The organism is Streptomyces sp. NPDC101227 (assembly GCF_044767545.1).
Taxonomy (GTDB): domain Bacteria; phylum Actinomycetota; class Actinomycetes; order Streptomycetales; family Streptomycetaceae; genus Streptomyces.
The window spans coordinates 799245-842088 of record NZ_JBIWOD010000001.1; the positions used below are offsets into that span (position 1 = coordinate 799245).

Here is a 42844-nt window from a genome sequence, read left to right on the forward strand (position 1 = left end):
ACAACCCCGTCTTGGCGCTGATCTCCTGCCAGATCTCGCGGCTGCGCAGCGCCCGCCGATACGCCGCGCCGCGACGGGGCGAGGTAGTCCACTTTGGTCAGGAAATTTCAACTGCCAGTCCTCCCAGGTAGGTTCGGATGTATGACGACGCAAGCGCAGGCGGCGGAGGGGGCCGGGCACGCCCGGTACACCTATCGCCTTCGCTTGTCGTCGTCGGCCAGGGACGCGCTCGAAGCCGAGTGGGACCGCTGCCGCTGGGTCTGGAACGAATCGGTCGCGAAGTCGAAGGCTGTCCACCAGCACAGTCGGGCGATCGGCGAGAAGGTGACGTGTGGTCCGGCGCAGCTCGACAAGATGCTGACCGAGGCCCGCGCCCGGACGTTGTGGCTGCGCGAAGGGGCGTCTGTTCCTCAGCAGCAGCTGATACGCGACTTCGCGAAGTCCCGCGCCAAGGCGCTGAAGGACATCAAGGCCCGGTTGCCGATGCGGCAGCGGGCCGGGATGCCCCGGTACAAGAAGAAGCGCGAGGCCGCGCCGAGTCTGAACTACACCCAGCGCGGTTTCCGCCTCAAGGACGGCCACCTGCATCTTGCCGGCGGGATCGTCGTGCGGCCGGTGTGGTCGCGCGAGTTGCCCAAGGCGCCGTCGTCGGTTCGCGTGTATCGGGATGCGGTCGGGTACTGGTGGGCGTCGTTCGTCGTCCAGACCCAGGCCGAGCACCTGCCCGCGACCGGCCGTGTGATCGGGATCGACTGGGGCGTCAAGGAGACCGCCACCACCACATCCGATGACCACGACCTTCCCCACCCGCAACACGGCCGCACGGCCGCGCAGAGACTCGCCCGCTATCAGCGCGTGATGGCCCGTCGCCGACCGGCCAAGGGACAGGCCGGATCGAAGGGCTACCGCGAAGCGAAGCGGCAGACCGCGAAGCTGCACGCCAAGGTGGCCCGGCAGCGGCAGGACACCGGCCGCAAGTGGGCCAAGAAGGTCGTGCGCGACCACGAGGCTTTGGCGGTGGAGGACTTTCGCCCAAGGTTCCTGACGAAGTCCACGATGGCTCGCAAGGCGGCAGATGCCGCGATCGGTGCGACCAAGCGAGCGCTGGTGGAGATGGCCCGAAAGCACGGTCGCATCGTGCACCTTGTCCACCCCGCGCACACCACCATGGACTGCGCGCAGTGCGGAGCGAGAACCAAGCACGCACTACCTCTTTCCGAAAGGACGTATGCCTGCACCGCGTGCGGAGCCGTCTGGCCCAGGGACAAGAACTCCGCCCGCGTGATGCTGGTCCGGGCCGGTCTTCAACCCGGCTGGTGCTGATCGTGTAAGACCTGCGCGCCCGCCGGGCCGCAGGCGACGTGAGCCAGGAATCCCCCTCGTTTACGAGGGGGAGGAGTCAAACAGGACGCCACGATCGCGCCCGCCATGCCGCCGGCCACGACCACCCGCGGACCGAAGCGGTCGGCCCACATGCCCCACAGGAACTGGCCCACGGCGTACGCCGCGAGATACACCGCGTCGATCACCCCCAGTACCCGCTCGGTGAGCACGGTGTGGACGGTGGGATCGTCCAGGATCCCCAGCTTGGCGACGGAGAACGCCTGCCGCACGAAGTAGAACCCGGCGTAGGCGATCCAGGTGATCACGAAGATCTGACGGCGCCAGCGGGCCGCGCTCGTACGGGCGCCGCGGGCGCCGACCGGCGGCGAGGGCGGGTCGGGCGGGACGTGCTGTGGTGCGAGGCCGGCCATGGCGGTGTCCTCTCCTCGGCGTCACATGACGGGGGAATCGGGGGAGTTGAGGGGGGTGGCGGCATGGCGGGGCCCCGGCGCGCACCTCGGCGCACGCCGGGGCCGGGGAGGGGCGGGTGTGGAGCGGTGCGCCGGGTCAGCCGGTCAGCGGCCGGTCCGCGGCCAGCGCCGTCCCCACCCAGTAACTGTCGAAGTTCCGCAGCCGGTGCCCCTCGGGCAGCGGCCCGGTCGGCGCGTTGACCAGGAACGGCACCCGCTGCTCGGTCAGCCCGCCGTGCGAGCGCAGCGGCTCGGTGAAGCCGGAGATGTCGTGCCGGGCGGGCGTGGTGCCCAGCACGGTGTTCCGCTCGGCGATGACGACCAGCTCGCCGATCCGGTCCCCGGGCAGCTCGAAGCGCGCACAGGCCTCGGCGCGGGTCAGCACCGCCGCCATGCCCGCCACCGCACCGAGACCGGCGACCAGCGCCTCGATGCCCGCCGCATCGACCGCGGCCGGCAGATGCACCGTCGCATACGAGCCGAGCGCCCCGTGATGGACCGTGTACGGGTCGGTGATCGGCAGCACCACCCGCGCCCTCCCCTCGCCCAGTTCGCGGTCCAACAGGTCCTGGAGATACACCACTTGGGCCTCGCCCGCTCCGTCGCTCTTGGCGTTCATGCCGTGGTCGGCGGTGACCACCAGAACGGCGCCCAGCGCATCGATCCGCGCGAAGTAGCGGTCCAGCATGGCGTAGAAGTCATTGGCGACCGGCGAGCCCGGGGCGTGCTTGTGCTGGATGTAGTCCGTCAGCGACAGATACATCAGCTCCGGACGGTCCCGCTCCAGCACGTCCACGCCCGCGGCCAGGACGAGTTCGCTCAGCTCGGCGCTGTAGACGGACGGCAGGTCCATCCCGACCCGCTCCAGGACCTTGCCGATGCCGTGCTCGGCCTCCGTCACCCGGTCCGCCTTCTCCGCCGAGAAGCAGATCCCGTTCCGCAGACCGTGCCCCAGCAGCCGCCGCAGCTTGTCCTTGGCGGTGATCACCGCGACCCGGGCGCCGCGCTGCGAAAACGCGGCGAACAGCGTCGGGGCGCGCAGCAGCGCCGGGTCGTTCATCATCACCTCGCTGTCCGTGTCCGGGTCGTAGAAGTAATTGCCGCAGATCCCGTGCACGGACGGCGGCGCACCCGTCGCGATCGAGAGGTTGTTGGGATTGGTGAAGGACGGCATCGTGCAGTCCGCGCGCAGATCGCTGCCACGCCGCAGCATTCCTTCCAGGAACGGCATCCGCCCGTCCGCGACGGCCCGTTCGTGATACGCGTCCTCACTGCCGTCGATGCACACCACGACGACCGGCCGGGCCGGCCAGGCGTAGTCACGTCCGTTCACCCGCAGCTGCTCGGCACCGGCATGCTTCATGTACGGATCCACCCCTGAGATCGAAGTCGGCCGGGCGGTCGGATCCGCCCCGCCCCTCATGGGTAGCACCGGCCGCGAGCGCGGCAGAACCACCGAAATCGCTATACCGGCCATAGCCCTTCGCCCTCCGGGGCGCATCCCGGCGTTCGGGTCCGACCCCTGTCCAGGAACGGCGTACCGGGCTAGGCTCGCCGCGCTGTCGATCATGGACCGCCCGGATGCCGGGCGCCGGCACCGAGGGAGGGCCATGGAACTCAACCTCCACCGACTGTGGATCTTCATGCAGGTCGTTGAGCACCAGGGCTTCTCCGCCGCGGCCCACAAGCTCTATATGAGCCAGCCCTCCGTCTCCAACCAGGTCCGCAGGCTGGAGCAGTCGCTCCGGGTCACGCTGATCGACCGCTCCGGCACCCGCGCCCGGCCCACCGCCGAGGGCGAGGTCCTGGCCGCGTACGGCAAGCGGGTCTTTCTGCTCGCGGAGGAGGCGGTCGCCGCCGTCCAGCAGGTCGGCGGGCTGGTGACCGGACGGCTCCTCATCGGCGGCTCGACCACCGTCGGGACGTATCTGCTGCCTGCCCTCCTCGCCCGCTACCAGCGCCGGCACCCCGGCATCGACTGCGATGTCTTCGTCGGCAACTACGAGGCGGTCCAGGAGCGGCTGCTGGGCGGCGGCATCGGCGTGGCCGTCGTGGCCGGGACCCCGCACGGCGACCGCTTCGTCGTCGAGTCCGTACTGGAGGAGCGCCTCGTCCTGATCGCGGCCCCCGGCCACCCCCTCGCCCGCCACCCCGGCATCGGCCCCGACGACCTCACCGGCGCCCGCTTCCTGCTGCGCGAACCCGGCTCCCAGACGCGCGAACTGCAGGAACAGGTACTGGCCGACTGGGGCCTGGCCGACGCGCCGCGCGCCGACATCTGGGGCCCGGAGGCGGTGAAGCAGTGCGTGGCGGCAGGCATGGGTCTGGCCCTGATCTCCGAGCACGCCGTCGTCGACGAGATACGCGCCCAAACCCTCACCGTCCTGCCCGCCGCCCCGGCCCCACAGCCACGCCCCATCAGCCTCATACGCCGCAGGGACCGGCTGCTGTCACCGGCGGAGCGGGCGTTCCTGGACGTACTGCGCGGGCTGCGCGGCTGGCCGGGGACGGCCGACGACCGGCCGGCAGGGGACGCCGACGACCCGGATGCCGGCGGTCCGGAGGCGGATGCTTGCCGGTGCTAGCGTCTGCGCGCTAGCTTGAAACCGTGGCGAAGACACAGTTGAACGTCCGAGTGGACGAGGCCACCGCCGACGCGGCGCGGGAGCGCGCCCTGCAGCGGGGAGTGAGTGTGAACCGCTATATCGAGGAACTCGTCCTCCGGGACGCCGGAGAGGTCGGCCAGACCTTCGTCGAGGCCGCCGCCGACTTCATGAAGCAGTACGAACGGGTCTTCACCGAGGAATTCGCCCCCGAGCCCGGCACGGCCGCCGGCCACACGGCGCCACCGGACAGGGAAGGGCAGCCGGACGCCTAGGGCGTGTCCGGCAGGCACCCGCCACGGCGCGGCGCGGACCGCTACGAGTCCCACGAGACACCACCAGGAGCCGACATCACCCTGCGCATCGACCTCGCCTGGCTGCTCCTGATCGCCGAACGGCACACCCCCGGAGACCCCGAAGTCACCGACTGGGGCGCCCTGGTAGCCGCCGTCAGCCGTCACGAGGCGGAGATATTCGGTGTCCCCGTCTACACAGATCCCCAGGACCGCGCCGCGGCCCTGCTCCAACTCCTCCTCCAGGTACCGGCGTTGGAACGCTCGAACGCGATGTTCGCGACCGCCGTCGCCTACGGCTATCTCGTCGCCAGCGGCCTGAAGATCGCCACCTCACCCGAGCAGGTCCGCGAACTCGCCCGCCTCGTCAAGCAAGGCACCGCGGACGTCCGCGCCATCGCCGACGTACTGCGCACCTGGGCGGCGTGAACGCCCGGCCTCGGCCGACGCACCGCCGCTCAGTCGATGGGCCGCCGCGCCGTCCCCAGCACCATGGGGGACGACGGCAGCGTCGGCCCCCGCTCCGGCACCTTCAACCGCCGTACGCGCACCACCTCGAACCCGGCCGCCCGGATCTCCCCGAGCGGATCCCGCCAGGTGTGACAGCCGCCCATCAGCAAGGGCCAGACCGTACGGTCCAACGCCCACTGCACCGCCGCCGGCCCCCGCTCCGGCGCCCGGCCGTGCTCGAGGAACCGCAGCTCGGCGCCGGGCCGCAGTACGCGCCGCAGCTCGGCCAGCGCCCGCCGCACATCCCGTACGGAACACAGCACCAGCGACGCCACCGCGACATCGAACGCCTCGCTCTTGACCGGCAGCGCCTCCGCGACCCCCGGCACCAGATCCACCGGCACCTCCGCCTGCGCCGCGGCCGTCCGGGCCGCCGCCCGCAACGTGGCCTCCGGCTCGATCGCCACCACCTCCGAGACCCTCCCCGGATAGTGCGCGAAGTTCAGCCCGCTGCCCGCACCGACCTCGATCACCCGCCCGGTGGCCCCGACCAGCAACTCGTCCCGCAGCGCTGCCAACCCCAGCCGCTGGTCGGCGGCCGGCCCGCAGCAGCGTGCATACAGCCGGGCGAAGACCGGGTGGTGCACGGTGGCCCGAGGGATGCCTCTGCGCTGGAACATCATGGGCCCCTTTCGCCGCTGAACCGGCCGAGGCCGGCACACCGCCAGCCGCCGTCCCGTCTCCGCCTCCTCCCATGATCCGACCTCAGTCCGGCTCTGGGAACTGTGGCGACCGGATCAGCCGATACGGGGGATGCGGGACGCCAGGACGCGGGGGCGTCAGGACGTGGGGACGCGGGCGTCGTCCCCTCCCTCTGATCCCTCCGGTCTCTCCGGTCTCTCCGGCCCCTCCGACGTCATGCGTCCCGGTCGGCTTCCCGAGCCGCACGCTCCAGGCGGCCTCGATGGTTCTCCCACCACGCCGAGTCGCCCGGCGCCATGCTGTCCTTGCCCTTGTTCATCCCGACGGCACCGTCCAAGAGTTCCCGGAGGATGTCGGCGTGCCCCGCGTGCCGCTGGGTATCGGCGATCACGCGCAGCACGGCGTGATGCAACGTCATCTCGTCCCTGCCGCTCGGCCACCACGGCACTCTGCCGAGCGTGTCCAGCGGCAGCGCGTCGATCGTCGCGTCCGCGTGTGCCCAGGCCCGGCGGTAGAGCTCCACGATGTGCCGGCGTGACTCGGCGGCGGTGGCCCACATGTCCGCGTTGGACTCGGCACCGTCCTCGAGCCAGGGCAACGGCTCGCCGGACGGCCGTCCGAAGGTGTCGCCGAGGTAACCCAGCTCCACGCCGGCCACGTGTTTCACCAGGCCCAGGAGGTTGGTGCCGGTCGGCGTCAGCGGGCGGCGGACGTCGTACTCGGAGAGCCCTTCGAGCTTCCACAGCAGGGCATCACGGGCGGACTGAAGGTACGAGCGAAGGTCGGCCTTGGGGCCCGATGAGGTCATGCGGCCAGTCTGCCGCGGGCGGGATCTTTGTTGAGCACCTTTGTCCAGCGCCGTTGTTTCCATGCCTCTGTTCAGTGCCTTGGTTCAGCACCCTTGCCCGGCGCCGTTGTTCACGTCGCCGGCGACGCTACGACGGAAGGCGCAGCGGCCCCGCACCCCAGAGTTCGGGCGCCAGCCACTGCCGCGCCGCGGTGCGGAAGGCGCTGGGAGGCAGGGCGCCGGAGCCCTCCGGGATCAGGCCCAGCAGCGGCGCTTCCGCCGCCGCGGGGAGGTCGGCGAGGTTGCAGCGGGAGGCGAGGTCGGGCTCGGCGGGCCAGTTGCCGATGACGACGCCGGGGCAGTGGAGGCCGTACGCGCGCAGGGCCAGGGCGGTCAGGGCGGTGGTGTTGAGGGTGCCGAGGCCCGCCTGGGCGACCACCAGGACGGGGGCCTTTGCCAGGCGGGCAGCGTCGGCGAGGGTGTTGCCGTCGGCGTCGAAGCGGACGAGGAGACCGCCGGCGCCCTCGACCAGCACCAGGTCGTGCGAGGCGGCCAGTTTGGCGGTGGCGTCGGCGATCTCGTGGGGGAGGACCGGCGGCCGGCCGGCCCGCTGCGCGGCCGTGGCGGGCGCCAACGGGTCCGGGTAGCGGGCGAGTTCGGCCGTGGTGACCGCGCCCGCCAGCCGCGCGACCTCCGCCGCATCGCCCATCTCGTCCGCGGTGACCCCCGTCTGGGCGGGCTTGAGCACCGCCACCGAACGGCCCTCGGCGAGCGCCGCCGCGGCGATCGCGGCCGTGGTCACGGTCTTGCCGATCTCCGTGCCTGTGCCCGTTACGAACAGCACCGACATTTCTTTGCCTCTCTCCTTCGGCCTCGCGGCCGCTCGCCCCTGCGGCTCGTCGCCGTCAGCCCTCGCGCGCCGCGGCGCACACCGCGGCGCAGATGCGCGCCACATCGTCGTCACCCGTGATGTACGGCGGCATGGTGTAGATCAGGTCCCGGAACGGCCGCAGCCAGACGCCCTCGCGGACCGCCGCCCGGGTCGCGGCCGCCATGTCCACCGCATGGTCGAGCTGGACGACGCCGATCGCGCCCAGGACGCGTACCTCCCGCACCCCGGCGACGTCCTCGGCCGCCGCCAGGCCGTTCCGCAGCCCCGCCTCGATCCGTTTGACCTCCCGCGCCCAGTCCTGGGACAGGAGAAGGTCGATGGAGGCATCGGCGACGGCGGCGGCGAGCGGATTGCCCATGAAGGTGGGGCCATGGGCCAGGACGGGAAGTTCGCCCTGGGAGATGCCGTCGGCGACCTCCGAAGTGCACAGCGTCGCCGCGAGCGTCAGATAGCCGCCGGTCAGGGCCTTGCCGAGGCACATGACGTCCGGCGAGATGCCGGCGTGTTCGGCGGCGAAGAGGGCACCCGTACGGCCGAAGCCGGTGGCGATCTCGTCGAGGACGAGGAGGACGCCGTGGGCGTCGCAGGCCTCGCGCAATACCCGGAGCCACTCGGGGGAGTGGAAGGACATGCCGCCCGCGCCCTGCACCACCGGCTCCACGATCACCGCCGCGAGTTCCTCGGCGTGGCGGGCGATCAGCTCGCGCAGATGCGCCGCGTACGCCGGGTCGGGCGCGGCGTCGAAGCCGGCCGGCGGTGCGTCCGCGAAGATCTGCCGCGGCAGCACCCCCTGCCACAGCTCGTGCATCCCGCCCTCGGGGTCGCAGACGGACATCGGTTGCCAGGTGTCGCCGTGATAGCCGCCCCGCCAGGTCAGCAGCCGCTGTTTGCGCGGCTTTCCGACCGAGCGCCAGTACTGGAGGCACATCTTGACGGCGACCTCGACCGACACCGAGCCGGAGTCGGCGAGGAAGACGTGCTGGAGCGGCTCGGGGGTGATGTCGACCAGACGTTTCGCCAGGCGTACGGCGGGCTCGTGGGTGAGCCCGCCGAACATCACATGACTCATCCGCTCCAGCTGGCCGCGCGCGGCGTCGTTGAGCACGGGGTGGTTGTAGCCGTGGACCGCCGACCACCAGGACGACATGCCGTCCACCAGCTCGTCCCGCCCCTCGACGGGCCGGGCGAGCCGCAGCCGTACGCCCGACGCCGACTCGACCAGCAGCGGCTCGGCGCGGCCGGGCATCGGCCCGTACGGATGCCAGACGTGCTGCCGGTCGAGTGAGAGGAGTTCCCCAGGGGTGAGGGCCGGCTCAGGCATTGGGCGGAAGGTCGGTACCGGCGCCGCGGCGGCGCACCGAGACCAGGTCCCGGCGGGTCTCGTCGGAGGGGGGCGCGGCGACCGTGGCGGCGGCGACCTCGGCGGCCGGCTCGGGTACGGCGTCCGTGCCCTGCTCCGCGTCCGTACGGTGCTCCGGCAGCGTCGTGGTGTCCGTGCCCTCGACCTCGAACCCGGCGTCCGCGATCATCGCCAGGTCGTCCTTGCCGGCCTGGCCCTCGCTGGTCAGGTAGTCGCCGAGGAAGATGGAGTTGACCAGGTGCAGGGCGAGCGGCTGCATGCTGCGCAGATGCACCTCGCGGCCACCGGCGAGCCGTACCTCCACGTCCGGGCAGACGAACCGGACCATTGCCAGGATGCGCAGCGCGCGCTGCGGCGTGAGGTTCCATTCCTTGGCGAGGGGGGTGCCCTCGAAGGGGATCAGGAAGTTCACCGGGACGGAGTCCGGGTCCAGCTCGCGCAGCGCGAAGACCACATCGACCAGGTCTGCGTCGCTTTCGCCCATTCCGGCGATCAGTCCCGAGCAGGCGGACATGCCCGCCGCCTGGGCCTGCTGGACCGTGGAGACCCGGTCGGAGAAGTCGTGTGTGGTGCAGATGTCGCCGTAAGTGGCTTCTGAGGTATTGAGGTTGTGGTTGTACGCATCGGCGCCCGCCGTGCGCAGACGTTCGGCCTGGCCGTCGGAGAGCAGGCCGAGACAGGCGCACACCTCGACGCCCTCGTTCTGCTCCTTGATGGCGGAGATGGTGTCCGAGACGCGGTCCACGTCCTTGTCGGTGGGCCCGCGGCCACTGGCCACCAGGCAGACCCGCTTGGCGCCGCCGGCCACCCCGGCGGCGGCCGCCTTGGAGGCGTCATCGGGCTTGAGCCAGGTGTACTTGAGGATCTCGGCCTTCGACCCCAGCCGCTGGGAGCAGTATGAGCAGTCCTCAGGGCACAGACCGGACTTGAGGTTGACGAGATAGTTGAGCTTGACCCGCCGCCCGAACCACTGGCGGCGTACCTTTCCGGCCGCGGCCACGACATCGAGCAGTTCGTCATCGGACGTCGCCAGCACGGCGAGCGCCTCTTCGCGGGTCGGCAACTCGCGCCGCAGTCCCTTGTCCACCAGCGTGTTCAACAGGTCCATGGCGTTGATCCTGACGTACGCCACCGCCCCCGGCCAAGGAGGATTCCCACAACACGGCGTGTTCGGGGTGTGTGTATCGCCACACCGTGGCCGTGCGGAACGACCGCTAACGTCTATCGACAGCCCACAATCGAGGCCGATGGACGAGGCCGCCAGACGAAGGACGCCGATGCTTCAGGACTCCGCCCCGTCGCCGCTCCGCGACGCCTCGCCCGCGACGCCCGCCGAGCCCTCCCGGCGGACGCGGGGCGCGGCCTTCGACTGGATCGACGAGGCGCGCGCCGAACGCCGGCGGGCCGGGCTGGTCCGTACGCTGCGCCCGCGGCCCGCCGACTCCCCGCTGCTGGACCTCGCCGGCAACGACTACCTGGGACTCGCCCGGCACCCCGAGGTCACCGATGGCGCGGCCCGGGCCGCCCGCCAGTGGGGCGCCGGCGCCACCGGATCCCGGCTGGTCACCGGCAGCACCGAACTGCACGCCCGGCTGGAGGCCGAACTCGCCGCGTTCTGCGGCTTCGAGGCGGCCCTCGTCCTGTCCTCCGGCTACGCCGCCAACCTCGCGGCCATCACCGCACTCACCGCCCAGGGCACCCTCGTCGTCTCGGACGCGGGCAACCACGCCTCCCTGATCGACGGCTGCCGCCTCTCGCGGGCCCGTACGGCGGTCGTCCCGCACGCCGACCCGGAGGCCGTACGCGAAGCGCTCGGCGGCCACGACGGCCGGGCGCTCGCCGTCACCGACTCGGTGTTCTCGGTCGACGGTGACGCCGCGCCGCTGACCGCCCTCACCGCCGCCTGCCGGGCACACGGCGCGGCCCTCGTCGTCGATGACGCGCACGGCCTGGGCATCCTGGGCGAGGGGGGCCGCGGCGCGATGGCGGCCGCCGGACTGGCCGGGGACGCCGATGTGGTGACCACCGTGACGCTCTCCAAATCGCTCGGCTCCCAGGGTGGCGCCGTGCTCGGCCCGGCGCGGGTCATCGAGCATCTGGTCAACACCGCCCGCTCGTTCATCTTCGACACCGGGCTGGCCCCGGCGGCGGCCGGTGGCGCGCTCGCGGCGCTGCGGCTGCTGCACCGCGAACCGGAGCGCGCCACCCGGGTCCGCGGGGTGGCCCGGGAGCTGCACGCCCGGCTCACCGCGGCCGGTCTGGTGGCCGTACGGCCGGATGCCGCCGTGGTTTCCGTACGGGCCCCCTCTCCGGAAAAGGCGGTCCGCTGGGCGGCCGATTGCCGGGAGGCGGGACTCGCGGTCGGCTGTTTCCGGCCACCGTCCGTTCCGGACGGGATCTCCCGGCTGCGGCTCACCGCCCGGGCGGACCTGACGAGCGAGCAGGTCGACACGGCGGTGGCCGTGATCACCGCGACCGCACCGCCGACCTGAGCCTCTCTGGCAGCCCAAATGCCGTCTTGTGTCGCAGAGTTCACCGCATTGGGCGACATATATCCGCACATCTCGGTGGATCGGCCGCAACACCGTCGGCAAGGGTGACACTCTGGCGCGCACAGCACCGGCCCGGGGCCCCGGCGGACATCCGCCACGGCCCCGGCGGGAAAGGGACGGCGTCACGATGGCAGACCACCAGGAATCCTCACTCACCCTGCCGAGCGCCCCGGCCTCGGTATCCCTCGCCCGCAGGCATGTGCTCGAGGTGCTCGCCGCATGGGGCCTGCCCGCCGACACGGAGTACGCCGACGCCGTCCGCCTGATCGTCTCCGAGCTCGCCACCAACGCCGTCCAGCACACCTTCGGCCAGTCCCCGACCTTCACCGTCGCCCTCCGCCTCGACCGCGCGCAGCTGCTGCGGATCGGCGTCACCGACAGCCACCCGCGCCGGCCGCGGCGGCTGCCCGCCGCCGTCCAGCAGGACAACGGACGCGGCATGGTCATCATCCGCTCGCTCGCGGCGGAATCCGGCGGCCGGCTGAGCGTCGTGCCCACCGCGTGCGGCGGGAAGACCGTCAGCATCGCGATGCCGTGGACGGTCGGCGTCCGCTGACGCGCCGCAGGGGCGCGTCACCCGTCATGGCGCCCCGGACTTGCGGGTGAACGCGCCGTGCAGCAGGGCCCGCAGGGTGTCCGCGGCCGGGGTGCCGCCGCCCGCGCGGTAGGCAACGGAGATCGTGCGGTGCAGCTCGGGCGGATCCAGCGGGCGGATGCCCAGCGGGGTCACCGAACCGGTCGCCATCATCTGCGGCACCACCGCCACCCCGAGGCCGGCGCTCACCAGGGCACACACCACCCCGTAGCCCGGTGACTCGCAGCGCACGGCCACGCTCGCCCCCGCGGCCGCCAGCGCCGCCTCCACCGCGCGCCGGTTGGGATTGGCCGGCGCCATGCTGACCAGCGGCTGCCCGGCCAGCTCCGACAGCGCCAGCCGCCCGCTGCCCGCCGACAGCGCATGCCCGGGGGCCGTGACCAGCACCAGCTCCTCGGTCAGCAGCGGCGCCAGCCGCACCCCGTCCGGCACCGGCACCGCCTCGCCCGGCACATACTCATGCGTCAGCGCCAGATCCACCTCGCCGAGCGCCACCGCCGTCATCTCCTGAGGTGGTACGAACTCCGTCACGCTCAGCTCCACATCCGGGTGGGCCCGCCGGAACGCGCTCAGCGCGGGCGGCAGCAGATGCGTACCGGCCGTCTCGAACGTGCCCACCCGCAGCCGGCCGCCCGACAGCCCCGCCAGCCGGGACAGCTCGTGCCGCGCCAGGTCCAGCTCGTCCAGCACCCGCCGGGCCCGTACGAGCAGCAGCTCACCGGCCGCCGTCAGCCGGGCGCCGCGGTGGTGGCGCACCAGCAGCGCCGTCCCCGTCTCCCGCTCCAGCTTGGTGAGCTGCTGGGAGAGCGCGGGCGCGGTGTAGCCGAGCCGCTCGGCGGCCCGGGTGATCGAGCCGGCCTCCGCCACGGCCACCAGGGCGGCCAGCCGCGTGGGGTCGTACACAGAGACCCGCCTCCCTTAAGAACCTCTTCAGGCTGACCCAGGAGATTGCCAATACCTATTAAAGGCTCCGACGGGCGATGCTGCTGTCATGGACGGACATCTGATGGCTTTCACCGGCATCGCCGCGGGCATGGTCGCCATGCCGGGCGCGGACTTCGCGGTCGTGGTGCGCAACGCACTCGCCTCGCGCCGGGCGGGGGTGGCGACCGCCTTCGGGGTCGCGGGCGGACTGCTCGTGCACACCGCGCTGGCGGTGGCCGGGCTGGCGGCGGTGCTGGTGGCCGTGCCCGCGCTGTTCGAGACCGTCCAACTCCTGGGCGGTGCCTATCTGTTGTATCTCGGCGCCCGTGCACTGATCGCGGTCGCCCGCCGCCCTGCGGCCGACCGGCAGGCGGCCGGCGCGCAGGGCGGGGCCCCCGGTCCGCACCCGACGGCCGGCCCCGGCACCGCGCCATATCTGCGCCAGGGCTTCTTCACCAATGCGCTCAACCCCAAGGCCCCCGTTCTCTTCCTCAGCCTGCTGCCGCAGTTCGTCCCGGCGGGGCAGCCCGCGCTGCCCCGGACCCTGCTGCTGGCGGCCATCGTCGTCGGCATGGCGGCGGTGTGGTTTCCCGCCGTGGCGCTGCTCGTCGACCGGCTCGGCGCCTGGCTGCGCCGTCCGCGGGTGTCCCGCGCCCTGGAGGCCACCACGGGAGCGCTGCTGACCGCCCTGGGCGGCATTCTGCTCGCCGAGCTGGTCCTCACCTGAGCCGCCGGGGCCGGCGTGAGCCCCCGGCGCGGGCGGCGCGGTTACCGGACCGGCGGCGGGCGGGAAGCTCCCGCACGCCGCCGCCATCAATGGCTCGCTCAGTTCGCCGGTCACTTCGCCAACGTACCCAAGGCCACTGACAATTGACCGTGACCTGCCGATCGCCGCAGGTCAGCCCACCCGCCCGTACCAGACGGCGGAGCTCCAGATCCTCTCCAGCCGGACCACCGCTCCCTCCTTCGGCGCATGCCAGATCCGGCCGCTGCCCGCGTAGATGCCGACGTGGTACACGCCGCGGCCGCCATGGAAGAAGACCAGATCGCCGCTTCTGCGCGCCGCTCGGGTGACATGGCTGGTGTCGTTGTACTGCGCGGCCGCGGTCCGTGGCAGCGCCTTGCCCGCGTGCTTGAACGAGTACCTAGTCAGCCCCGAACAGTCGAAGCGGTGTGGGCCTTGGGCGCCCCACTGGTAGGGGGAGCCCCGCTTCGAGGCGGCGATCCGCAGGGCCTTCGAGGAGACGGCGGCCGCCTCGGCGTCGGCGGTCGCTCCTGGCGCCACAGTGGTGCCCGTGATCGTGACCATCGTGAGGGCGGAAACGGTGCCGGCGCGTGCCAGCAGATGCGGCAGATGTCCACGCATGCTCATGCGCAACCCTTCGTCAGCCGCCTGCGAAGGGGGACCTGTCGGGTTCGGGCAGGCGAAGAGTGCCCGGCCGTGCGTACGGCTTCACCCCAAGGAGCCCTCGGCCACGAGTGCCGGGGCCCCGTCGTGCTCGGGTCCTCCGCTCCTGCCGATCCAACCGCGTCGACCTGACATCCGGACGGCGGCAGGATTAGGCGTCCGCCCGGACCGCCCCGTCGCGGTGGCGGGGCCTTGTCGTGGAGGGATCTTCACGCCGCCACCGCCCGAAATCCGGTAAGAAATGCGCTGCGTGACATTGGTCACATTTACACCGAATGGTGACTTATGTCGGTTTTCACGAGGTGGAGTCGGCGGAGGGTGAGCCCGGGACCAGGGGTGACGCGTCAACTGCCGCGTGACAACCGGGTGCGCTCTGCAAATCGTCGACTCCCTGTAACGAGCGCGTCTGTTACGCCGTACGGGCTCCTCGGCCGGGCGCGTGTCGGATCACGGCTCGGGCTGCGGCGGTACCGCGACCAGCCGGGCCCGGCGTTCGCCGTCCAGGACCCGCAGCGCCCGCGTCAGCGTCCCGGAATGCAGCTCGCTCTCGCCGCGCTGATGCATCAGCGCCAGCGCGTCGCGCAGTCCGGCCGCCTTGCCGACCAGTGCCTGAGCCGCGCGCAGGCCGCTGTAAGTGCCGTTTCCGCGCGCCGGATTGATCCGGCCCAACAGGTCCAGTACCTCCAAGTACCGGTCGATCACTTCACCCTCGGCCCGGGTCAGCGCGGGCAGCGGCGGCAGCTCCGGTGGCAGCACCTGAGTTCACCGCGCGCCGAGCTGGGCGGCCGGCTGCTTGCGGCCGCGGGTGAGGCCGTCGATCAGGCCGTACTCCTGGGCGCCGTGGGCGTCGAAGATCTTGTCGCGCTCGATGTCCCTGGCGATCAGTTCGCGCGGCTGTCCGGTGTGCAGGGCCAGCAGCTCCTCCAGTTTGTCGCGGGTGCGCAGCAGTTCCGTCGCCTGGATCTGCAGATCGGAGGCCTGGCCCTCGATCGGCTCGGGCAGTGACGGCTGGTGGATGAGGATGCGGGCGCTCGGCAGGGCCATCCGCTTGCCCGGCGTGCCGGCGGCCAGCAGCACCGCGGCCGCGGAGGCGGCCTGCCCCAGGCACACCGTCGCGATGTCGCAGGAGACGAACCGCATCGTGTCGTAGATCGCGGTCATCGCGGTGAAGGAGCCGCCGGGGGAGTTGATGTAGAGCGAGATGTCCTGGTCCGGAGCGGCGTGTTCCAGGTGGATGAGCTGCGCCATCACGTCGTTGGCGGAGGTGTCGTCGACCGTGGTGCCCAGGAAGATGATGCGCTCGCTCAGCAGCTTGGAGTACGGGTCCAGGGTGCGCACGCCGTCGGTGGTGCGCTCGGTGAACTCCGGCAGGACATAGCGGGCCGTCGGTCGCAGCATGACTGCTCCTTCTGCTTCTCTGTAAAAAATGTACAGGATGTACATCCCGTTAGAATGGCAGCATGGCCTACGAAATTCCGGTGACGCAAGCCCGGGCCGAGCTCGCGGATCTGATCAACCGCGTCGTCTACGGCAGTGAGCGCGTGGTCGTCACCCGCCACGGAAAGCCCCTGGTGGCGCTGGTGTCCGCCGCTGACCTGCAGCTACTCGAAGAGCTGGGGCGGCGTGAGGAGGGCGCCGAGGAGGAGCAGGTGATCAGCACGGTCTCCTCCGTGCGGCACCTGCCGTCCGCTCCGGGCGAACGACGGCGCTTCGGTATCGCGGCAGAACACCGCGACCCGGCCGCCGGGGATCGGCGACCGGGTCGGGAGAAGTGACGGTTCAGCCGACGCTGACCGTACGGGGGAACGGGTGGCTCAGGAGCTGAGCTCCCAGATGGCGTGGGCGATGGCGTCGCTGTTGTTGTCCAGCGCCTTCTCGTCGAGGTTCTTCGACGTGTCGCAGGACTGGTGGTAGCAGGCGTCGAACGCCTTGCCCGCCTCGCCGCCCCAGTTCTTCGCCTGCTCCTCGGTCTTGATGTAGTCGGCGCCCGAGAAGAGACCGCCGACCGGGATGCCCGCGTCCTTGAAGGAGGCGTGGTCGGAGCGGCCGTCGCCCTCGGTCTCCTTCTCGGTGGCGATCTTCTTGGTCGCGAAGAAGTCCTTGAAGACCTTCTCCAGGCGGGTGTCGTCGTCGTAGACGAAGTAGCCCGGGTTCGGCGAACCGATCATGTCGAAGTTCAGATACGAGTCGATCTTCGACTTGTCGGCGCCGAGCTTGTCGACGTAGGCCTGCGAGCCGACCATGCCGTCCTCTTCGTCGCCGAACCAGGCGAACCGCAGGTGCTTGGTGGGCTTGAGGTCCGACTTGGCGACGGCGAGGGCGACCTCGAGGATGCCGGCCGAACCGGAGCCGTTGTCGTTGATGCCGGGGCCCGCGTCGACCGAGTCCAGGTGGGCGCCGGCCATCACGGTCTTGCCCTCGTCGCCGCCCTTCCAGTCGGCGATGAGGTTGTAGCCCTTGGCGCCGTTGTTGTCGAACTCCTGGACCTGGGTGGTGAATCCGGCCTGGTCCAGCTTGCCCTTGACGAAGTCGATGGACGCCTTGTAGCCGGGCTGGCCGTGGGCGCGGTTGCCGCCGTTGGCGTCGGCGATCGACTGGAGCTGGTCCAGATCGGCCTTGACGGCCTTGACGTCGATGTCCGGGGCGGCGGTCGGCGCGGGGTCGGCGTAGGCACCGGCCGCGGTGAAGAGCGTGGCGGCGAGAGCGGTGGCGGCGCCCGTGGCCAGCGCGGCCCGGCGTATTCGTGAACGGGTCACAGTATGGCTCCTGGTGTGGGGGGATGATGCGGAGCGTTTTGACGCGCACATGAGGATCGCGATCACCCGCCGAACCGTCAAGAGCGGATACCGGACAGTCGTGTTCGGGGAGCGGAATGCGTCCGCTTTAGGGGAGTTGATGGCCATTAGGGGCGGCGTGCCCCACCGGCCCAGTGGCGTCGGGTGACGCTTTCGGGGTACGGAATTCGCCACCCCTGACCGCCCCTCGGCGCCCCTCGGTCGGGGGGTGCGGGGTGCGCGGGCGGTGCCGGGAATCCGGTTGGGGCGCCGTGACGGGCGGCATTTCCGGTGTGTTACCTCGCGCCAGGAGAATCGGCGCGAACGTGACGCCGCGTGTAACGCCGCCGAAATCCCGCCGAACTAGCCTCCCGGTCTGAGGCCCTTGATGGTCAAGTGCTGGAAGTCGGTTTGCTCCGCCTTTAATTACTGCGTGGTACATCTAAGGTCACAGGTGTGTCCACGCCTGTGACCTGGGCAAATGCGTCCAGGCGGGAAGACTGTGAGGTGGAAGGTATGCAACTGACCCCGCATGAACAAGAACGCTTGATGATTCATGTGGCGGCAGACGTGGCCGAAAAGCGACGGTCGAGGGGGTTGAAGCTCAACCACCCGGAATCCATCGCGCTGCTCACCGTGCACATCCTCGAGGGCGCCCGTGACGGCCGTACGGTCGCCGAGCTGATGTCCTCCGGGCGCAAGGTGCTCACCCGCGACGAGGTCATGGAGGGCGTGCCCGAAATGATCCACGACGTCCAGGTCGAGGCCACCTTCCCCGACGGCACCAAACTCGTCACCGTTCACGAACCCATCAACTGACCACGGGAGAGCAGACGATGATCCCGGGACAGATCCTCTACGCCGACGAGCCGGTGCGCCTCAACGAAGGCCTCCCCCTCACGCGCATGACCGTCCTCAACGCCGCCGACCGCCCCGTCCAGGTCGGTTCCCACTACCACTTCGCCGAGGCCAATCCCGGCCTCGACTTCGACCGCGCGGCCGCGCACGGCATGCGGCTGAACGTCGCGGCCGGCTCCGCCGTCCGCTTTGAACCGGGCATCCCCACCGAGATCGAACTCGTCCCCATCGGGGGCAAGCGGATCGTCGCCGGGCTGCGCGGCGAGACCGGAGGCACCCTCGATGGCTGAGCTGACCCGCCAGGCGTACGCCGATCTCTTCGGCCCCACCGCCGGCGACCGTCTCAGGCTCGCCGACACCGACCTGGTCATCGAGATCACCGAGGACCGCTCCGGCGGGCCCGGCCGGGCCGGCGACGAGGCCGTTTTCGGCGGCGGCAAGGTGATCCGCGAGTCCATGGGCCAGTCGCGCGCCACCCGCGCCGAGGGCACCCCCGACACCGTGATCACCGGCGCCGTCGTCCTCGACCACTGGGGCATCGTCAAGGCCGACGTCGGCATACGGGACGGAAAGATCACCGCGCTCGGCAAGGCCGGCAACCCCGACACCATGGACGGCGTCCACCCCGACCTCGTCATCGGCCCCGAGACCGAGATCATCGCGGGCAACGGCAAGATCCTCACCGCCGGCGCCATCGACACCCACGTCCACTTCATCTGCCCCCAGCAGGTGGACGAGGCGCTGGCCTCCGGCGTCACCACCCTCGTCGGCGGCGGCACCGGACCCGCCGAGGGCAGCAAGGCCACCACCATCACGCCCGGCGCCTGGCACGTTGCCCGGATGTTCGAGTCGATGGACTCCCTCCCCGTCAACGTCGGACTGCTCGGCAAGGGCAACACCACCTCCCTCGCCTCGATGCGCGACCAGCTGCGGGCCGGCATCCTCGGCTTCAAGATCCACGAGGACTGGGGCGCCACGCCCGCCGTCCTCGACGCCTGTCTGCGCGTCTGCGAGGAGAGCGGCGCCCAGCTCGCGATCCACACCGACACCCTCAACGAGGCCGGATTCCTCGGCGACACCCTCGCCGCCATCGCCGGCCGCTCGATCCACGCGTTCCACGTCGAAGGCGCCGGTGGCGGCCACGCCCCCGACATGATCGCGATGGTCTCCGAGCCGAATGTGCTGCCCGCGTCCACCAACCCCACGCGGCCGCACACCGTCAACACCGTCGAGGAACACCTCGACATGCTGATGGTCTGCCACCACCTCAACCCCGCCGTCCCCGAGGACCTCGCCTTCGCCGAGTCCCGGATCCGGCCCTCCACCATCGCCGCCGAGGACATCCTGCACGACCTCGGCGCCATCTCGATCATGTCGTCCGACGCCCAGGCCATGGGCCGCATCGGCGAGGTCGTGATGCGTACGTGGCAGACCGCGCACGTCATGAAGCGGCGCCGGGGCAGCCTCCTCGGGGACGGCAGCGCCGACAACCACCGCGCCCGCCGCTATGTCGCGAAGTACACCATCAACGCGGCCATCGCCCAGGGCATCGACCACGTCGTCGGCTCGGTCGAGGACGGCAAGCTCGCCGACCTCGTCCTGTGGGACCCGGCGTTCTTCGGCGTCAAGCCGCAGCTGGTCATCAAGGGCGGCCAGATCGCCTATGCGCAGATGGGCGACGCCAACGCGTCCATCCCCACCCCGCAGCCGATCCTGCCCCGCCCGATGTTCGGCGCCACCGGCAGGGCCCCCGGCAGCAACTCCGTCAACTTCGTCTCCCAGCAGGCCCTCGAGGACGATCTCCCCGAGCGCCTCCCGCTGGCCAAGGCGTACGAGGCCATCCGCTCCACCCGCGGCGTCACCAAGGCAGACATGCGCAACAACGACGCGCTGCCCCGTGTCCAGGTCGATCCCGACACCTTCACGGTGACCATCGACGGCGAGGTGGTCGAACCCCACCCCGCCACCGAACTCCCCATGGCCCAGCGGTACTTCCTCTTCTGAACGGTCCTGATGAGCATCCCGGAGCACCACCGATGAGCCGCGCGGCGCTGCTCGTCCTCGCCGACGGCCGGTTCCCCGCCGGCGGGCACGCCCACTCGGGCGGCGCCGAACCGGCAGTCGCGGCGGGACGCATCAAGGACGCCGCCACCCTGGAGAGCTTCTGCCGGGGCCGGCTGCACACCGCCGGGCTGGTCGCCGCCGGGCTCGCCGCCGCGGCCGCGGCCGGCTGCGACCCGCTCCTCATGGACGACGCCGCCGACGCCCGTACGCCCGTACCGGCGCTGCGCCAGGTCGCCCGGCGGCTCGGCCGGCAGATGATGCGGGCCGCCCGCGCCACCTGGCCCGGCCCCGAACTCGACGCGCTCGCCGCGGCGCGCCCGCGCGGCGCCCACCAGCCCGTCGTCCTCGGCCTCGCCGCCCGGTCCGCGGGCCTGGACCCGCTCGACGCCGCCTACGCCGTCGCGTACGAGAACATCAGCGGCCCGGCCACCGCCGCCGTCCGGCTGCTGAGCCTGGACCCCTTCGACGCCACCGCCGTCCTCGCCCGCCTCGCCGCCGACCTCGACCGGGTCGCGCAGCGGGGCGCCGAGGCGGCGGCCCGGGTCGCCACCGAGGGAGTCGACGCGCTGCCCGCCGCCTCCGCGCCGCTGCTCGACATCACTGCCGAACAGCACGCCGCCTGGCCGGTACGGCTCTTCGCGTCCTGACCCGCGCCCACCTCCCCCGACCACCGAGCCGCACCCCTGCGGCTCCTGAACCACCGGAGTCCCTCGTGCACCTCGACCACAAGGACACCTTCCCCGAACGCCACACCTACAGTGCGGCCGACCCCGTGCGGACCGACGGGCGGCGGCGTGCCCTGCGCATCGGCCTCGGCGGCCCGGTCGGCACCGGCAAGACCGCCACCGTCGCCGCGCTGTGCCGTGCGCTGCGCGACGAGCTGTCCATCGCTGTCGTCACCAACGACATCTACACCCGCGAGGACGCCGAATTCCTGCTCCGCGAGGCCGTGCTGCCCCCCGAGCGCATCGCGGCCGTCGAGACCGGCGCCTGCCCGCACACCGCCATCCGCGACGACATCTCCGCCAACCTGGAGGCGGTGGAGGACCTGGAGGACGCGGTCGGCCCACTGGACCTGGTGCTCGTCGAATCCGGCGGCGACAACCTCACCGCCACCTTCTCCAAGGGCCTGGTCGACGCCCAGATCTTCGTCATCGACGTCGCGGGCGGCGACGACATCCCCCGTAAGGGCGGCCCCGGCGTCACCAACTCCGACCTCCTGGTCATCAACAAGACCGACCTCGCGCCGTACGTGGGCGTCGACCTCGAGGGCATGGCCCGCGATGCCAAGGCGCAGCGCGGTGAACTCCCCGTCGCCTTCACCGCCCTGAAGTCGGAGGACGGCGTCCGGCCCGTCTCCGACTGGGTCCGTCACCAGCTGGCGCACTGGACCGCGGGCGCCGCATGAGCCTCGCCGTCCCCGCACCCGCCCGCCCGCAGGACGGCCCCTCGGCGGCCGGCCTGCGGGCCACCGCCCGTATCGTCGCCCGCGCCGACGCCGGGGGAGGCACCACCCGCCTCCCGGTCCTCGACGGCGCCGGACCGTTCGCGCTGCGCCGGATCCGCTCGGGGGCCCATCAGGCCCGGGTGTGTGTCGTCGGTGCCATGAGCGCTCCGCTCGGCGGCGACCGATTGGGCATCGAGGCGGTGGCCGAGGAGGGCGCGGCCCTGCACATCACGGCCGCCGCGGCCACCGTCGCGCTGCCGGGGCGGGGCGGCGAACACGCCACGTTCGACGTGCGGCTGACGGTGGCCGACGGCGCCCGGCTGGACTGGCTCCCGGAACCACTGATCTCCGCCGAGAGCAGTGATCTCCGGATGACCACCACCGTCGAACTCGCCCCCACCGCCCGCCTCGTCCTGCGCGAAGAGCAGGTCCTGGGCCGCAGCGGCGAACGGCCCGGGACGCTCCGCAGCCGCCTCACGGTCCGCCGCGCGGGCCGCACCCTGCTGGACCAGGAGACGGCCTACGGGCCGGGCGTGCCCGGCTGGGACACCGCGGCCGTGCTGGGCGGTCACCGCGCCACCGGCCAACTGCTCGTGATCCGGCCCGAGTGGGACGAGAAGCCGGTCGACGTACAGCTCTTGGGGAACGCGGCCGACGGCACCGGCCAGGGCGTCCTCGCCCCGCTCGCCGGCCCCGCGGCCCTGGTCACGGCCGTCGCCCCGGACGCGCTGCGGCTGCGGCGCCTCCTGGACGAGGCCGCGCGGTCACACCTCCAGCTCGGCCTCTAGCCGGGCGAGGCGATGGCGCGCCAGCGCAAGATTGGCGCGCTTGCGGTCCAGTACCAGATAGAGGAAGAGCCCGGCGCCGTTCTTTCCCGTCACCGGACGGATCAGGTGGTACTGCGCGGTCAGCGTGATGAGCATGTCCTCGATGGCGCCCTGGAGTTCCAGCATTTCCATGGTGCGCAGCTTGGCGCGTACCACATCGGTATTGCCGGCCGCGGCGACATTGAGGTCCAGCGCATTGTTGTCGCCGAGCGTGGCGAGCGCCATTCCGCTGGTGTAGTCGACAAGGGCGACGCCGATGGCGCCCTCAATGCTCGCCATCGCATCGGTGAGGGCGGCTTCCATTTGTGCCATGGGAAATACAGACCTTTCGCGGTGAGTCAGCTGTGGTTCTTCGGTGCGCTGAGTGGCGCACGGTGGGAGTTGTCCATCAGGCTGCCGATACGGGCGGCCGTCCGGCGGGCCTGCAGATGCAGTCGGCCCACATTGGTGTCCGGGCCCGCCACGGCAGTCAGGACGGCGCGGCTGCCGGCCGAATAGGCCGCGATGTAGCCGCCGGTGCCCCGCGTGAGGGATTCCTCGAACGTGCCCTGCCCGGTAGCCTCGGTGAGGCGTTTGGCGACCCCGATGGCCGCGGCGGTGAGCGCGGCGAGGCCGTCCGGTTCGATATCCCGTAAATCGTGGGCGATGACCATGCCGTCGGCACTGGCCACCATTCCGCCCTGGAGATGCCGTACCTGATCACGCAGGGCGAGCAGTTCATCCCGTATATCGGGTTCGATCGTCATGAGTCTCCTGGTTCTTCGAATCCTTCTCTTCGCGGCACGCTTTCCGAGTACGTGCCTCATGGCCGGGTTTCGCGTGGGTAGGGGTTCACAGGTTTTCCTCCAGCGCCGTACGCAGTCGGACAAGGAGGGCAATATCCGGGTCGGCGGTCTCCAGCATGTCCGCAACCGGTAGTTGCCAGGTCGGCGAGGGGGCGTCCGCCGCGGGCCCGGTCCGGGCTGCCGTACGGGCCCCGGGGAGCCGCCGGGGGAGCGTCGCCGGTGCCGTGGGCACCCGGACGAGTCCGGCCGCGGCGAGGCGGCGGATGTCGAGCAACGTCATAAAGGCGGACTGGCCCAGCGCGCGGGCGAGCTCGTACGGCGTGTGCCGGCCGTCGGCGCGCTCCAGCAGCCGGCGCTGCCTTTCGGTGGGGGAGTGGCGGCCCGGCCGGGCCGGGATGACGGGGACGACGGGCGAGGCATCGACCGCCGCCCACGGGTCCAGCCGGTCGAGCAGCGCCCGGCGGCGGGCCGTCGCCTGCTGGAGGGCGGCGGCGCTGATCCCCCGTACGACACCCAGCCAGTGCGCGGTGCCGGGTGTGAACGAGGTGGTCTCCGGTGGCAGCGGCAGCGCGAAGAACGCGGCGTCGAGGAGCGCGCCCAGATGGCAGATCTCCAGCTCGCTCTGCGTCAACCACCCCTCACTGACGAGGAATTGGCCGCCTCGGTGTGCCGGCCCCGCGGTTTCGAGGGCATGTTGCCAGCAGTCCGCGGGCAGTCGCCCGGCCGCGCTGAGCCGGGCGTCGAGCCCGGGTGCCGTGGCGCCCTCGACGCAGTAGATGGCGCCGTCGCGGAGATAGAAGCAGCCGTTCGGGCCGCGCAGGGCGCCGGTGACGCGTTCCGCGGCGAACCGGTCGAGCAGCCCGCCGGACGCCACCGGGCGGGACGATATGGGCACGGTCATGTCGGCGTCGTCGTCAGGCCGCGACCAGCTCCGCCGCCAGATCGCGCAGCCGTAACCGTGCGATGGCCAGATTGGCCTGCTCGCGGTCCAGCCAGAGGTGGAGGTAGGTCTGGCTGTCGAAGGCGGTGTGCACAAACCGGATGAGGTGGTAGCTTCCCGCCGCCGTGATGATGAGGTCCTCCAGCTCCGGACCGCCGCCGCCCCCGGTGTCGAAGGTCGCGTTGCGCACCACCGCCTGGACCACTTCGGCGGTGTCCGCGGCGGCCGCCTCATGATCATCGTGCGGCGCCCGCCCGGCCGTGCCGAGTGTCAGCCCGCTGGTCCAGTCGATCAGCCCGGCCCCCAGAACGCCGGGGATCCCCATCGCTTGGGCCAACACCTGATCGATACCGGGCACTTCGGATCTCCTCCTGGACGGCTCGTACGGGCCGCGCAAAGCGAAAACGTGGAGGCTCTCCCTCGTGGCGGTGTGTGGGAGAGCCTGCACGGAAGGTTACTGAAGCCGGTGGGTCCGGCACATGCCTGAAGGACATGTGGGCGGCAATTGACGTGTTCTCGCCCCCCGACGGCCCGTTGTCTGCGACGAGTTGCCTGCGAACTGTTGCCTGCGCCCCGTCGTCCGGGGCCTGTTGGCCGAAATGTGTTGTCGGGAGCTCTGGCCGGGGCCCGCCGGGCGCGTCGTCGGCGCCGTCGCCACCGCCCGCGGATGCGGGATACGGCAGAAGCGGTGTGGGCCCTCGTACGCCGTCGTCCGCTACCCGCCATCCGGCCAAGGCGGCTCGCGAGCCGGGGAGGCCGAGGCCGCGGTACGCCCACCGCCGCAGCGGCTCGGGGGTGGCGAAGGCGCCGGGATCCGCCTCGCCGAAGGCTCTTTGAGGTCGAGCGGGGGTGGCCGGGGCTGGCCGGAAAGCCACCACCGTCCGAGCATCCGGACCGCTTCGGCCGGCTCGGCGTGGCTGCGCCACGCCTGCCCGACTCGCCGAAGGCGAAAGCCCGAACGACCGGGCGGCGGTCCCCGACCCCGGCAGGAATGCGGCAGGGCAGCGCAGACGAACTCCCGGTGTCGCGCGGGCAGCCGGCCGACAACCCCGCTAATCCTACGGATTGGTAAAGAAATGGTGGTCAAACCTGTTCAGGAGGGGACAGGAGACGACAGGATCCCTCTGTAGCAGCTCTGTGATCACCGTCGCCACAAGCGGCGCACCATGCAGGGGGATCCACCACGTGAGACGAACAGCAGCGCTCGGCGCTGCCGGCACTCTGGTGACCGGCACGCTCATTGCAGGCGCGATAGCCGCCACGCCCGCCAGCGCGGGCGAAACCCACAAGCCCGGATCGGCCGAAGCGCGCGGAGTCCAGACCGCCGCCGCGCGCGCAGCCAAGGCGGGCATCGACTGGAAGGACTGTCCTGCCGACTGGGGCCTGAAGGCTCCGATTCAGTGTGGCTATGTCACCGTCCCGGTCGACTACGCCAAGCCCAACGGCCGTACGATCAAGATCGCCGTCGACCGGGCCGTCAGCACCGGCGGCAAGGAGGAGCGGCAGGGCTCCCTCGTCTACAACCCCGGCGGTCCCGGCGGCTCGGGCATGAGGTTCCCGGCCCGCATCACCACCAAGAACCCGCTGTGGGCCAAGACCGCCAAGGCCTATGACTTCGTGGGCTTCGACCCGCGCGGTGTCGGCCACTCGGCGGCGATCTCCTGCATGGACCCGCAGGAGTTCGTCAAGGCCCCCAAGGCCGACCCGGTGCCCGACAGCGAGGCCGACAAGCTCGCGCAGCGCAAGCTCGCCAAGGAGTACGCCGACGGCTGCGCCGAGCGCAGCGACGGCCTCCTGCCGCATATGACGACGCCGAACACCGCCCGCGACCTGGACGTGATCCGCGCCGCGCTCGGTGAGAAGAAGCTCAACTACCTGGGCGTCTCCTACGGCACCTACCTCGGCGCCGTCTACGGGACGCTCTTCCCGGACCATGTCCGCCGGATGCTCGTCGACAGCGTCGTCAACCCCTCCCGCCAGAACGTCTGGTACCAGGCCAACCTCGACCAGGACGTGGCCTTCGAGACGCGCTGGGGCGACTGGAAGAAGTGGGTCGCCAAGAACGACGCGACCTACCACCTCGGCGACACCTCGAAGAAGGTGCAGGCGGCCTGGGAGAAGCTGCGCGCGACCGCCAAGAAGAACCCGATCGGCGGCGTCGTCGGCCCTGCCGAACTCACCGGCTTCTTCCAGAACGCGCCGTACTACGACTCCATGTGGGCCACGGTCGCCCAGGTCTGGAGCGCGTATGCCGCGGGCGACGAGAAGCCGCTGATCGAGAACGCCGCGCCCGACCTGACGGACAAGGCCGGCAATATCGCCTCCGAGAACGGCAACGCCGTCTACACGGCGGTCGAGTGCACCGACGCCAAGTGGCCGACCAGCTGGAAGAAGTGGGACCGCGACAACACGCGCATCCACCAGCAGGCGCCGTTCATGACCTGGTCCAACGCCTGGATGAACCTGCCCTGCGCCACCTGGCCCGCCAAGCAGCAGACCCCGGTCAACGTCAAGACCGGCAAGGGCCTGCCCAGCGTGCTGATCGTGCAGAGCACCCGTGACGCTGCCACGCCGTACGACGGCGCGGTCGAGCTGCACAAGCGGTTCGCGGGCTCCCGCATGATCACCGAGCGCGACGCCGGATCGCATGGCGTCACCGGCCTCGTCAACCCCTGCATCAACGACCGGGTCGACGCGTACTTCGTCGACGGCAAGATCGATGCCGAGGACGTGACGTGCGCCCCGCACGCCACGCCGCAGCCGGCCAAGCAGACGGCGAAGGCCACCACGAAGGGCGCCTCCGACCTGCCGGTCGCTCCCTGACACGCCTTTTTCCCTCACGTCTGGGAGAACACCGCGGGTGGCCGGGAAGTTGCCCGGCCGCCCGCGGTGCGTCTCACGCCGCGAAGACCGCCCCGAACGCCGCCCTGGTCGGCGAGTCCGCCCGCCGGTCCAGCACGGCGAAGACCACCCGGTCGAACCATCCGGCGAACCGCCCGGAGCCCAGCAGATGCGCGGCGAACGCGCCCGCCACATCCGCCGGTTCATTACGGAACACCCCGCACCCCCACGCGCCGAGCACCAGCTGACGGTGCCCGCCCGCCGCCGCGACCTCCAGCACCCGTTCCGCGCGGCCCGTCAGAGCCCCCGCCACCCGGCCCGCCTCGGCCGGCCGCTGCCGCGCGATGACCCCCGCGTTCGGCGCCGCCGCCGTCAAGAACCCTGCCTCGTACGGCACTTCCAGCAGCACACCCCGGTCGTCACGGAACACCGGCACACCGGGGGAGAGGATGACCCGGTCGCTGTAGAACGGGCTCGGCTCGGCCCGGTGCGCGGCATAGAAGTCCGGCGCCTCCCGCACACAGGTGTACAACGCCGACCCCCGGCACAGCGCCTCCTCCTGCGCCTGCGCGCCGTTGAGATAGCCGCCGCCCGGATTGCGCGCCGAAGCGAAGTTCAGCACCGCGAGCGGCCCGCCGCCCGCCTCGGCCAGCCGTCGGCCCGCCGTCAGACTGCCTTCCCCCGTCACCTCGAATGCCGTCCGGGCGCCGGTGGTTGCGCCCGCCCCCGAGCCTTCGACGGCGACCGGCTCCGGCCCGTACAGCCGGGTCCCGGCCCGCGCCCGCTCGACCGCCGCCGCGATCTCCACCAGCCGCCCGCTCGGTGCGTGGTACGCACCCGCCGCGACGATGCGCTCCGTCTCCTGCGCCATACCGCGCAGCCGGGCGCTCATCGTCGGCACCCCTGTATCCGATTCATCATGACGATCAAGATACGGGGGCGGCGGCACGGCGCACGACGGAATATCCGCCCGTCCGCCCGGGCCCTATGCGCCCCGCCCGGCCAGCCAGCGGTCCTCCGCCGCATACCCGAACAACGTCTCCCCCGAGTGCCTTGCCAGCAGCGGAAACACCGCCCGCCAGTCCCGCCCTCGCACCCGATCCGCCAACCAGGCCACCGTTCCCGGGAGCGACGCCTCATAACTGGTCACCGCGCGATAGCCCAACTCCCGCTCCGCCGCCGTCATGTCGTACACCACCGGCTCCGGAAGCGACCACGGCGTATCACCGACATCCGCCGACGGCGGCGCACCTTCCACCGTCACGATCTCGCTCGCCGGCGCGCCCATCGCCGCATCCACCGCCACCGCGATCCCCGCCACCGTCGGGGCCTGCGGGTCCCCCGCATTGAGCACCCGCGCTCCCGGCCGGCGCGCCGCAAGCCGCACCATCTCGGCCAGGTTCTCCACATGCACCGGATGAAAGCGGCAGCGTCCGCCGTACGCCAGCACCCGCACCCGGCGGCCGTCCAGCACCCGCTTGACGAAGTGCAGCTCGCGCGGCAACGGACTGTACGGGCCATGAATCGCGCCCGCCCGCAGCAGGGTGACCGGCAGCCGCGCCCCCTGCGCCAGCAGCGCCCGCTCCAGCGCCACCTTCCGCGCCCCGTAATCCCCCTCGCCCGGCGCCACCGTCCGCTGCGACTCCGGAATCGGCACCGGATAGACCGGAGCCCCCTCCGGCGTGCCCAGCGTCGAGAACCCCCGCCCCCGCTCGTCCTCGTACACCGCCCCGCTGGAGATCACCACGGCCGATCCGACGCGGTCCGCCAGCCCCGCCAACTGCCGTGCGTGCTCCGCCCCGTACGCCACACAGTCCAGCAGCACATCGCAGCCCTCGCCGACCAGCCCGGCCAGCGCCGCGTCGTCCTCGCGGTCCACCGCCACCGAACGGACCTCCCCGGGCCAGGACTCATCGCGGCCACCGCGCCGGGAAGCCGCCCGTACCTCCCACCCGTCGCGCGCCAGCGCCCGTACCGCCGCCCGCCCGATCTGTCCGCTCGCCCCGATCACCACTGCGCTGCCCGTCACCATGCTGCGGACCGTACGGGCCGCCCGGCGCCCCCACAGCCCGGTTCGCCCACGGCACAAGCAGGCCAGGCACAATCAGGCCAGACACAGGAAAGCCACAACGCAAGAACACGCAACGCAAGTACACGCAACGCAGGAACGCTCAGCACAGGAACACGCAGCGCAAGAAGCACCAGTGCATGAAAGCCGGCGCAAGAAAGCCCGGCGCAAGAAAGCTCAAGCCAAGAAAGCCCGACGCAAGAACTTTCAGCCCCCGGCGCCATGCCCCTTCCGCCCCTGCGCCCGTGCCTTGGCCTCCGTCTGTGCCGCGGCCTTCGCCTCGCCAGCGTAGAGGTCCACGTACTCCTGCCCGGACAGCTTCAGGATCGCGTACATGATCTCGTCCGTGACGGCCCGCAGCGCGGTGCGCTCGTCCGCCATCCCGGCGTAGCGCGAGAACTCCAGCGGCGCCCCGAACCGGATGGTGATCCGCATCGCCCGCGGCAGCCGCCGTCCTGTTGGCTGCGCCTCGAACGTGCCGATCATCGCGCACGGCACCACCGGAACCCCCGCCTTGAGCGCCATCGCGGCAACCCCGGTACGCCCCTTGTAGAGCCGGCCGTCGTGCGACCGCGTGCCCTCGGGATAGATCCCCAGCAGTCGCCCCTTGCGCAGCACCGACAGCCCCGACGAGATCGCCGCCTGAGAGGCCCGGCCCCCCGACCGGTCGATCGGAATCTGCCCCACGCCCCGGAAGAACGCCGCGGTCAGCCGCCCCTTCAGCCCCGGCCCCGTGAAGTACTCCGCCTTGGCCAGAAACGTCACCCGCCGCGGCACGATCGCGGGCATCACGAAATGGTCGGAGAACGACAGATGATTCCCCGCGATGATCGCTGCCCCCTCCTGCGGCACATGCTCCAGCCCTTCGACCCGCGGCCGGAACACCAGCCGCAGCAAGGGTCCGAGAACGATGTACTTCAGCAGCTGGTAGAACACCCGTCGGCCTCCCCGTAGTTACCGTGCCGACGCAGAGTAGCCGCCGCCCGAAGAGGGCGCGAGGGGTCCGTATCAGCGGGCGTCGGCCGCCGCCTGATAGCGCAGGAGGACGACGCCGTTGCCGAAGGGCCGGGCCTCGGCGAGGCGGAGACCGGCCCGGGTGTCCGAGGCCGGGAACAGGGGTTTGCCCCGTCCGATGAGGACCGGATGGACATAGATGCGGTACTCGTCGATCAGCCCCTGCGCCATGAAGGCCGCGGCGAGGTCGGCACCGCCGAGCGCGAGATCTCCGCCCGGCTGCGCCTTGAGCGCCCTGATCTCCTCGGCGTCGACCTCCCGCTTGATGACCGTGTTCCACTCGGCCCGCTCCAGGGTCCGGGAGAACACGATCTTGGGCATGTGCCGCCAGATACCGGCAAACTCGGCCATGGGCCCGGCGTTTGCGGGATCGGCGTCGGCGGTCGGCCAGAACCCGGCCATCAGCTCATGGGTGACCCGTCCGCTCAGGAACGCACCCATGCCCTTGAGCTGGTCATTGAAGTGGCGGTGCAGCTCGTCGTCGACCAGATGCCAGTCGATGTCGCGCTCCGGTCCCTCGATGTATCCGTCGAGTGACACCGACATCATCAAGATGATCTTCCGCATCGCCGCCGCCTCACCGAGATCCTCGCCGCCGTCCTCGCGCTACTGATACCAGTCGTCCCCGTCCTCCGCGAGCGACCGGCCCAGATAGTCCGTCAGATCCCGCGCGACCCACCGCCGGCTGTCGTCCTCGTGCTCCCATACGAAGATGTCGGCGCGCGGCGGCGTTTGTACGAAGGCGAACTGGTCACCGCTGCCGTTGTCCCCGAAGAAGAGCAGGGCATCGAAGGGCATATACAGGCCGGCGAGGGAGCGGTCCGACCGAAAGTGCAGGTTGTTCCGGACCAGCTGTTCCAGCGGCCAGACGGCATCCACGCCGTACGGCCCCACGATGCCGTCGGATTCCCGCAGCAGACCCACCAGTTCGGGCGGCAGGGTGCACCCCAGGCGCCGCTCGGCCGCGGACAGCGCGGCCGGATCGGCGGGCGCGCGGAACTCGGCCTCCGGGAACGCCCGGCCTGCGATGTCTCTCCACATACGGGCAGCGTAGGCGGGCCGCGCGGCCGGTCCGTGGCCGGGAGGCGGCAGGACAGGGGTGGGATGGAACAGAAGGGACAAGGGGTGGGGGAGTGCCGTCCCGCACCCGGGCGGGGCAGGGGAGCGGCACCCCTTGCGGCGCCTCCAGGGCGGGCCGTACCGGTCCTCCCTACGGGCGACCTCTCGGCGTGGCCGCTTGCCCACCGGCGTGGGCCGGGGTGCGCTGGCACGCGTGCACCCGCGCTCGATCCCACCGAGCCACCCTCAGGAGAACCGCATGCCCAAGGCCCGCCGCCTGCCCCGTGCCGCCGCGCTCACCGCCGCCGTGCTCTCCGCGCTGGCCGTCGCCCCGGGCCGGCCCGCGGGCGCCGCGGAGCCCGAGCGCGACCGTGGCCTGTTTCTGACGGTGTCCGGTGCCGGCGACACCTGGATCCGCGGGGTGCAGCTCAACTGCCCGGACACCCGCGGCACCCATCCGCACGGCGCGGCCGCCTGCGCGGTGCTGGCGGAGGCGGACGGCGACCTCGACGCGCTGCCGGGGGACCCGCGCCCGTGCACCAAGCAGTACGACCCGGTGACCGTCGCGGCGACCGGTGAGTGGCGCGGCCGCCCGGTGGCCTGGCGCAAATCGTTCCCCAATGCCTGTGTGATGGACTCCGACACCGGGCCGGTCTTCCGCTTCTGAGGCGCCGGGGCCGGCGTTCCACGCTCAGACCCGCCGGCCCGCCACCACGCCGACCGTCACCGAAGCCAGTACGACCCACAGGAACCAGAGCCAGCCGTTGCCCCCCAGGGCCACGGTGTAGGCGGTCGCGACCACCAGCGCGCCCACCGTGCACACGGCCATCGTCTTGGCAGATCCGGGCATACCCGCAACCTCCTCATGGCAGCCCGGAACTCATGCCGAAACCTCGCTTCGCGAGGCCTCGCATTCGCTCAGCGCGCACCTTTGAATGATCGCTCGCTGAGCTCGCTCATGTGCCACGGGCCGCGGCCATGGGACCATCGTCCCCGGCCGCGGCCCGTACCGCTAGCTGGCGTCGCCTACTGACCGCGGGCGTTGAGCGAGGCGAGATAGGCGTTGTACTCCGCCAGGTCCTTGTCGCCGTCGCGGTCCGCGGCCCGGTCGGTGCGCTGCGAGTGGCGCTTCTCGGACTTGTACCACTGGAAGACCAGGGCGATCAGCACCACCACGGACGGGATCTCGCTGAACGCCCAGGCGATGCCGCCGGCGGCCGTCTGGTCGGACAGCGCCTCGATCCCCAGGGAGGCCGGCGGGTGCAGGAAGGTGTCGACCATCGGCTCCGAGGCCATCATCAGCGCGATGCCGAAGAACGCATGGAACGGCATGCCCGCGAACAGCTCCAGCATCCGCATCACATATCCCGGCCGGTGCGGGCCCGGGTCGATGCCCATGATCGGCCAGAAGAAGACCAGACCGACGGCGAGGAAGTGCACCATCATCCCGATGTGCCCGGCCCGGGACTCCATCAGGAAGTCGAAGAGCGGGGAGAAGTAGAGCGCGTACAGGCTCGCGATGAAGAGGGGGATGGTGAACGCGGGGTGCGTGATGATCCGCATATAGCGGCTGTGCAACAGCGCCACCAGGAGTTCCCGCGGGCCCTTGCGGCCACGCCCGGCGGCCGGCAGCGCGCGCAGCGCCAGCGTCACCGGCGCCCCGAGCAGCAGCAGGATCGGCGAGAGCATGCTGACGACCATGTGCTGCACCATGTGCACGCTGAACATCGCCATGCCGTAGTCGTTGAGCTTGGTGCACATCACCAGGGCCACCGACACCACGCCCAGGGCCCAGGCGACGACCCGGCTCACCGGCCATGCGTCGCCCCGCCGCCGCAGCCGGAGCACCGCCCAGCCGTACAGCAGCAGTCCCAGCAGGCAGCCGACGAGAAAGAACGGATCACCGCCGAACTCCAGCCCCCGCCCCAGCGTGAACGGCGGCAGATCCATGTTCATGCCGTCCATGCCGTGCCCGCCGTGATGCATCCGCTCGCTCCTGATTCGTACCAATGCTCCGGCGACAAGACTAGAACCGCCCCCGGCCGTCGCATCGGCCGGGGGCGGTTCGTACAAGGTCGGACAACGTCATACGGCGCCGTGTCGCGGCGCCGTGCAACAAGGACTACAGCACGCATTCCGCCTCGTCGTACCGCTCCGCCGGCACCGTCTTCAGGCTCTCCACGGCCTCGGCCAGCGGCACCAGCGTGATGTCCGTGCCGCGCAGCGCGGTCATCATCCCGAAGTCGCCGCGGTGCGCGGCCTCGACGGCGTGCCAGCCGAAGCGGGTCGCCAGCACCCGGTCGTACGCGGTGGGCGTACCGCCGCGCTGGACATGGCCGAGGATGACCGGGCGGGCCTCCTTGCCGAGGCGGTTCTCCAGCTCGACGGACAGCTGCCGGGCGACCCCGGCGAACCGCTCATGGCCGTAGATGTCCTTGCCGCCGATGTCGAAGGACATGGAGCCCTCGCGCGGCTTGGCGCCCTCGGCGACCACCACGATCGCGAACTTCTTGCCGGCGTCGAACCGCGCGGCGACCCGCGCCGTCAGCTCCTCGATGTCGAACGGCCGCTCCGGGACCACGATCGCGTGCGCACCGGCCGCCATCCCCGAGTGCAGTGCGATCCAGCCGGTGTGCCGTCCCATCACCTCGACGATCATCACCCGCTGGTGCGATTCGGCGGTCGTCTTCAGCCGGTCCAGCGCCTCGGTGGCGACGCCCACCGCCGTGTCGAAGCCGAAGGTCACGTCCGTGACGGCGATGTCGTTGTCGATGGTCTTGGGTACGCCGACGATCGGCAGCCCGGCGTCCGACAGCAGCCGCGCCGCCTTCAGCGTGCCCTCGCCGCCGATCGGGATGATCGCGTCCAGGCCCAGCTCGGCGACGTGGCCGCGGGCCCGCTCGACGCCGTCCCGCAGATGGGCGGGCTGTACCCGCGACGACCCGAGGATGGTGCCGCCGAGCGCCAGGATGCCGCCGACGGCCTCCAGGTCGAGCTTGCGGTAATCACATTCCAGCAGGCCCTTCCAGCCGTCCACGAAGCCGATGACTTCATCGCCGTGATCGGCGGTGGCGCGGTGGACGACGGACCGGATGACGGCGTTCAGGCCGGGGCAGTCGCCGCCGGAGGTGAGGACACCAATACGCATTGCTTGAAAAACCCTCTGCAACTCAACCGGAGACCCGGACCCCGTCGTCCGGTTGGATCCCGCTCACCCTACAAGCGCGGGGGCCCCGGGCACACGTACGCCCGCAGTGCGGGACTGCGGGCGTACGGATGAGCGCGGGGGGTGCTCAGGCGGGCTGCGTCGCCGCGGCGATCCGCTCCTGGCGCAGCGCCTCGTACCAGCGGTCCTCCACCGGCGGCAGCGCGTTGACATCCAGCGCCAGCTTGATCAGCAGGTCGGCGATGTGCGGATTACGGGCCATCACCGGGCCGTGCATGTAGGTGCCGAAGACGGTGTCGTTGTACGCGCCCTCATAGCCGTCGCCGACGCCATTGCCCTTGCCGAAGCGCACCTTGGCGAACGGCCTGGCGGTCTCGCCCAGATGCGTCACGCCCTGGTGGTTCTCGAAACCGGTCAGCGGCGGCAGGCCCAACTTCGGGTCGATATCGGCCAGTACATCGCCCACGCACCGCTCGCCCTCGCCGCGGGTGCTCACCACGTCCAGCAGCCCCAGGCCCTCCTGACGCTCACCGAGGTCGTTGATGAACTCGTGGCCCAGGATCTGGTAGCCGGCGCACACCGAGAAGACGATCGCGCCGTTGGAGACCGCGCGGTGCAGTCCGCCGTCGCGGATCAGCCGCTCGGCGGCCAGCCGCTGCGGCCGGTCCTCGCCGCCGCCGATCAGATAGATGTCCCCGGAGGTGGGAATCGGCTGGTCGGAGCGCACGTCCAGGCGCTGTACGTCCAGCCGGCGCTGACGCGCCCGCCGCTCCACCACCAGCGCATTGCCCTGGTCGCCGTACGTGCTCAGCAGGTCCGGGTAGATCCACACCAGGCGCAGGCTGTTGTCACTCATGCTCGCTCGTCCTTGTTTGTAAGGTCGGTGGACCGCACTCAGTTGCCCACGCGGCGGCGCAGGTCCTGGAAGGCCGTGTAGTTGGCGATGACCTCGATCCGGCCGGGCGGCGCCATCTGCACGGCCTCGTCGATGTTGTCGCACACCTGGAACTCGAGCCCGGCGACCTCGAGGCGTACCGCGAGGTCCAGCTTGCGGTCCCCGAGTACGAAGATCGGGTGCCCGGCGAGCCGGGTGTAGTCGACGTCCCACAGCCAGGAGGTGTCGGTGCCGTCCGCGCCGCGGGCGTTCACCGACATGATCACCGGGGTCGGCGGCGGGTCGATCAGCGAGAAGGTCTCCAGCCAGCCGGCCGGGTTCTTCGCCAGCAGCAGCCGCAGCTCCCGCTCCAGGAACGTGACCACGTCATAGCGGCCTGCCACCGCCTGCACGCTGTACATCCGCTCCAGGGCGACCTGCGGCGGCACCCCGAAGGCGGCGGCGACGGCGGCCGAGGTCGTGGCGTTCGCCTTGTTGGCGCGGCCCGGCAGCTGGAGCTTGATCGGCCAGGCGCTGCCGTGCGGGTCGAGGACATGATCGCCGGACAGCGCCCAGCTGGGCGTCGGCCGGCGGAAGCCGCACTCGCCGCAGAACCAGTCCTCGCCCGGCCGCTGCATCACGCCGCCGCACGAGGGGCACGACCAGGCGTCGTCCTTCCACTCCTGCCCGGCCGCGACCCACACCACATTCGCGGACGACGAGGCCGCCCAGACGATCAGCGGGTCGTCGGCGTTGGCGATGATCAGCGCCTTGGAACCGGACAGGCCCTCGCGCCAGTGCTCGGCCAGCATCCGGGTCTCCGCCGCGCGGTCGAGCTGGTCGCGGGAGAGGTTCAGCAGCGCTATGGCCTTCGGCGTGACATCCCGGGCCACACCGGCGAGGTACTTCTCGTCCACCTCGATGACGCCGTATTTGGCGTCCGAGCCGCCGGCCAGCGCGGAGGTGATGCCCGCCGGCATATTCGCGCCGAGCGCGTTGGAGACCACGGGGCCGCTGGCCCGCAGCGCCTCGGCGATCAGCCGCGTCGTGGTCGTTTTGCCGTTCGTCGCCGACACCAGGACGACGTCCAAATGCCGGGCCAGCCGGGCCAGCAGGTCGGGGTCGAGCTTGAGCGCCACCCGGCCACCGATCACCGATCCGCTGCCGCGGCCCGCCGCGCGCGATACCGCCGCCGCGGCCTTGCCCGCCGTCACGGCCAGCTTGGCCCGCGGCGACAGCGGCTCCGTGTTGCCTGCCATCGTCCTTGATCCTCCTTGCATCCGGCGCCCGCCTGCCGCGTGGCTGCCGGGGGAACGCCTCCTCCGCAGCCGATGACCGGTACGGAGGCTTCGGTCGGGGATCAGCCTATCGAGATCCGGCCGCGGGCCCGAACCCCGCCACCCGTGGCGCGACATCCGGTATGACCGGGAGGGTGCTCTGTGGACCGTACGCTGGAGCCCATGCGCTCCCGTACGATCCCCGGCAGCACCGGCCGCCCGCGCCCCATGCGCCTCCTGGGCGACCCGGCCTTGACCGAGCCCTGCCAGGAGGTCACGGCCTTCGACGGCGAGCTCGCCCGGCTGATCGAGGACATGTACGCGACAATGTACGCCGCGCGCGGCGTCGGTCTCGCCGCGAATCAGATCGGCGTCCCCTTGCGGATCTTCGTCTATGACTGCCCCGACGACGAGGACCGCCGTCATCTCGGGCATCTCGTCAATCCCCGGCTCGTCGAGGCGGACGGACCGGTCATCCGCGGACCCGAGGGCTGTCTGTCGCTGCCCGGTCTCGAGGCCGGTACGCCGCGCCACGACCACGCCGTTGTGGAAGGGCTCAGCGCGACCGGCGAGCCGAGGACCGTCACCGGTACCGGCTTCTTCGCCCGCTGTCTCCAGCACGAGTGCGACCACCTCGAGGGCGGTCTGTACGTCGACCACCTGACCGGACTGCGGCGGCGACGGACGCTGCGCGCGGCCGCCCGCGCGCCCTGGGCCGCCTCCGCGGGGGAGTCCGGCCGCTGACGGTCAGAACCCGGGGCCGCCCGCCAGGTCCTTGACGGTGGCCAGCTGTCCCCACAGCAGATCCGTCAGATGCTGCACCAGCTTCTCGCGGGAACAGGGTCGCTCGCGCAGCCACCAGTCGCCGGCCGCATGCATCATGCCGACGATGCCGTGGCCCCATACCCGGGCCCGCTCCTCGCCCTCGGGGCCGAGGTCGAGGCGGTCGGCGATCACCTTCGCCAGTTCCTCGCCGAGCCTGCGCAGCAGCGGGGCGGAGTGCCGCCCCACGTCGAAGCCGGACTCGCCCTGGCTCTGCTCGTCGGAAGGGTGCATCAGGAAGCGGTACACCTGCGGCCGGGTCTCGATCGCGACCAGATAGGCGTCGAGGGTGGCCTCGACCCGGTCGCGGCGCAGGACCGGGGCGTCCAGTGCGGTGCGCAGATTGGCCAGCAGGGCGTCGGTGTGCCGTACGGCGAGCGCGCGGTAGAGCCCGCCCTTGTCGCCGAAGTGCCGATAGAGGATCGGCTTGGTGATGCCTGCTTCGGCGGCGATGGCGTTCATCGACGCGTCCGGGCCGTCGCGCAGCACAATGCGCTCCGCGGCCTCCAGCAGCTCCCGTCGTCTGCGCTCGGTCGCCGTCTGCCGACGGCCGCTGTGCTGTGTGTTTTCCATGGTCGTGCTCCCACCCTCGTGACTCCGTGGCGCTCGCGCAACGTAACACCCGATCTCCACGGCGAATTCGAACCCCGGGGAGTTGACATCCCTTACTGGCGAGTAACACACTCTCGTTACCGCAAGTAACATGCGAAAGACCGCAAGCGCAGGAGGGGTCATGGCCGAGTTCACCATGGAGCTCAACGACGAACAGAGGGAAGTCCGCGACTGGATTCACGGCTTCGCCGCGGACGTCATGCGCCCCGCCGCCGCCGAGTGGGACGAGCGCGAGGAGACTCCCTGGCCGGTCATACAGGAAGCCGCCAAGATCGGCCTGTATTCACTGGATTTCTACGCCCAGCAGTTCTTCGACCCCACCGGCCTGGGCATCCCGATGGCCATGGAGGAGCTGTTCTGGGGCGACGCCGGCATCGCCCTGTCGATCGTCGGCACCGGCCTCGCCGCCGTCGGCGTGCTGGCCAACGGCACCGAGGAGCAGATAGGCACCTGGGTGCCGCAGATGTACGGCGACGCCAATGACGTCAAGGTCGCCGCCTTCTGTTCCTCCGAGCCGGACGCGGGCTCGGACGTCGCCTCGATGCGCACCCGCGCCGTCTACGACGAGGCCAAGGACGAGTGGGTGCTCAACGGCACCAAGACCTGGGCCACCAACGGCGGCATCGCCAACGTCCATGTCGTGGTCGCGGTCGTCGATCCCGAGCTGGGCTCCAAGGGCCACGCCTCCTTCATCGTCCCCCCGAACACCCCGGGCCTCACCCAGGGCCAGAAGTTCAAGAAGCACGGCATCCGCGCCTCGCACACCGCCGAGGTCGTCCTGGAGGACGTCCGGGTGCCCGGTCACTGCCTGCTCGGCGGCAAGGAGAAGCTCGACGAGCGCCTCGCCCGCGCCCACGAGAAGGCCAAGGCCGGCGGTGAGCGGGTGAAGAACGCCGCGATGGCCACCTTCGAGGCGTCCCGCCCGGCGGTCGGCGCGATGGCCGTCGGCACCGCCCGGGCCGCATATGAAGAGGCCCTGGAGTACGCGAAGACCCGCGAGCAGTTCGGCCGCCCGATCATCGACAACCAGGGCGTCGCCTTCCAGCTGGCCGATATGCGCACCCAGATCGACGCCGCCCGCCTCCTGGTGTGGCGCGCCTCCTGGATGGCGGTGACCGGCAAGCCCTTCACCTCCGCCGAGGGCTCCATGTCGAAGCTCTTCGCCAGCGAGGTCGCCAAGAAGGTCACCGCCCAGGCCGTGCAGATCCTCGGCGGCAACGGCTTCACCCGGGAGTACCCGGTCGAGCGGATGCACCGCGATGCCGCGATCTACACCATTTTCGAGGGCACCAGCGAGATCCAGCGGCTGGTGATCGCCCGGACGCTGTCGGGGATGCCGATCCGGTAGGGCAACTCCCCGGCGAGACGCGCAGAGTTCGCCGTGAGTGCACATGGGCCCCACTCCACCGGGAGTGAGGCCCGTGCGTGCCTCACGGAGGCCTTCAGGACGTGCCCCCGCGGAGGCCTCGGACGGCGTGGGGGAGATTCTTGGGGGCTTACCGCCACGTCGCCTCACACGCTTGCTGCCCTTTGGTCAGAGCACCATCCGATCGCTTCTTCAAGCGGCCCCGCTCGCCAGCCGCTGCGCCGCCCGCTCCCCGCGTCGGCCCACGGGCCCGACTCGCCATGCCGCACCCGGACCGGCCGGGACGATGTACGTCTCGTGCCAGAGAGGAAGACGACCGCGTCGCCCTCCGCGGCGGCCGTGACCCGTCGCTCGGATGCCGGTGCAATGCCCATGAAACTCCCCGCCCCCATTGGGTAGCGATACTATCCAAATTAGGATAGTGCGCCTATCCAAAGGGAGGGTGCAAGAGCATGCGGCTGGCGGAGCTGAGCGAGCGCAGCGGTGTGTCCACCGCCACGATCAAGTACTACCTGCGCGAAGGGCTGCTCCAGCCCGCCCACCGGCGGCTCGTCGAATCGGTCGCCGCGCTGGCCCGGCTCGGCTACCCCTGCGACACCGAGCAATTGCTGCCGTACGGGCGGCTGGCGGCGCAACTGGCAGTCACCGACCTGGACATGGTCGAGGAGCAGCCGACCCCGACCGGCCAGATCGAGGCGGCCGTCGCGCTTACGGTGCTGTACGAACCGGTGCTGCTGAGCCTGCGGCGCATGGCCCACGCGGAGGAGTCGGCCCGGCGGTTCTGAGGCGCCCCCGCCCCGCCCGCGTGCCGGGGCCGGGGCCAGACGCGGTTGGCGATGTTGCGCACGAGCTCGATCCCGTCCGCCGTGTGTAGCGACTCCAGCAGGCGTTGAAGGTCGGACCGGCACCGGGCCATCGGGCACATTACGGGTTGAACTGGCCGTTCGCCAGGGCGATTTGCGTGGTGGCCTGCCCCATGCGCAGGGAGCGGAGGCCGTTACCGGGCGCGCGCCCCGGGCATGCACCCGCGTACCCCCGCACCGTGATCGCAGGCCGCGTCACGCGGAACGCCATCCGGTTTCCTCGCTGCCGGGCGGTGTCCTGCGTCGGCGCCGCCGCGCCTTCCCGCGGCCGCGGTCGCGCGGCTGCCGCCGCCGGTGGCCCTGAGCAGGTCACTCCGTAAGTCACCGAACGTCGCCGAGCCGCGCCGCGGGCAATTGCCCGGGGCGCGGCTCTTTGCGTGGCGCCCGCGATCCCGCGTCCGGCGCGCTCTTGACGAGCGGATCGACTCGCTCTACGTTTCTTCCATAAAGCAAAACATTGATTCCATGATACGGAATTAAGAAGCTTTCGGTTCCTCCGGCCCCGCGCCGGAACATGCCCCTGACAGGCCGACGCCAGGAGTACTCGATGCCTCGTATGACAGCCGCCCGCGCTGCGGTGGAGATCCTCAAGCGCGAGGGCGTGACCAATGCCTTCGGCGTGCCGGGTGCGGCGATCAACCCCTTCTACAAGGCGCTGAAGGAGGGCGGCGGCATCGACCACACGCTCGCCCGGCACGTCGAGGGCGCCTCGCACATGGCCGAGGGCTACACCCGGACCAACCCGGGCAACATCGGTGTCTGCATCGGCACGTCCGGCCCGGCCGGCACCGACATGATCACCGGCCTGTACTCCGCGATCGGTGACTCCATCCCGATCCTGTGCATCACCGGCCAGGCGCCGACCAACGTGATCCACAAGGAAGACTTCCAGGCCGTCGACATCGCCTCGATCGCCAAGCCCGTCACCAAGGCGTCGACCACGGTCCTCGAGGCCGCGCAGGTCCCCGGCGTCTTCCAGCAGGCCTTCCACCTGATGCGTTCCGGCCGTCCCGGCCCGGTCCTGATCGACCTGCCGATCGACGTCCAGCTGACCGAGATCGAGTTCGACCCCGAGACGTACCAGCCGCTGCCGGTCTACAAGCCGGTCGCCTCCCGCGCCCAGATCGAGAAGGCGCTCTCCCTCTACCTCGAGTCCGAGCGCCCGCTGATCGTCGCGGGCGGCGGCATCATCAACGCCGACGCCTCCGACCTGCTGGTCGAGTTCGCCGAGCTGACCGGCACCCCGGTCATCCCGACCCTGATGGGCTGGGGCATCCTCGCCGACGACCACGAGCTGAACGCCGGCATGGTCGGCCTCCAGACCGCGCACCGCTACGGCAACGCCAACTTCCTGGAGTCGGACTTCGTCCTCGGCATCGGCAACCGCTGGGCCAACCGCCACACCGGTTACAAGCTGGACGTCTACACCAAGGGCCGGAAGTTCGTCCACGTCGACATCGAGCCCACCCAGATCGGCAAGATCTTCGCGCCCGACTACGGCATCGCCTCCGACGCCAAGGCCGCGCTGGAGCTGTTCGTCGAGGTCGCCAAGGAGCTCAAGGCCGAGGGCAAGCTGCCTGACCGCGGCGAGTGGGCCGCCTCCACCCAGCTGCGCAAGGCCGAACTCCAGCGCCGTACGCACTTCGACAACATCCCGATGAAGCCGCAGCGCGTCTACGAGGAGATGAACAAGGCCTTCGGCCCGGAGACCCGTTATGTCTCCACCATCGGCCTCTCGCAGATCGCCGGCGCGCAGATGCTGCACGTCTACAAGCCGCGCCACTGGATCAACTGCGGCCAGGCCGGCCCGCTGGGCTGGACCATCCCGGCCGCGCTGGGCGTCGCCACCGCCGACCCGGAGTCCCCGGTCGTCGCGCTCTCCGGCGACTACGACTTCCAGTTCATGATCGAGGAGCTGGCGGTCGGTGCGCAGCACCGCATCCCCTACGTCCACGTCCTGGTCAACAACTCCTACCTGGGCCTGATCCGTCAGGCGCAGGCCGGCCTGGACATCAACTTCGAGGTCAACCTGGAGTTCGAGAACATCAACTCCCCCGAGCTGGGCGTCTACGGCGTCGACCACATCAAGGTCGCCGAGGGGCTGGGCTGCAAGGCGATCCGGGTCACCGACCCGAACGAGCTGGGTGCCGCCTTCGAGGAGGCCAAGAAGCTCGCCGCCGAGTACCGCGTGCCGGTCGTCGTCGAGGCGATCCTGGAGCGCATCACCAACATCGCGATGAGCAAGACCGCCGACATCAGCGATGTCACCGAGTTCGAGGAGATCGCGACCGAGCCGGGCCACGCGCCCACCGCGATCAAGCCGCTCAAGGTCTGACGCCGGACTCGATCCGAAGGGTGTGCCGGGCGCGCTTGACCGCCGCGCCCGGCGTCGCCACTATCCCGTACAACAGAAACACAAATCCGCTATTCGGAAGGGGCGCCGGACCTCCATGGGTTTCACGGACACGCGCTTCAACGTCAACCTGTCGATTCTGTTCACCGAGCTTCCGTTGCTGGAGCGGCCGGCGGCCGCGCGGGCGGCGGGCTTCACGGCGGTGGAGCTGTGGTGGCCGTGGGTGGATGCCCCGGTCCCCGAGCAGGCCGAGCTGGACGCGCTGCGCGAGGCGCTGAACGACGCGGGGACCCGGCTGGTGGGGCTGAACTTCTACGCCGGGCGGCTGCCGGGCCCCGACCGCGGCGCGCTGTCCGTGCCGGGTGAGGAGTCCGAGAGGTTCCGGGCGAACGTGCCGGTGGCGATCGAGTTCGCCAAGTCGCTGGGCTGCACCACCTTCAACGCCCTCTACGGCAACCGCATCGAGGGCGTCGAT

At 71.0% G+C, this 42844-nt stretch carries 46 protein-coding genes, 3 pseudogenes and 1 riboswitch (1 of these 50 running past the window's edge); of the genes and pseudogenes, 21 read left to right on the forward strand and 28 right to left on the reverse strand.

Features of this window, described 5'->3' with window-relative positions; translation table 11 throughout:
- Window positions 1–79, reverse strand: a pseudogene (locus ACIRPT_RS03665) (TIGR03364 family FAD-dependent oxidoreductase); its annotated part reaches 893 nt to the left of the window's first position; the annotation flags it as partial.
- 62 nt (window positions 80–141) lie between these two features.
- Here ACIRPT_RS03665 and ACIRPT_RS03670 point away from each other — a divergent pair.
- A pseudogene (locus tag ACIRPT_RS03670) lies at window positions 142–1339 on the forward strand (RNA-guided endonuclease InsQ/TnpB family protein); the annotation flags it as partial.
- A gap of 121 nt (window positions 1340–1460) precedes the next feature.
- Here ACIRPT_RS03670 and ACIRPT_RS03675 read toward each other — a convergent pair.
- Window positions 1461–1754, reverse strand: a pseudogene (locus tag ACIRPT_RS03675) (MFS transporter); the annotation flags it as partial.
- A gap of 136 nt (window positions 1755–1890) precedes the next feature.
- The gene (phnA, locus tag ACIRPT_RS03680; protein ID WP_403821599.1) at window positions 1891–3156 is read right to left on the reverse strand and encodes a phosphonoacetate hydrolase; all 1266 of its coding nucleotides are present in this window, start codon (window positions 3154–3156) and stop codon (window positions 1891–1893) included.
- 247 nt (window positions 3157–3403) lie between these two features.
- Between phnA and ACIRPT_RS03685 the strand changes: the two genes are divergently transcribed.
- The 3 genes from ACIRPT_RS03685 (at window position 3404) to ACIRPT_RS03695 (ending at window position 5118) form a co-directional block, all read left to right on the forward strand.
- Window positions 3404–4378, forward strand: a complete 975-nt coding sequence (locus ACIRPT_RS03685) for a LysR family transcriptional regulator (protein WP_403821602.1) — start codon at window positions 3404–3406, stop codon at window positions 4376–4378.
- 23 nt (window positions 4379–4401) lie between these two features.
- Window positions 4402–4671, forward strand: a complete 270-nt coding sequence (locus tag ACIRPT_RS03690; protein WP_403821605.1) for a hypothetical protein — start codon at window positions 4402–4404, stop codon at window positions 4669–4671.
- A 75-nt stretch (window positions 4672–4746) separates the two neighbouring features.
- Window positions 4747–5118: a fic family toxin-antitoxin system, toxin component gene (locus tag ACIRPT_RS03695; RefSeq protein ID WP_403821791.1), complete on the forward strand. Its 372-nt coding sequence runs from the start codon at window positions 4747–4749 to the stop codon at window positions 5116–5118.
- Window positions 5119–5147: 29 nt separating this feature from the next.
- Here ACIRPT_RS03695 and ACIRPT_RS03700 read toward each other — a convergent pair whose 3' ends face one another.
- The 5 genes from ACIRPT_RS03700 to bioB form a co-directional block, all read right to left on the reverse strand.
- The gene (locus ACIRPT_RS03700) at window positions 5148–5819 is read right to left on the reverse strand and encodes a class I SAM-dependent methyltransferase (RefSeq protein ID WP_403821608.1); all 672 of its coding nucleotides are present in this window, start codon (window positions 5817–5819) and stop codon (window positions 5148–5150) included.
- Window positions 5820–6055: 236 nt separating this feature from the next.
- Complete coding sequence (locus ACIRPT_RS03705) at window positions 6056–6649, reverse strand: DinB family protein (RefSeq protein ID WP_403821611.1); 594 nt, start codon at window positions 6647–6649, stop codon at window positions 6056–6058.
- Window positions 6650–6776: 127 nt separating this feature from the next.
- Complete coding sequence (bioD, locus tag ACIRPT_RS03710; protein WP_403821614.1) at window positions 6777–7478, reverse strand: dethiobiotin synthase; 702 nt, start codon at window positions 7476–7478, stop codon at window positions 6777–6779.
- A gap of 55 nt (window positions 7479–7533) precedes the next feature.
- Window positions 7534–8841, reverse strand: a complete 1308-nt coding sequence (locus ACIRPT_RS03715) for an adenosylmethionine--8-amino-7-oxononanoate transaminase (RefSeq protein ID WP_403821617.1) — start codon at window positions 8839–8841, stop codon at window positions 7534–7536.
- Window positions 8834–9988: a biotin synthase BioB gene (bioB, locus tag ACIRPT_RS03720; protein ID WP_403821620.1), complete on the reverse strand. Its 1155-nt coding sequence runs from the start codon at window positions 9986–9988 to the stop codon at window positions 8834–8836. Before bioB ends, ACIRPT_RS03715 begins: the two co-directional genes overlap by 8 nt.
- Before the next feature lie 139 nt (window positions 9989–10127).
- On the opposite strand from bioB, the gene ACIRPT_RS03725 reads away from it, so the two are divergent.
- Together ACIRPT_RS03725 and ACIRPT_RS03730 are read left to right on the forward strand one after the other, a co-directional pair.
- Window positions 10128–11372, forward strand: a complete 1245-nt coding sequence (locus ACIRPT_RS03725) for an 8-amino-7-oxononanoate synthase (protein WP_403821623.1) — start codon at window positions 10128–10130, stop codon at window positions 11370–11372.
- A 187-nt stretch (window positions 11373–11559) separates the two neighbouring features.
- Window positions 11560–11988 (forward strand): ATP-binding protein, encoded by a 429-nt coding sequence (locus ACIRPT_RS03730; protein WP_403514545.1) that lies wholly within the window; start codon window positions 11560–11562, stop codon window positions 11986–11988.
- Between the two features lie 24 nt (window positions 11989–12012).
- Here the strand turns inward: ACIRPT_RS03730 and ACIRPT_RS03735 are convergent, their stop codons facing one another.
- On the reverse strand, window positions 12013–12930 hold the full coding sequence (locus ACIRPT_RS03735) for a LysR family transcriptional regulator (protein WP_403821627.1): 918 nt from the start codon (window positions 12928–12930) through the stop codon (window positions 12013–12015).
- An 88-nt stretch (window positions 12931–13018) separates the two neighbouring features.
- On the opposite strand from ACIRPT_RS03735, the gene ACIRPT_RS03740 reads away from it, so the two are divergent.
- On the forward strand, window positions 13019–13678 hold the full coding sequence (locus ACIRPT_RS03740; protein WP_403821630.1) for a LysE family translocator: 660 nt from the start codon (window positions 13019–13021) through the stop codon (window positions 13676–13678).
- A 171-nt stretch (window positions 13679–13849) separates the two neighbouring features.
- Here ACIRPT_RS03740 and ACIRPT_RS03745 read toward each other — a convergent pair whose 3' ends face one another.
- The 3 genes from ACIRPT_RS03745 to ACIRPT_RS03755 all read right to left on the reverse strand — a co-directional run bounded on the left by ACIRPT_RS03745 (window position 13850) and on the right by ACIRPT_RS03755 (window position 15757).
- Window positions 13850–14323, reverse strand: a complete 474-nt coding sequence (locus ACIRPT_RS03745) for a C40 family peptidase (protein WP_403514554.1) — start codon at window positions 14321–14323, stop codon at window positions 13850–13852.
- Window positions 14324–14326: 3 nt separating this feature from the next.
- A riboswitch (cyclic di-AMP (ydaO/yuaA leader) is annotated at window positions 14327–14527 on the reverse strand.
- Window positions 14528–14806: 279 nt separating this feature from the next.
- Window positions 14807–15115: a hypothetical protein gene (locus tag ACIRPT_RS03750; RefSeq protein WP_403514557.1), complete on the reverse strand. Its 309-nt coding sequence runs from the start codon at window positions 15113–15115 to the stop codon at window positions 14807–14809.
- A gap of 6 nt (window positions 15116–15121) precedes the next feature.
- Window positions 15122–15757 (reverse strand): ATP-dependent Clp protease proteolytic subunit, encoded by a 636-nt coding sequence (locus ACIRPT_RS03755; protein ID WP_403821634.1) that lies wholly within the window; start codon window positions 15755–15757, stop codon window positions 15122–15124.
- Between the two features lie 62 nt (window positions 15758–15819).
- Between ACIRPT_RS03755 and ACIRPT_RS03760 the strand changes: the two genes are divergently transcribed.
- On the forward strand, window positions 15820–16134 hold the full coding sequence (locus ACIRPT_RS03760; RefSeq protein WP_403514563.1) for a type II toxin-antitoxin system Phd/YefM family antitoxin: 315 nt from the start codon (window positions 15820–15822) through the stop codon (window positions 16132–16134).
- A 39-nt stretch (window positions 16135–16173) separates the two neighbouring features.
- Here ACIRPT_RS03760 and ACIRPT_RS03765 read toward each other — a convergent pair whose 3' ends face one another.
- Entirely contained in the window at window positions 16174–17115 is a 942-nt protein-coding gene (locus ACIRPT_RS03765; RefSeq protein ID WP_403514566.1) for a M28 family metallopeptidase, read from the reverse strand.
- 534 nt (window positions 17116–17649) lie between these two features.
- On the opposite strand from ACIRPT_RS03765, the gene ACIRPT_RS03770 reads away from it, so the two are divergent.
- From ACIRPT_RS03770 to ACIRPT_RS03795, 6 genes are all read left to right on the forward strand, one after another.
- Window positions 17650–17952 (forward strand): urease subunit gamma, encoded by a 303-nt coding sequence (locus ACIRPT_RS03770; protein ID WP_360957481.1) that lies wholly within the window; start codon window positions 17650–17652, stop codon window positions 17950–17952.
- A gap of 17 nt (window positions 17953–17969) precedes the next feature.
- Window positions 17970–18281, forward strand: coding sequence for an urease subunit beta (locus ACIRPT_RS03775; RefSeq protein ID WP_403514569.1), 312 nt, complete (start codon window positions 17970–17972; stop codon window positions 18279–18281).
- Window positions 18274–19995 carry an urease subunit alpha gene (locus ACIRPT_RS03780; protein ID WP_403821641.1) on the forward strand — a complete coding sequence of 574 codons (1722 nt, stop codon included), beginning with the start codon at window positions 18274–18276 and terminating at the stop codon, window positions 19993–19995. Before ACIRPT_RS03775 ends, ACIRPT_RS03780 begins: the two co-directional genes overlap by 8 nt.
- A gap of 32 nt (window positions 19996–20027) precedes the next feature.
- Window positions 20028–20702, forward strand: a complete 675-nt coding sequence (locus tag ACIRPT_RS03785) for an urease accessory protein UreF (protein WP_403821644.1) — start codon at window positions 20028–20030, stop codon at window positions 20700–20702.
- Window positions 20703–20767: 65 nt separating this feature from the next.
- Complete coding sequence (gene ureG / locus ACIRPT_RS03790; protein WP_403821647.1) at window positions 20768–21463, forward strand: urease accessory protein UreG; 696 nt, start codon at window positions 20768–20770, stop codon at window positions 21461–21463.
- Entirely contained in the window at window positions 21460–22290 is an 831-nt protein-coding gene (locus ACIRPT_RS03795) for an urease accessory protein UreD (RefSeq protein WP_403821650.1), read from the forward strand. Before ureG ends, ACIRPT_RS03795 begins: the two co-directional genes overlap by 4 nt.
- On the opposite strand, the gene ACIRPT_RS03800 is transcribed toward ACIRPT_RS03795, so the two are convergent.
- The 4 genes from ACIRPT_RS03800 to ACIRPT_RS03815 all read right to left on the reverse strand — a co-directional run bounded on the left by ACIRPT_RS03800 (window position 22267) and on the right by ACIRPT_RS03815 (window position 24412).
- A complete protein-coding gene (locus ACIRPT_RS03800) occupies window positions 22267–22641 on the reverse strand; it encodes a hypothetical protein (protein ID WP_403821653.1) in 375 nt (124 codons plus the stop codon). The genes ACIRPT_RS03795 and ACIRPT_RS03800 overlap by 24 nt on opposite strands.
- A 26-nt stretch (window positions 22642–22667) precedes the next feature.
- Entirely contained in the window at window positions 22668–23075 is a 408-nt protein-coding gene (locus ACIRPT_RS03805; RefSeq protein ID WP_403821656.1) for a roadblock/LC7 domain-containing protein, read from the reverse strand.
- A gap of 85 nt (window positions 23076–23160) precedes the next feature.
- A complete protein-coding gene (locus ACIRPT_RS03810; protein ID WP_403821659.1) occupies window positions 23161–24015 on the reverse strand; it encodes a hypothetical protein in 855 nt (284 codons plus the stop codon).
- Window positions 24016–24028: 13 nt separating this feature from the next.
- Complete coding sequence (locus tag ACIRPT_RS03815) at window positions 24029–24412, reverse strand: hypothetical protein (protein WP_403514594.1); 384 nt, start codon at window positions 24410–24412, stop codon at window positions 24029–24031.
- A gap of 827 nt (window positions 24413–25239) precedes the next feature.
- Between ACIRPT_RS03815 and ACIRPT_RS03820 the strand changes: the two genes are divergently transcribed.
- On the forward strand, window positions 25240–26877 hold the full coding sequence (locus ACIRPT_RS03820; protein ID WP_403821662.1) for an alpha/beta hydrolase: 1638 nt from the start codon (window positions 25240–25242) through the stop codon (window positions 26875–26877).
- A gap of 73 nt (window positions 26878–26950) precedes the next feature.
- Here ACIRPT_RS03820 and ACIRPT_RS03825 read toward each other — a convergent pair whose 3' ends face one another.
- The 5 genes from ACIRPT_RS03825 to ACIRPT_RS03845 all read right to left on the reverse strand — a co-directional run bounded on the left by ACIRPT_RS03825 (window position 26951) and on the right by ACIRPT_RS03845 (window position 31018).
- Complete coding sequence (locus ACIRPT_RS03825) at window positions 26951–27787, reverse strand: TIGR02452 family protein (RefSeq protein ID WP_403821794.1); 837 nt, start codon at window positions 27785–27787, stop codon at window positions 26951–26953.
- 93 nt (window positions 27788–27880) lie between these two features.
- Window positions 27881–28927, reverse strand: a complete 1047-nt coding sequence (locus ACIRPT_RS03830; RefSeq protein WP_403821665.1) for an NAD-dependent epimerase/dehydratase family protein — start codon at window positions 28925–28927, stop codon at window positions 27881–27883.
- Window positions 28928–29170: 243 nt separating this feature from the next.
- The gene (locus tag ACIRPT_RS03835) at window positions 29171–29899 is read right to left on the reverse strand and encodes a lysophospholipid acyltransferase family protein (RefSeq protein ID WP_403821668.1); all 729 of its coding nucleotides are present in this window, start codon (window positions 29897–29899) and stop codon (window positions 29171–29173) included.
- A 72-nt stretch (window positions 29900–29971) separates the two neighbouring features.
- Window positions 29972–30544, reverse strand: coding sequence for a dihydrofolate reductase family protein (locus ACIRPT_RS03840; protein WP_403821671.1), 573 nt, complete (start codon window positions 30542–30544; stop codon window positions 29972–29974).
- A gap of 39 nt (window positions 30545–30583) precedes the next feature.
- Window positions 30584–31018 (reverse strand): SMI1/KNR4 family protein, encoded by a 435-nt coding sequence (locus ACIRPT_RS03845; RefSeq protein ID WP_403821674.1) that lies wholly within the window; start codon window positions 31016–31018, stop codon window positions 30584–30586.
- 277 nt (window positions 31019–31295) lie between these two features.
- On the opposite strand from ACIRPT_RS03845, the gene ACIRPT_RS03850 reads away from it, so the two are divergent.
- A complete protein-coding gene (locus ACIRPT_RS03850) occupies window positions 31296–31703 on the forward strand; it encodes an SSI family serine proteinase inhibitor (RefSeq protein WP_403821677.1) in 408 nt (135 codons plus the stop codon).
- 24 nt (window positions 31704–31727) lie between these two features.
- Here the strand turns inward: ACIRPT_RS03850 and ACIRPT_RS03855 are convergent, their stop codons facing one another.
- The 5 genes from ACIRPT_RS03855 to ACIRPT_RS03875 form a co-directional block, all read right to left on the reverse strand.
- Window positions 31728–31886, reverse strand: a complete 159-nt coding sequence (locus tag ACIRPT_RS03855) for a hypothetical protein (RefSeq protein ID WP_403821680.1) — start codon at window positions 31884–31886, stop codon at window positions 31728–31730.
- A gap of 176 nt (window positions 31887–32062) precedes the next feature.
- Entirely contained in the window at window positions 32063–33022 is a 960-nt protein-coding gene (locus ACIRPT_RS03860; protein ID WP_403821683.1) for a cytochrome c oxidase assembly protein, read from the reverse strand.
- 136 nt (window positions 33023–33158) lie between these two features.
- Window positions 33159–34184, reverse strand: coding sequence for a 6-phosphofructokinase (locus ACIRPT_RS03865; RefSeq protein ID WP_403821686.1), 1026 nt, complete (start codon window positions 34182–34184; stop codon window positions 33159–33161).
- Between the two features lie 145 nt (window positions 34185–34329).
- Window positions 34330–35058 (reverse strand): type 1 glutamine amidotransferase, encoded by a 729-nt coding sequence (locus tag ACIRPT_RS03870; protein WP_403514617.1) that lies wholly within the window; start codon window positions 35056–35058, stop codon window positions 34330–34332.
- Between the two features lie 38 nt (window positions 35059–35096).
- Window positions 35097–36335, reverse strand: coding sequence for a MurT ligase domain-containing protein (locus ACIRPT_RS03875; RefSeq protein WP_403514619.1), 1239 nt, complete (start codon window positions 36333–36335; stop codon window positions 35097–35099).
- A gap of 201 nt (window positions 36336–36536) precedes the next feature.
- Between ACIRPT_RS03875 and def the strand changes: the two genes are divergently transcribed.
- Window positions 36537–37097 carry a peptide deformylase gene (gene def, locus ACIRPT_RS03880; RefSeq protein WP_403821691.1) on the forward strand — a complete coding sequence of 187 codons (561 nt, stop codon included), beginning with the start codon at window positions 36537–36539 and terminating at the stop codon, window positions 37095–37097.
- A 3-nt stretch (window positions 37098–37100) separates the two neighbouring features.
- Here def and ACIRPT_RS03885 read toward each other — a convergent pair whose 3' ends face one another.
- Entirely contained in the window at window positions 37101–37748 is a 648-nt protein-coding gene (locus ACIRPT_RS03885) for a TetR family transcriptional regulator (RefSeq protein ID WP_403821694.1), read from the reverse strand.
- Window positions 37749–37908: 160 nt separating this feature from the next.
- Between ACIRPT_RS03885 and ACIRPT_RS03890 the strand changes: the two genes are divergently transcribed.
- The 4 genes from ACIRPT_RS03890 to ACIRPT_RS03905 form a co-directional block, all read left to right on the forward strand.
- The gene (locus ACIRPT_RS03890; protein ID WP_403514624.1) at window positions 37909–39135 is read left to right on the forward strand and encodes an acyl-CoA dehydrogenase family protein; all 1227 of its coding nucleotides are present in this window, start codon (window positions 37909–37911) and stop codon (window positions 39133–39135) included.
- Window positions 39136–39605: 470 nt separating this feature from the next.
- Window positions 39606–39938, forward strand: a complete 333-nt coding sequence (locus ACIRPT_RS03895) for a MerR family DNA-binding transcriptional regulator (RefSeq protein WP_403821698.1) — start codon at window positions 39606–39608, stop codon at window positions 39936–39938.
- Between the two features lie 634 nt (window positions 39939–40572).
- Window positions 40573–42351, forward strand: a complete 1779-nt coding sequence (gene gcl, locus ACIRPT_RS03900; protein WP_403514636.1) for a glyoxylate carboligase — start codon at window positions 40573–40575, stop codon at window positions 42349–42351.
- 115 nt (window positions 42352–42466) lie between these two features.
- Window positions 42467–42844: TIM barrel protein (locus ACIRPT_RS03905; protein ID WP_403821701.1), on the forward strand; the 378-nt coding region annotated here is incomplete at its 3' end.

Bases quoted from the DNA above. Each gene is read 5' to 3' on its own strand.
- ACIRPT_RS03740 (WP_403821630.1), top strand. From the start codon at position 13,019: ATGGACGGACATCTGATGGCTTTCACCGGCATCGCCGCGGGCATGGTC.
- ACIRPT_RS03730 (WP_403514545.1), top strand. From the start codon at position 11,560: ATGGCAGACCACCAGGAATCCTCACTCACCCTGCCGAGCGCCCCGGCC.
- ACIRPT_RS03685 (WP_403821602.1), top strand. From the start codon at position 3,404: ATGGAACTCAACCTCCACCGACTGTGGATCTTCATGCAGGTCGTTGAG.
- ACIRPT_RS03890 (WP_403514624.1), top strand. From the start codon at position 37,909: ATGGCCGAGTTCACCATGGAGCTCAACGACGAACAGAGGGAAGTCCGC.
- ACIRPT_RS03870 (WP_403514617.1), bottom strand. From the start codon at position 35,058: ATGAGTGACAACAGCCTGCGCCTGGTGTGGATCTACCCGGACCTGCTG.
- ACIRPT_RS03875 (WP_403514619.1), bottom strand. From the start codon at position 36,335: ATGGCAGGCAACACGGAGCCGCTGTCGCCGCGGGCCAAGCTGGCCGTG.
- ACIRPT_RS03895 (WP_403821698.1), top strand. From the start codon at position 39,606: ATGCGGCTGGCGGAGCTGAGCGAGCGCAGCGGTGTGTCCACCGCCACG.
- ACIRPT_RS03850 (WP_403821677.1), top strand. From the start codon at position 31,296: ATGCCCAAGGCCCGCCGCCTGCCCCGTGCCGCCGCGCTCACCGCCGCC.
- phnA (WP_403821599.1), bottom strand. From the start codon at position 3,156: ATGAAGCATGCCGGTGCCGAGCAGCTGCGGGTGAACGGACGTGACTAC.
- ACIRPT_RS03700 (WP_403821608.1), bottom strand. From the start codon at position 5,819: ATGTTCCAGCGCAGAGGCATCCCTCGGGCCACCGTGCACCACCCGGTC.
- ACIRPT_RS03785 (WP_403821644.1), top strand. From the start codon at position 20,028: ATGAGCCGCGCGGCGCTGCTCGTCCTCGCCGACGGCCGGTTCCCCGCC.
- ACIRPT_RS03840 (WP_403821671.1), bottom strand. From the start codon at position 30,544: ATGCGGAAGATCATCTTGATGATGTCGGTGTCACTCGACGGATACATC.
- ACIRPT_RS03775 (WP_403514569.1), top strand. From the start codon at position 17,970: ATGATCCCGGGACAGATCCTCTACGCCGACGAGCCGGTGCGCCTCAAC.
- ACIRPT_RS03810 (WP_403821659.1), bottom strand. From the start codon at position 24,015: ATGACCGTGCCCATATCGTCCCGCCCGGTGGCGTCCGGCGGGCTGCTC.
- ACIRPT_RS03885 (WP_403821694.1), bottom strand. From the start codon at position 37,748: ATGGAAAACACACAGCACAGCGGCCGTCGGCAGACGGCGACCGAGCGC.
- ACIRPT_RS03825 (WP_403821794.1), bottom strand. From the start codon at position 27,787: ATGAGCGCCCGGCTGCGCGGTATGGCGCAGGAGACGGAGCGCATCGTC.
- ACIRPT_RS03830 (WP_403821665.1), bottom strand. From the start codon at position 28,927: ATGGTGACGGGCAGCGCAGTGGTGATCGGGGCGAGCGGACAGATCGGG.
- def (WP_403821691.1), top strand. From the start codon at position 36,537: ATGCGCTCCCGTACGATCCCCGGCAGCACCGGCCGCCCGCGCCCCATG.
- ACIRPT_RS03780 (WP_403821641.1), top strand. From the start codon at position 18,274: ATGGCTGAGCTGACCCGCCAGGCGTACGCCGATCTCTTCGGCCCCACC.
- ACIRPT_RS03705 (WP_403821611.1), bottom strand. From the start codon at position 6,649: ATGACCTCATCGGGCCCCAAGGCCGACCTTCGCTCGTACCTTCAGTCC.
- ACIRPT_RS03845 (WP_403821674.1), bottom strand. From the start codon at position 31,018: ATGTGGAGAGACATCGCAGGCCGGGCGTTCCCGGAGGCCGAGTTCCGC.
- ACIRPT_RS03715 (WP_403821617.1), bottom strand. From the start codon at position 8,841: ATGCCTGAGCCGGCCCTCACCCCTGGGGAACTCCTCTCACTCGACCGG.
- ACIRPT_RS03855 (WP_403821680.1), bottom strand. From the start codon at position 31,886: ATGCCCGGATCTGCCAAGACGATGGCCGTGTGCACGGTGGGCGCGCTG.
- ACIRPT_RS03770 (WP_360957481.1), top strand. From the start codon at position 17,650: ATGCAACTGACCCCGCATGAACAAGAACGCTTGATGATTCATGTGGCG.
- ACIRPT_RS03745 (WP_403514554.1), bottom strand. From the start codon at position 14,323: ATGAGCATGCGTGGACATCTGCCGCATCTGCTGGCACGCGCCGGCACC.
- ACIRPT_RS03860 (WP_403821683.1), bottom strand. From the start codon at position 33,022: ATGCATCACGGCGGGCACGGCATGGACGGCATGAACATGGATCTGCCG.
- ACIRPT_RS03865 (WP_403821686.1), bottom strand. From the start codon at position 34,184: ATGCGTATTGGTGTCCTCACCTCCGGCGGCGACTGCCCCGGCCTGAAC.
- bioD (WP_403821614.1), bottom strand. From the start codon at position 7,478: ATGTCGGTGCTGTTCGTAACGGGCACAGGCACGGAGATCGGCAAGACC.
- ACIRPT_RS03795 (WP_403821650.1), top strand. From the start codon at position 21,460: ATGAGCCTCGCCGTCCCCGCACCCGCCCGCCCGCAGGACGGCCCCTCG.
- ACIRPT_RS03805 (WP_403821656.1), bottom strand. From the start codon at position 23,075: ATGACGATCGAACCCGATATACGGGATGAACTGCTCGCCCTGCGTGAT.
- ACIRPT_RS03760 (WP_403514563.1), top strand. From the start codon at position 15,820: ATGGCCTACGAAATTCCGGTGACGCAAGCCCGGGCCGAGCTCGCGGAT.
- gcl (WP_403514636.1), top strand. From the start codon at position 40,573: ATGACAGCCGCCCGCGCTGCGGTGGAGATCCTCAAGCGCGAGGGCGTG.
- ACIRPT_RS03755 (WP_403821634.1), bottom strand. From the start codon at position 15,757: ATGCTGCGACCGACGGCCCGCTATGTCCTGCCGGAGTTCACCGAGCGC.
- ACIRPT_RS03725 (WP_403821623.1), top strand. From the start codon at position 10,128: ATGGACGAGGCCGCCAGACGAAGGACGCCGATGCTTCAGGACTCCGCC.
- ACIRPT_RS03800 (WP_403821653.1), bottom strand. From the start codon at position 22,641: ATGGCACAAATGGAAGCCGCCCTCACCGATGCGATGGCGAGCATTGAG.
- bioB (WP_403821620.1), bottom strand. From the start codon at position 9,988: ATGGACCTGTTGAACACGCTGGTGGACAAGGGACTGCGGCGCGAGTTG.